Origin of the sequence: Porphyromonas sp. COT-108 OH2963, assembly GCF_000768895.1 — a bacterium.
In the GTDB taxonomy this organism is placed as follows: Bacteria; Bacteroidota; Bacteroidia; order Bacteroidales; family Porphyromonadaceae; genus Porphyromonas_A; species Porphyromonas_A canoris.
Genome location: NZ_JRAP01000012.1, coordinates 57,672 through 115,342, shown reverse-complemented (window position 1 = coordinate 115,342; position 57,671 = coordinate 57,672). Strand labels below are relative to the sequence as shown.

General features: G+C 46.1%; 54 protein-coding genes and 2 tRNA genes (2 of these 56 cut by a window edge). 17 read left to right on the top strand and 39 right to left on the bottom strand.

From position 1 onward, the window contains the following. Positions 1–744, bottom strand: the 5' end (the start) of a protein-coding gene (locus HQ39_RS07035) for an OPT family oligopeptide transporter (protein ID WP_036789912.1). Its footprint begins 1,275 nt before the window's first position; only the first 744 of its 2,019 coding nucleotides appear in the window; it begins with the start codon at positions 742–744; its stop codon lies beyond the left edge, outside the window. A 75-nt stretch (positions 745–819) separates the two neighbouring features. After that, positions 820–2,007, bottom strand: coding sequence for a nicotinate phosphoribosyltransferase (pncB, locus tag HQ39_RS07030; protein ID WP_036864938.1), 1,188 nt, complete (start codon positions 2,005–2,007; stop codon positions 820–822). A 578-nt stretch (positions 2,008–2,585) separates the two neighbouring features. Between pncB and HQ39_RS07025 the strand changes: the two genes are divergently transcribed. The 4 genes from HQ39_RS07025 to groL all read left to right on the top strand — a co-directional run bounded on the left by HQ39_RS07025 (position 2,586) and on the right by groL (position 6,396). Next, positions 2,586–3,362, top strand: a complete 777-nt coding sequence (locus tag HQ39_RS07025; RefSeq protein WP_160216117.1) for an acyl-[acyl-carrier-protein] thioesterase — start codon at positions 2,586–2,588, stop codon at positions 3,360–3,362. Continuing rightward, positions 3,352–4,377: a type I phosphomannose isomerase catalytic subunit gene (locus tag HQ39_RS07020; RefSeq protein ID WP_036864935.1), complete on the top strand. Its 1,026-nt coding sequence runs from the start codon at positions 3,352–3,354 to the stop codon at positions 4,375–4,377. Before HQ39_RS07025 ends, HQ39_RS07020 begins: the two co-directional genes overlap by 11 nt. A gap of 81 nt (positions 4,378–4,458) precedes the next feature. Continuing rightward, entirely contained in the window at positions 4,459–4,734 is a 276-nt protein-coding gene (locus HQ39_RS07015; protein ID WP_036789922.1) for a co-chaperone GroES, read from the top strand. A 33-nt stretch (positions 4,735–4,767) separates the two neighbouring features. Next, positions 4,768–6,396: a chaperonin GroEL gene (gene groL / locus HQ39_RS07010; protein WP_036789926.1), complete on the top strand. Its 1,629-nt coding sequence runs from the start codon at positions 4,768–4,770 to the stop codon at positions 6,394–6,396. Positions 6,397–6,707: 311 nt separating this feature from the next. Here groL and HQ39_RS07005 read toward each other — a convergent pair whose 3' ends face one another. From HQ39_RS07005 to rpmB, 13 genes are all read right to left on the bottom strand, one after another. Continuing rightward, on the bottom strand, positions 6,708–7,349 hold the full coding sequence (locus HQ39_RS07005; RefSeq protein ID WP_036864933.1) for a hypothetical protein: 642 nt from the start codon (positions 7,347–7,349) through the stop codon (positions 6,708–6,710). 12 nt (positions 7,350–7,361) lie between these two features. After that, positions 7,362–8,075, bottom strand: a complete 714-nt coding sequence (locus HQ39_RS07000) for a hypothetical protein (protein ID WP_036864932.1) — start codon at positions 8,073–8,075, stop codon at positions 7,362–7,364. Between the two features lie 100 nt (positions 8,076–8,175). After that, positions 8,176–8,454 carry a hypothetical protein gene (locus tag HQ39_RS06995; protein WP_036844739.1) on the bottom strand — a complete coding sequence of 93 codons (279 nt, stop codon included), beginning with the start codon at positions 8,452–8,454 and terminating at the stop codon, positions 8,176–8,178. A 156-nt stretch (positions 8,455–8,610) separates the two neighbouring features. Beyond that, entirely contained in the window at positions 8,611–9,141 is a 531-nt protein-coding gene (locus HQ39_RS06990) for a chromate transporter (protein ID WP_036864931.1), read from the bottom strand. 5 nt (positions 9,142–9,146) lie between these two features. Then, positions 9,147–9,704: a chromate transporter gene (locus tag HQ39_RS06985; protein WP_036865117.1), complete on the bottom strand. Its 558-nt coding sequence runs from the start codon at positions 9,702–9,704 to the stop codon at positions 9,147–9,149. A gap of 112 nt (positions 9,705–9,816) precedes the next feature. Next, positions 9,817–9,888 (bottom strand) — tRNA-Glu (locus tag HQ39_RS06980). 28 nt (positions 9,889–9,916) lie between these two features. Further along, positions 9,917–10,168, bottom strand: a complete 252-nt coding sequence (gene rpsT / locus HQ39_RS06975; protein ID WP_036789939.1) for a 30S ribosomal protein S20 — start codon at positions 10,166–10,168, stop codon at positions 9,917–9,919. Positions 10,169–10,212: 44 nt separating this feature from the next. Next, positions 10,213–10,284 (bottom strand) — tRNA-Glu (locus tag HQ39_RS06970). Positions 10,285–10,358: 74 nt separating this feature from the next. Then, positions 10,359–10,904, bottom strand: coding sequence for a DUF2721 domain-containing protein (locus tag HQ39_RS06965; RefSeq protein WP_052079527.1), 546 nt, complete (start codon positions 10,902–10,904; stop codon positions 10,359–10,361). 146 nt (positions 10,905–11,050) lie between these two features. After that, positions 11,051–11,320, bottom strand: coding sequence for a 30S ribosomal protein S15 (rpsO, locus tag HQ39_RS06960; RefSeq protein ID WP_036790177.1), 270 nt, complete (start codon positions 11,318–11,320; stop codon positions 11,051–11,053). 173 nt (positions 11,321–11,493) lie between these two features. After that, positions 11,494–11,649 (bottom strand): DUF4295 domain-containing protein, encoded by a 156-nt coding sequence (locus HQ39_RS09430; protein ID WP_081964535.1) that lies wholly within the window; start codon positions 11,647–11,649, stop codon positions 11,494–11,496. A 17-nt stretch (positions 11,650–11,666) separates the two neighbouring features. Then, on the bottom strand, positions 11,667–11,855 hold the full coding sequence (rpmG, locus tag HQ39_RS06955) for a 50S ribosomal protein L33 (RefSeq protein WP_036789941.1): 189 nt from the start codon (positions 11,853–11,855) through the stop codon (positions 11,667–11,669). A 38-nt stretch (positions 11,856–11,893) separates the two neighbouring features. Continuing rightward, positions 11,894–12,145 carry a 50S ribosomal protein L28 gene (gene rpmB / locus HQ39_RS06950; protein ID WP_036789944.1) on the bottom strand — a complete coding sequence of 84 codons (252 nt, stop codon included), beginning with the start codon at positions 12,143–12,145 and terminating at the stop codon, positions 11,894–11,896. Positions 12,146–12,389: 244 nt separating this feature from the next. Between rpmB and HQ39_RS06945 the strand changes: the two genes are divergently transcribed. Continuing rightward, positions 12,390–13,295: a DUF2156 domain-containing protein gene (locus HQ39_RS06945; RefSeq protein ID WP_036864929.1), complete on the top strand. Its 906-nt coding sequence runs from the start codon at positions 12,390–12,392 to the stop codon at positions 13,293–13,295. After that, positions 13,288–13,947 carry a GNAT family N-acetyltransferase gene (locus HQ39_RS06940; protein WP_036864927.1) on the top strand — a complete coding sequence of 220 codons (660 nt, stop codon included), beginning with the start codon at positions 13,288–13,290 and terminating at the stop codon, positions 13,945–13,947. Before HQ39_RS06945 ends, HQ39_RS06940 begins: the two co-directional genes overlap by 8 nt. 724 nt (positions 13,948–14,671) lie before the next feature. Here HQ39_RS06940 and HQ39_RS06935 read toward each other — a convergent pair. Genes HQ39_RS06935 through HQ39_RS06900 form a run of 8 tightly spaced genes read right to left on the bottom strand, consistent with a single transcriptional unit; the run spans position 14,672 to position 23,775 of the window. After that, a complete protein-coding gene (locus HQ39_RS06935) occupies positions 14,672–16,198 on the bottom strand; it encodes an NAD(P)H-hydrate dehydratase (protein ID WP_036864925.1) in 1,527 nt (508 codons plus the stop codon). 6 nt (positions 16,199–16,204) lie between these two features. After that, positions 16,205–18,424, bottom strand: coding sequence for a cation:proton antiporter (locus tag HQ39_RS06930; protein WP_052079526.1), 2,220 nt, complete (start codon positions 18,422–18,424; stop codon positions 16,205–16,207). Positions 18,425–18,444: 20 nt separating this feature from the next. Continuing rightward, positions 18,445–19,293, bottom strand: a complete 849-nt coding sequence (locus HQ39_RS06925; protein WP_036864924.1) for a 1-acyl-sn-glycerol-3-phosphate acyltransferase — start codon at positions 19,291–19,293, stop codon at positions 18,445–18,447. Then, positions 19,280–20,239, bottom strand: coding sequence for a CDP-alcohol phosphatidyltransferase family protein (locus tag HQ39_RS06920; protein WP_052079525.1), 960 nt, complete (start codon positions 20,237–20,239; stop codon positions 19,280–19,282). Before HQ39_RS06920 ends, HQ39_RS06925 begins: the two co-directional genes overlap by 14 nt. 15 nt (positions 20,240–20,254) lie before the next feature. Beyond that, a complete protein-coding gene (locus HQ39_RS06915; RefSeq protein WP_036844753.1) occupies positions 20,255–20,986 on the bottom strand; it encodes an SDR family NAD(P)-dependent oxidoreductase in 732 nt (243 codons plus the stop codon). A 12-nt stretch (positions 20,987–20,998) separates the two neighbouring features. Further along, positions 20,999–21,457 carry an adenylyltransferase/cytidyltransferase family protein gene (locus tag HQ39_RS06910; RefSeq protein ID WP_036789959.1) on the bottom strand — a complete coding sequence of 153 codons (459 nt, stop codon included), beginning with the start codon at positions 21,455–21,457 and terminating at the stop codon, positions 20,999–21,001. A 52-nt stretch (positions 21,458–21,509) separates the two neighbouring features. Next, positions 21,510–22,631, bottom strand: a complete 1,122-nt coding sequence (pdxA, locus tag HQ39_RS06905) for a 4-hydroxythreonine-4-phosphate dehydrogenase PdxA (protein ID WP_036789962.1) — start codon at positions 22,629–22,631, stop codon at positions 21,510–21,512. Between the two features lie 31 nt (positions 22,632–22,662). After that, positions 22,663–23,775 carry a DUF4837 family protein gene (locus HQ39_RS06900; RefSeq protein ID WP_052079524.1) on the bottom strand — a complete coding sequence of 371 codons (1,113 nt, stop codon included), beginning with the start codon at positions 23,773–23,775 and terminating at the stop codon, positions 22,663–22,665. Between the two features lie 1,023 nt (positions 23,776–24,798). On the opposite strand from HQ39_RS06900, the gene HQ39_RS06890 reads away from it, so the two are divergent. Then, positions 24,799–25,443 carry a hypothetical protein gene (locus HQ39_RS06890; RefSeq protein ID WP_036844771.1) on the top strand — a complete coding sequence of 215 codons (645 nt, stop codon included), beginning with the start codon at positions 24,799–24,801 and terminating at the stop codon, positions 25,441–25,443. After that, positions 25,440–26,156: a DUF3307 domain-containing protein gene (locus HQ39_RS06885; RefSeq protein WP_036864921.1), complete on the top strand. Its 717-nt coding sequence runs from the start codon at positions 25,440–25,442 to the stop codon at positions 26,154–26,156. The genes HQ39_RS06890 and HQ39_RS06885 overlap by 4 nt, the downstream gene beginning before the upstream one ends. Before the next feature lie 66 nt (positions 26,157–26,222). On the opposite strand, the gene HQ39_RS06880 is transcribed toward HQ39_RS06885, so the two are convergent. From HQ39_RS06880 to HQ39_RS06830, 10 genes are all read right to left on the bottom strand, one after another. Continuing rightward, positions 26,223–26,648, bottom strand: a complete 426-nt coding sequence (locus HQ39_RS06880; protein ID WP_036864918.1) for a hypothetical protein — start codon at positions 26,646–26,648, stop codon at positions 26,223–26,225. Positions 26,649–26,663: 15 nt separating this feature from the next. Beyond that, positions 26,664–28,073 (bottom strand): signal peptidase I, encoded by a 1,410-nt coding sequence (gene lepB, locus HQ39_RS06875; protein WP_410524596.1) that lies wholly within the window; start codon positions 28,071–28,073, stop codon positions 26,664–26,666. 272 nt (positions 28,074–28,345) lie between these two features. After that, a complete protein-coding gene (secDF, locus tag HQ39_RS06870; RefSeq protein WP_036844783.1) occupies positions 28,346–31,357 on the bottom strand; it encodes a protein translocase subunit SecDF in 3,012 nt (1,003 codons plus the stop codon). A gap of 647 nt (positions 31,358–32,004) precedes the next feature. Then, positions 32,005–32,427: a large-conductance mechanosensitive channel protein MscL gene (gene mscL, locus HQ39_RS06860; RefSeq protein WP_036865109.1), complete on the bottom strand. Its 423-nt coding sequence runs from the start codon at positions 32,425–32,427 to the stop codon at positions 32,005–32,007. A gap of 271 nt (positions 32,428–32,698) precedes the next feature. Further along, complete coding sequence (locus HQ39_RS06855) at positions 32,699–33,400, bottom strand: energy transducer TonB (RefSeq protein WP_036789989.1); 702 nt, start codon at positions 33,398–33,400, stop codon at positions 32,699–32,701. A 110-nt stretch (positions 33,401–33,510) separates the two neighbouring features. Continuing rightward, positions 33,511–34,794, bottom strand: coding sequence for an adenylosuccinate synthase (locus HQ39_RS06850; protein ID WP_036844793.1), 1,284 nt, complete (start codon positions 34,792–34,794; stop codon positions 33,511–33,513). Positions 34,795–34,833: 39 nt separating this feature from the next. Beyond that, entirely contained in the window at positions 34,834–37,488 is a 2,655-nt protein-coding gene (locus HQ39_RS06845; protein ID WP_052079523.1) for a dipeptidyl-peptidase 3 family protein, read from the bottom strand. 508 nt (positions 37,489–37,996) lie between these two features. Then, positions 37,997–38,617 (bottom strand): outer membrane beta-barrel protein, encoded by a 621-nt coding sequence (locus HQ39_RS06840; protein ID WP_036864911.1) that lies wholly within the window; start codon positions 38,615–38,617, stop codon positions 37,997–37,999. A gap of 51 nt (positions 38,618–38,668) precedes the next feature. After that, complete coding sequence (locus tag HQ39_RS06835; RefSeq protein ID WP_036789998.1) at positions 38,669–39,265, bottom strand: LuxR C-terminal-related transcriptional regulator; 597 nt, start codon at positions 39,263–39,265, stop codon at positions 38,669–38,671. Positions 39,266–39,278: 13 nt separating this feature from the next. Next, entirely contained in the window at positions 39,279–39,995 is a 717-nt protein-coding gene (locus tag HQ39_RS06830) for a hypothetical protein (RefSeq protein WP_036864910.1), read from the bottom strand. A 227-nt stretch (positions 39,996–40,222) separates the two neighbouring features. Here HQ39_RS06830 and HQ39_RS06825 point away from each other — a divergent pair, with 227 nt between their 5' ends. Next, positions 40,223–40,996 (top strand): ion transporter, encoded by a 774-nt coding sequence (locus HQ39_RS06825; protein WP_052079522.1) that lies wholly within the window; start codon positions 40,223–40,225, stop codon positions 40,994–40,996. 156 nt (positions 40,997–41,152) lie between these two features. On the opposite strand, the gene HQ39_RS06820 is transcribed toward HQ39_RS06825, so the two are convergent. The 6 genes from HQ39_RS06820 to HQ39_RS06795 form a co-directional block, all read right to left on the bottom strand. Further along, positions 41,153–42,316 (bottom strand): sodium ion-translocating decarboxylase subunit beta, encoded by a 1,164-nt coding sequence (locus HQ39_RS06820; RefSeq protein ID WP_036790005.1) that lies wholly within the window; start codon positions 42,314–42,316, stop codon positions 41,153–41,155. A 9-nt stretch (positions 42,317–42,325) separates the two neighbouring features. Then, the gene (locus HQ39_RS06815) at positions 42,326–42,802 is read right to left on the bottom strand and encodes an acetyl-CoA carboxylase biotin carboxyl carrier protein subunit (protein WP_036864909.1); all 477 of its coding nucleotides are present in this window, start codon (positions 42,800–42,802) and stop codon (positions 42,326–42,328) included. Between the two features lie 85 nt (positions 42,803–42,887). Beyond that, a complete protein-coding gene (locus HQ39_RS06810) occupies positions 42,888–43,781 on the bottom strand; it encodes an OadG family transporter subunit (protein ID WP_036864906.1) in 894 nt (297 codons plus the stop codon). Between the two features lie 33 nt (positions 43,782–43,814). Next, complete coding sequence (locus tag HQ39_RS06805; RefSeq protein WP_036844806.1) at positions 43,815–45,368, bottom strand: acyl-CoA carboxylase subunit beta; 1,554 nt, start codon at positions 45,366–45,368, stop codon at positions 43,815–43,817. A gap of 63 nt (positions 45,369–45,431) precedes the next feature. After that, positions 45,432–45,839 carry a methylmalonyl-CoA epimerase gene (mce, locus tag HQ39_RS06800; RefSeq protein WP_036790014.1) on the bottom strand — a complete coding sequence of 136 codons (408 nt, stop codon included), beginning with the start codon at positions 45,837–45,839 and terminating at the stop codon, positions 45,432–45,434. A 251-nt stretch (positions 45,840–46,090) separates the two neighbouring features. Beyond that, positions 46,091–47,467, bottom strand: a complete 1,377-nt coding sequence (locus tag HQ39_RS06795; RefSeq protein WP_036864904.1) for a tryptophanase — start codon at positions 47,465–47,467, stop codon at positions 46,091–46,093. Between the two features lie 759 nt (positions 47,468–48,226). Between HQ39_RS06795 and HQ39_RS06785 the strand changes: the two genes are divergently transcribed. The 8 genes from HQ39_RS06785 to HQ39_RS06750 all read left to right on the top strand — a co-directional run. After that, the gene (locus tag HQ39_RS06785; RefSeq protein WP_036864901.1) at positions 48,227–50,293 is read left to right on the top strand and encodes a hypothetical protein; all 2,067 of its coding nucleotides are present in this window, start codon (positions 48,227–48,229) and stop codon (positions 50,291–50,293) included. A 63-nt stretch (positions 50,294–50,356) separates the two neighbouring features. Continuing rightward, positions 50,357–51,118 (top strand): 3-deoxy-manno-octulosonate cytidylyltransferase, encoded by a 762-nt coding sequence (gene kdsB, locus HQ39_RS06780; protein WP_036864898.1) that lies wholly within the window; start codon positions 50,357–50,359, stop codon positions 51,116–51,118. After that, entirely contained in the window at positions 51,088–53,106 is a 2,019-nt protein-coding gene (gene dnaG, locus HQ39_RS06775; protein WP_036864895.1) for a DNA primase, read from the top strand. The genes kdsB and dnaG overlap by 31 nt, the downstream gene beginning before the upstream one ends. Before the next feature lie 23 nt (positions 53,107–53,129). Further along, complete coding sequence (locus HQ39_RS06770) at positions 53,130–54,071, top strand: ABC transporter ATP-binding protein (protein WP_036790032.1); 942 nt, start codon at positions 53,130–53,132, stop codon at positions 54,069–54,071. After that, on the top strand, positions 54,068–55,381 hold the full coding sequence (locus HQ39_RS06765) for an ABC transporter permease (protein ID WP_036864893.1): 1,314 nt from the start codon (positions 54,068–54,070) through the stop codon (positions 55,379–55,381). The genes HQ39_RS06770 and HQ39_RS06765 overlap by 4 nt, the downstream gene beginning before the upstream one ends. Positions 55,382–55,606: 225 nt before the next feature. Further along, positions 55,607–56,350 (top strand): ThiF family adenylyltransferase, encoded by a 744-nt coding sequence (locus tag HQ39_RS06760; protein WP_036864891.1) that lies wholly within the window; start codon positions 55,607–55,609, stop codon positions 56,348–56,350. Continuing rightward, positions 56,347–57,009 carry an ABC transporter ATP-binding protein gene (locus HQ39_RS06755; RefSeq protein WP_036864889.1) on the top strand — a complete coding sequence of 221 codons (663 nt, stop codon included), beginning with the start codon at positions 56,347–56,349 and terminating at the stop codon, positions 57,007–57,009. The genes HQ39_RS06760 and HQ39_RS06755 overlap by 4 nt, the downstream gene beginning before the upstream one ends. 12 nt (positions 57,010–57,021) lie before the next feature. Next, positions 57,022–57,671: the 5' portion of a ComEA family DNA-binding protein gene (locus HQ39_RS06750; protein WP_052079521.1), read on the top strand. 22 nt of this gene lie beyond the right edge of the window; the window shows 650 of its 672 coding nt (coding positions 1–650); its start codon is at positions 57,022–57,024; its stop codon lies off the right edge, out of view.

Below are 57,671 nucleotides of genomic sequence, written 5' to 3'. Positions count from 1 at the left end.
CCCAAGACCGAGCACCGCAGCCCCTGTATTGATATTGAATATCAGCTTGGCTTTGTCCGCTATGGCGTTACCCATGCTCACCATACGGGAAGATATCTCTTCGTGCCACAGCCCAAGAGTGGAGACAAGGAAGTCGTAGAGCCCACCGATAATACCTGCCAAAAGAAGAGGCTTGGCTTGTGCACCGCCTTTCTCTGCCGAGATCAACACTTGAGAGGTAGCAGTGGCTTCGGGGAACGGATATTTCCCGTGCATCTCCTTGACAAAATATTTGCGGAAAGGTATCAGAAGCAGGATACCCAATACTCCTCCAAGCAGGGAAGAGATAAAGATCTGCAAGAAGTTCACGGTCATTTCCGGATACTTCTCTTGCAAGATGTAGATGGCAGGCAGCGTAAAGATGGCTCCTGCCACTACCACTCCGGAGGCTGAACCGATAGATTGAATGATGACATTCTCGTGCAGAGAATTTTTTCTCTTGGTTGCAGACGACAGTCCAGCGGCAATGATGGCAATGGGGATTGCGGCTTCAAACACCTGTCCTACCTTTAGTCCCAGATAGGCAGCGGCTGCACTGAATATCACAGCCATAAGCACACCCCAGAGTACAGACCAAACCGTCACATCCGGAATAGACTTGTGTTCCGGCACTACCGGGACGTACTCTTCTCCCGGCTTGAGTTCTCTGAAAGCATTTTCCGGTAATCCTTTTATCGGATCGTCGGAAGAGGAAGTTTTACTCATAAGTATCTGTTTTTGATTAGGTAATACAAAAGAGAGGGTGCCTGTATCGGCTGTTTTGCTTTAGCTGTAAGGCTCTTAAGGCGTGCTTATCAGCAGCGTGCGTTGTGCCAGCTCTATCTCGCGTTTGTCACCTGTGTGCTTTCCATCGACATCAGAAAGCTTGACACAGTTATACCATGGTTGAGAGGAGGTAATCTGGCAGCGGAACAGCTTCATCACTATGTTGAGCGGTTTGATGCCGTTCCCGACATCATTTGTCAGGTTCGTCCCTATACCGAACGTGGCACCTATCCTGCCGGAGCAGTATGCTTTGATCTTCTTTGCCTTTTCTATGTTGAGGCTGTCCGAGAATACGATATACTTGATCTGCGGATCCACACGAAGCTCTTTGTATCTGGAGATCGCTTTTTCCACGAATCCGAACGGGTCGCCACTGTCGTGCCTTATGGAGGTGAAGAGCATGGCATGTTTTTTCGAGAAGTTTCGCATGAAGACATCGGTGGTATAGGTATCTGTGAGGACTGTGCCCAAATCTCCATCATAAACATCTATCCAGTGCTCCATAGCCATGTAGTTTGCCATCTTGTAGCCGAATATCGCTCCGTGAAACTGTATCCACTCGTGAGGATGCGTACCCGATACTCGCAGGTTGTGCTTCATGGCGTAGTAGACATTGGATGTACCGAAGAGATAGTTGCCGGCATGCTCTTTCAGGATGCTTGTTACCTTGTCTTCCACTTCGGAGCTGAACCGGCGTCTCATGCCGAATATCGAAGTCTGTATCTCGTGTTTGGCTATCTCTTCTGCCTTCCTTCGGGTCTCGTTCCGAATATGAACCCAGTCCGGAGTGGCTCCCGTTACTCTGAAATAGAGTTCGGAGACAAGAGCCAGTATAGGTGTTTCCCACATAGTGATGCGGTAGAGGAGTCCGCTGGCTACGATATGCAGGTGATTCTTCTCATCCATCCAGACCTCTATCTCTTCCGGATTGTATCTGTACCCTTTCAGAAAGTCTATGTAGGTCGGAGGCAGATAAGGGAGCATTTTGTAGAGGAAGGTCTCCTCTTCGGGAGTGAGACAGAGGAGAGACATCTTCTGTATCTCTTCTCTCACCAGTGTATCAAATCCTTTAGGATAGACCACTTCGTCTCTATCCACAAAACGAAACTCTCCTTTTGCGCGTGGAAACAGCTTGGAGTATGCATACCCTGTGGTAAACTTGTACAAGTCTGTGTCCAGAATGCTTTTAATAATACCGCTCATCTCTGTTGATCTGAAATAATATCGCTAAAGATAGTTATTTATTGTCTAATAGATATTGTCCGGCTGCACTCTTCCGGGAGAGGTTTTTCAGGGAGCTTTTATATAAAAACGGTCTCCCGGTTTCGCCCTCCGAAGCAGAGTATCTCATTGCGGATTTTTAGAGGTAAATGGGAGAAATGTGCCTTAATCTGCTTGAAGCCAATGCGGTATGAGAAATCGCGAATTTCGGATCAACGCTCTCCTTGGTCGGATTCAAGGGATCCGGTAAACGTGTTTAATGAAATCGGTAAACGTGTTCATTGAAAAATTAAACACGTTAAGCCGAAAGAATATGCTCGTTTAGCGTTTTGAGTGAACTTGTATCGGAATTTGTGTTAATAAAACAGCCCGAATTTAACAATTCGGTCGTGCTCTGAAAACGCTCCCTCCGATCAAAATAGAGAGTAAGAAAAAACAAGCATTTTTTTGGTATGGAATATATAAAAACAGCCTTCCGAAAAAGGGCGAAAGACTCTATTATGAAGAAACATCTTTTCTATGTAAATTTGTCGGAGCAGAATCAAAAAACAGTATCGCTTATGATTTCTACCGAAATTGCTCCTTACGTCATACAAGAGGAGTTTCAGCTTTGGACGTTTCATCTGGATGCCGCAGGTCGCTTTCCCTTGAGCAAGCTGGTGAGCAGACTTATTCACACGGCCGGACTTCATGCCAATCGCTACGGATTTGGCGTGATGAAGTTGCAGGAGCAAGGTTATACTTGGGCATTGCATCGCCTTTCCATACATTTCGAGCAGCCGTTAAACCATGATGCCTCATTCAAAATAACTACATTCGTGACAGATGTAGGGGCAGTGAAGACTACTCGTAACTTCATGGTGCATCAGGGAGAGAAGCTCATCTGTACCGCAACGAGCTACTGGGTGGCTATGGATATGCAGTCCAGAAGAGCTATCCCGCTCACCCATATTCTGACCAAAGAAGTGGTGGTATCTGCACCGGAAGGGGTGGAGATGCCTGTGCCGGCACGGAGCGTATGGGGACGAGAGGAAGAGGAGAGTAAGATTGCGGGGCTTGATCATAAGGTGAGATACTCCGATCTGGACATCAACAACCATGTGAACAGTGCCATTTGGGTAACGATGGCAATGAACACTCTACCGGTGGACGAAGTGCTCCGCCGAGAGGTTCAAGAGGTGGATATTCACTTCATAGCAGAGGCAGCCCACGGAGCAGAGCTTATCACGCACTATGCTCCATCGGGGCAGGGATATGCCGTAATGATCTCTTCCGCAGAGGGAGAAGCACCCCATTTTTGTATCAAACTAAAGCTAAAAGAGAGTCATGAACAATAATAAACTTTATCCGCTGACGTTCGTTCCCATCCTGAAAGAGATTATCTGGGGTGGACACAGGCTCGAACCATTCAAGGGACTGCCCTCTTCGGAGAAGAAGATAGGGGAGAGCTGGGAGATTTCACTCATTCCGGGAAGTATCTCGGTAGTAGCCGAAGGATCTCTTAAAGGACGATTGCTCTCGGATCTGATCTCGGAGTACGGATCGGAACTGCTGGGCAGGCAGGTGTACGAAAAGTATGGAGATACCTTCCCCCTCCTTATTAAATACATAGATGCAGCAGCCGACCTGAGCATACAGGTGCATCCGAACGATGAGATAGCCCAGCAGCGGCACCACTCTTTTGGTAAAACGGAGATGTGGTATGTGGTGGATGCTGCTCCGGATGCTACGCTAAAGACCGGCTTCAGAGAGAAGATCTCCGAAACGGAGTTTGTGGCAAGATCCGAAGATGGTACCATTGCCGATGCGTTGGCAAGCTATCGGGTAAACAAGGGAGACCTTTTCTTCCTTCCTGCCGGACGTATCCATGCCATCTGCAGCGGCTGTCTGGTGGCGGAGATACAGCAGAACAGCAACATCACTTACAGGATATACGACTACAAAAGGAAAGATGCGGACGGGAACGAGAGAGAGTTGCACACGGAGCTTGCCAAGGATGTCATAGACTATTCGGTATCGTCAGACTATCGCACGCAATACGATATGTCTCCCGCTCTGTCCGAGCATAGGCAGGTTGTGGAGTCGCCATACTTTATCACCTCTATCGTTCAGCTTCGGGGAGAAGAGATACATATCTCCCTTGCCGAAAGAGACTCTTTCACGGTCTGCATGGTAGTGGAGGGAGATGTGGAGCTGGAAGCAGACGGACAGAAATGCTCATACAAGATGGGACGCACGATACTTGTTCCGGCATCTTGCCATGCATTGACACTTCGCTCGAAGGCAGGAGCAAGAGTGATGGAGTGCTTTGTTCCCGGAGTGGCACGGGGACTGACAGAACCGTCATGTTAGTTTCCGCTTTGAGCCGGTGGCATACATTTGGAGAAGTAAGAGGATAGACATAAAAGTTAAATAACATAATATTCAAAATCTATGAACATTAAACCGCTTGCAGATAGAGTAGTGATCCTACCTTCTGCTCAAGAAGAGAAGACAGTTTCAGGCATTATCATTCCGGACAGTGCAAAGGAAAAACCTCTGAGAGGAGTAGTGAAAGCCGTAGGCCAAGGCACTAAGGACGAAGAGATGGTACTGGCTGTGGGTGATGAAGTACTGTATGGAAAGTATGCCGGAACAGAGATAGAATTCGGTGGCGAAAAGCTGCTTATCATGAAGCAGTCCGATGTACTTGCAGTGGTAGAGAAGTAATGAAAGAACAGATAAACAGAATCAGATAAAGACATGGCAAAAGACATTAAATTCGATATAGAAGCAAGAGACCTGCTAAAGAGAGGTGTGGACGCTCTTGCCAATGCAGTGAAGGTAACACTCGGTCCCAAGGGACGCAACGTGATATTGGATAAGAAGTTCGGTGCACCGCACATCACCAAGGACGGTGTCTCTGTTGCGAAGGAGATCGAGCTGGAAGATCCGTTTGAAAACATGGGAGCACAGCTTGTGAAAGAGGTGGCTTCCAAGACCAACGATGATGCCGGAGACGGAACAACGACAGCTACCGTGCTTGCACAAGCCATCATCGGGGTGGGATTGAAGAACGTTGCTGCCGGAGCCAATCCGATGGATCTCAAGCGCGGTATAGATAAAGCTGTGGAGAAGGTTGTGGAGCATCTTCGCTCACAGTCCAAAGAGATCGGCGACGACTTGGCTAAGATCGAACACGTAGCAAAGATCTCTGCCAATGGAGACGAGAAGATCGGTGCTCTCATTGCGGAAGCGATGCGCAAGGTAAAGAAAGAGGGCGTCATCACAGTGGAAGAGGCGAAAGGAATAGAGACCACGGTAGAGGTGGTGGAAGGTATGCAGTTTGACAAAGGATACATCTCTCCCTACTTCGTGACCAATACAGAGAAGATGACCGTAGAGTTCGACAGCCCATATCTTCTTATCACAGACAAGAAGATCTCCACTCTCAAGGAGTTTCTTCCTATCCTTGAGCAGGTGGTACAGACAGGCAAACCTCTTCTTATCATTGCCGAAGACATCGAGAGTGAAGCGTTGGCAACCCTTGTGGTGAACCGTCTCCGCGGTTCTCTCAAGATATGTGCCGTGAAAGCTCCGGGTTATGGAGACAGACGCAAGGCTATGTTGGAAGACATCGCCATCCTTACCGGCGGTACCGTTATCTCTGAAGAGAAGGGTCTCAAGCTCGACTCCGCAACCATGGAGATGCTTGGCACGACAGAAAAAGTTACGATCGACAAGGATAACACCACTATCGTAAACGGTGCAGGATCCAAAGAAGACATCGCAACAAGAGTGGCTCAGATACGTGCCCAAATGGACTCTACAACATCCGACTACGATCGTGAAAAGCTACAAGAACGTCTTGCCAAACTTTCCGGCGGTGTGGCTGTCCTTTACGTCGGCGCACCTTCCGAAGTGGAAATGAAGGAGAAGAAAGATCGGGTAGAGGATGCTCTGAGCGCAACCCGTGCCGCTGTGGAAGAGGGAACAGTGCCCGGAGGTGGTATCGCTTACATCCGTGCCGCGAAAGCTCTCGAAGGTCTCAAGGGTGAGAACGATGACGAAAACACCGGAATAGAGATCATCAGACGTGCCATCGAAGAACCTCTTCGTCAGATCGTGGCAAATGCCGGAAAAGAAGGAGCAGTCATCGTTCAGAAAGTGAAAGAACACGAAGCCGATTACGGCTACAACGCTCGCACAGAGCAGTTCGTCAATCTGTACGAAGCCGGCGTCATCGACCCCACAAAGGTTACCCGCGTTGCTCTTGAAAATGCCGCATCCATCGCCAGTATGTTCCTCACAACCGAGTGCGTCATTACCGACATCAAGTCCGAAGAGCCGGCAATGCCGGCAATGCCGCAAGGTATGGGCGGAATGATGTAACAGACCGGAAGAAAATATCATCAACACGAAGGGCTGCTTCCCGAATCAGAAGGGAGGCAGCCCTTCTTCTATTTCTGCCTGGCAGGCACGCAGAACTGCTCCGAAAGGGAGCAATGAAAATTTTGGAGGCAACGGACTAATACCTGAAAAGTGCTTGATGAAAAGTTGGATTGATAATGAACAATTCTATATTTCAAACTTCGGACTCGGAAAGCTGTCGGGAGCATATTATAAAAGCAGTTCCCCACTTTTGTCAAGCGAAAAACTGCTCTTTTTACTTCAGTATTTGTCCGTTTCTTCAGCCGGAAATGTCAGCGAATATTGCAAGCGAGCTTCTGAAGAGTCTCGGCAAAGAGGGTGGCGAAACGTAGCTCGAAGGCTGCTCCGGTGAGGTCGCTGTCGATGGATACGGACTCGGTGGTCAGCACTACCTGATGTGTCTCCGGATCAAACTCGCGGCTCTCTCCCCACAGAAGTCCATCGTGATTGTAATAGTTGTGCACATCCTGATGAGGAGCGCCGGTGGCAAGATCGGTTACGGCATAGTGAGCGTGGATGAGATGAGGCGTGTCCGAGTTGTCGAACAGGTATTCATAGGTGAATTTTTCATTCTCGACACTCCACTCCCTGCGAATCAGATAAGGAAAGTAGATGAACTTACATCCCGGAATTCCTGCCGTTTCGATCCCTCTTTCCTTGAGTGTGCTTTCCCATTCAAGCCCGAAAAAACATTTTACTTTCTCCTGAATGATCTCTCCTTCGGGAGATCTGCTCCGGAGATTTATCTCCATGACGTTGATGACATGAGGCTCGTCTTTCGACTGTCGAATGGTTTCAGCAAGAGCTTTGCGGATCTTTTCAACCTTTTGAATGTGCGTCTTGACGGCAGAGGGCTGAGCATGAACGGCAAAAGAAAGCGCGAAAAGAAGGAGAAAAAGAGCGGTTTTCTTCATGAGATAAGGCGTTTAGAATTCGACATTGGAGACATTGTTGAAGGTGTCATAGAACGATCGGGAGATTTCCGCATCATCCCAAAGAAGCTTTGGCAGCGGCTTTGCTCCTTCTTGCTTCTGCTTTGCCCCGTTCGGAAGAGGCTTTCGGGTCTGAGGATCCAAAGGTGTCGTGATAGTGGTGTACCGGATGGCTTTTGTCCCGGCGTAGTAGATCCGCCTCTCGACACTTGCCGGCAGACTTTCGGAGGAGGCATCACCTCCTGTCTCGTTGTCCTTGTAATAGGAAAACAACAGATCGCCGCTCTTGGGGTCGAATAGAAACTCGCGGTAAAACTTTTCCGTTCCGTAGTTCCAAGACGTGCGGACGAGATAAAGCTCATTGAGGGGATGCTCCTCATCCGTGCCGGGAATGAAGAAAAACTCCGTAGTGAGTCGCGACACTCCGCTGTCCGGCATGTTGCGAGACATGGTTAGCGTCATGCAGTTCTCTTTATCTTTCTTCGCTGTGGAGTGCGTCGCCATTTGCGTTGCTTTATTATATGCCGCTCGGATCGAAGCTACCTGCTTGTCCGTCTTCGGATCGGATTGCGCGTGAACCACAAAGGAGATCAGGCAGAGGGAGAGTATTAAGGTGAATTTTTTCATTTGCTGTTGTCTGTTTCTTGTATCACTCCCGAAGATAAGGTTTTTATCTTCATCTTCTTTCCCCAAGAGCTGTCTCTCCATAACAGAGGACTTTTTAGGGTAAAAGAAAAGCGGAACTACGATATTATCGCATTCCGCTTCTCTTATTCCAAAACAGATCTTAGAGATCTTGTTTTAAGTCTTACTTCTTGTCCTTGCAGCAGTCTGCTTCGCCTTCTTTGTGCTCGCAGTTTTCCTTGTGCTCGCAGTTCTCCTTACCTTCGCAGTTTTCTTTGTGCTCGCAGTTTTCCTTACCTTCGCAAGTAGCAAGGCTATCTGTCGGAGTTTCTACTACTTCTACTACTTCTACAGGAGCAACTGTTTCTTCAGTTGTAGTTTCTGCAGACTTGTTACCTGTACAAGAAGCCAAAGCTACTGTGAAAATAGCAGCCAAAGCAACTTTGATAAATTTCGCTTTCATAACCTTTTTTTTGAGAGTTATATATTGAACAATACTTCCATGGGTGCAAAATTACTTCATTATATTCATTGCACCAAGAGTTTGGCAATTTATTTTTATCAAATCCTATAAATTCCTTGCCATTACTATAATGTGCTGTAAATATGAAGCATTTCGCTATATGCTATAAACAATAAAACTTATGATTCCGCCTATAATAATGGTAAGAATCGGATGCAAAAGTTTCTTAATGGTAATGATAAGGGCAATAGCAAAAAAGAGGATGCTTTTGTAGTCTATAAAGTTTTCGCTGTTGCACAGAAGCAGTGCCGCTGCAGCAATAAGCCCGATGGCGGCAGGTCTTATCCCCCTGAACACGGCTTCCACATGCCTGTTGTTGGCAAACCGAGAGAAAGAATAAGAAATGATGAATACCAGTAGAAACGAAGGCAGCATTACCGACAATGTGGCAAGGACGCTGCCCCAAACAGATCCGGTAACAACGTATCCTATGTAGGTGGCACTATTGATCCCTATCGGTCCGGGAGTCATTTGAGAGATGGCGACAATGTCTGTAAACTCTTGAGCGGTCAGCCATTGGTGTTTCACCACTACTTCATCCTGTATAAGGGAAAGCATTGCATACCCTCCGCCAAAGCCGAAGAATCCGAGTTTAAGATAGACGTAAAACAGTTCCAAATAGATCATATCGGTTATTCTTTATTGGGATGAAGTCTTCTTCGGATATGCTCCGTATAGATGTAGCCCAAAGCTCCGGCTACAATGATGACTATCACAGGGGATATTCCGAAGTACCAGACCGCGATGGCAACAGCTATCGGAATCCATATTGTAGTGTGTGGAAGGTGCAACCTCTTCCATGTCTGGAATACCGGAGCGGCTATCATTGCCACAACTATCGGACGTAAGCCTTTGAACACTCGCTCCACATACTCATTCTCTCTGATTTGAGAGAAGAAAAGAGCCAGTATAAGAATGATCAGAAAAGATGGTAGTGTTGCCCCAAGAGCACAAGCCACTGCTCCTATCGGGCCTCTTAGCTTGTAGCCTATAAATATCGACATATTCACGGCAAAGACTCCAGGAAGAGACTGTGCTACAGCAAAGAGATCTATAAACTCCTTATCTGTCAGCCATTTTTTCTTGCTGACGATCTCTTCTTGTATGAGAGGAAGCATGGCATGACCTCCCCCAAAGGTGAAGCCACCTATTACAAAGAATGTTCGGAAAAGTTTCCAAAGAGATACCATAAGAGTTTTCTCTTGAGTGATCGTTGTTACTTCTTTAGGGTAGAATGCCTTTACAAACAAAAAGGCTCGTCCTCCCAACGAGAGAACAAGCCAGTATTTGTCTTATTGTAAGTAGCCCATAGGGGAATCGAACCCCTCTTTCAAGAATGAAAATCTTGCGTCCTAACCGATAGACGAATGGGCCAAGAAGAAAGTCTTCTTACTTGATGCTGTTATAGGCTATTTGCGAAGCGAGTCAGCTTAGACTTGAGATTGGCAGCTTTATTCTTGTGAATACGTCTTTTGCTGGCCATTCTGTCAAGCATTGAAACCACTTCCGGAAGTCTCTCTTGTGCAATAGCTTTATCTGTAAGAGCTCTGAACTTGCGAACAGAAGAACGCATAGTACGAGCGTAGTAGCGGTTGCGCAAGCGACGTGCTCTCGATTGTCTTATTCTTTTAAGTGCAGACTTATGATTTGCCATGTCTAAATTTTCTATCTAATGATCTTTAGTTTATTTTCTTTTAGTAGCCCATAGGGGAATCGAACCCCTCTTTCAAGAATGAAAATCTTGCGTCCTAACCGATAGACGAATGGGCCAAATGCTTTATAGCACTCTCCTTGGGAGGTTTAGCGAATGCAAAGATAGAGACTTTTTTTTAATCCTGCAAACCCTATGTGCTTTTTTGAATAATATTTTCTTTGCTCCTACCGGCTGGTTCTATCGTTTCTTGTTTTGTCCTGTTTTTTGCAGGCCTGCGACGCTTCTTCGTTGGGATGCTTTCTGTTTTACTTTCGGCAGTTCTCTGTCTCTTTCTTTTCTCGGAGATAAACAGACGGTCCAGATTGGCTTGAGTTGCTTTTGTGGAAGTCCAAATCTCCAATAGGCAGACAATAAAAGAGGCTGCCAGCAACACCAAAGCCAGTAAGAATGTATAGATTGCCAGCATACTTATATTCACGAGTGTGGCAATTGTTGAGATCACACACATCAGAAAGCTTATAGCTCCGAGGCCTTGCATCGCTTTTATCAGTCTCAACTGCTTGTGGAGGCTCTGTATCCGGTGCATGTAATTTCGTTCGGGATGTTTCTCTGCATGCTCTTGAAGACTTTCCACTGCGAATGCGCAGGAAAGACATCTGTTGGCAAAGAACAAGAGTATCAGAGAATAGATGCCGGTAAAAATCAAGGCAGGAATAGTAAGAGAGAGTATCTCCATATCGTTTGTGTTGTTTCTGTTGATTGCCTGTTGTGTCTTGTAAAGTGAGAGGGTAAGTCAAATATTTTGATTTTGACTCACCCTCTCTTTATGTTGTAACAGATTGTTACTGCTTTATAGGTGTCAAGGAAATCTTTTTCCTCTTATTATCTGCGGATTCCGAGTTCCTTGATTATAGCACGATATCTTTCAATGTCAATCTTGATGAGATAATTGAGAAGACGGCGACGCTTACCCACAAGTCTCTTTAGAGAGCGCTCTGTGTTGTAGTCTTTGCGGTTGCGTTTAAGGTGCTCTGTCAAGTGTGAGATTCTGAATGTGAACAGAGCTATTTGGCTTTCAGGTGAGCCTGTATCTGTTGTACCTTTGCCGTATTTCTCGAAAAGCTCGGTTTTTTTAGCTGAATCTAAATACATGTCTTTCTAATGTTTTGTTTTGTTGTTTCTTGATGTATATAGTTTGCTTAATTCAAATGTAAAGCCTCGGTCAGCTTTCGGAAGCTTTACCACTACATTCTTCTTAAGCGGAGGGTTGAAGCCGGATTGCTTTCCTCTTTTCTATATCCGTATTGTTTTCGGAACGGAAAAGATTACTTCTTCGCAAGAGCTTCTTTTACGTTTTCGTTAGGTACCATCTCTTCTTCAAATACGTAAGCACCTGTTTTTGGAGACTTCACCATACGAATCACTTTGGAGTATGTACGCCCGTCACCGGTTTTGAAGGACGCCACTGCTTTCTTTGCCATAGCTTATACGTGTGTTGTTATTTAATTTCTTTGTGTAGGGTCATACGCTTAAGAATAGGATTGTATTTCTTAAGCTCCAATCTTTGAGTGGTGTTCTTTCTGTTTTTCGTGGTAATATATCTTGAAGTTCCTGGCATTCCACTCTCTTTGTGCTCAGTACACTCAAGGATCACTTGGATTCTATTACCCTTTGCTTTCTTAGCCATAAGTAATTTTCGGGATTAAAGTGAATAGATTAGACAAATTAGAGTAGAGTGTACTTTCTAAGAGTACCATTTTCAGCTGCTCTTCTTAAAGCAGCATCCAAACCGATCTTATTGATCAGTCTCAAGCCTGCTGCAGATACTTTTATGCGGATCCAGCAGTCTTCTTCTACCCAGTAGAACTTTCTGTCGAAGAGGTTCGCATCGAATACTCGTTTGGTGCGTCTCTTAGAGTGAGAAACGTTGTTCCCCACCATCGCTCTTTTCCCGGTTATTTGACAAATTTTTGACATCGTTGCTATCGTTATTGTTGTTACTAAAATAAATCAATTGCGTGTATTAGGGAGCGCAAAGTAAGCACTTTTTTCTGACTCTTGCAAACTTTACGGCCTAACACTCACCTCCTTCGGAGTGTTTGGATGTGGAATATCTGTTTTTAGCGTAACGGGTGCAAAGATACAAAATATTGTTGGATAAGGCAATAATAACCACTATCTTTGTGCCTGATTTTGAAAGTTATTCTATAAAAGATAACGAATGAAGATAGCCTTCCATCCCATAACATTACAAGATAAAGAGCGCATACAACAGGTTGTATCGGGGTCTCCGTACCAGAATTGCGACCTTAGTTTTGCCAACCTATACAATTGGAGCAGCCATTATAAAACACAGATTGCTTTTCATAAAGGAGCCATGGTCGTCCGTTTCATGACGGATGGCGGTACAAGACCTGCGTACCTCATGCCCATCGGAGAGGTCGAGAGCCTGAAAGATGTATTTGCAGACATGATGTGCGACTGCTGTACCAATGGCGAGCATCTCCTTCTGATGAGCATCACGGAGCCTTCTTTGAAGCTGTTGGACGAGATCCTGCCCAACAGATACCGCCTGCTCCCGAACAGAGACTACTACGACTATATATACGAAAGAGAAAAATTGTGCTCTCTTTCCGGGAAAAAGTTGCAGTCCAAACGTAATCACATCAATAAGTTTGAAAGGACTTATCCGGACTATATCTATGAACCCATCACCGCCTCCAACGCAATGGAGTGCATGGAGTTGGAGAACAAGTGGTTTGCCCTTAGCGGTAAAACGGACGAAATCAATGCCGAGAGAGAGATCATCTGCCGCTCTTTGAGAGAGAAAGAAGCCATCGGACTTACCGGTGGAGCCATAAGAGTGAATGGCTTTATCGTGGCTTTTAGTATGGGGATGCCTATTAACTGCAACACTTTTGACGTCAGCATCGAAAAGGCGGATCCTGCCATCCCGGAAGCGTTTGCAATGATCAACCGTGAGTTTGCCCGGCATATCCCGGAACAATATACCTATATCAACAGGGAAGAAGACCTGGGAATAGAGGGGTTGAGAAAGGCTAAACTCTCCTACAAGCCGGATATACTTTTGGAGAAAAACATTGTCATAGTCCACACCGATGTCTGATAGCTCTGCCTCCTCAATCTCTTTCTACTGCGTTCCTGCCGATATATCGTGGATGAGCCATCCGCACTGTCGGGAGATGGTAGAGCTTATGACGGAGGCTTTCGGACCTTATCACTCTCTTTTCTCTCACTTTATAGAGTGTGTTGCCATCCCTTTGCAGACCTCTTTTGTTGCAGTGGATGGGGCAACAGACCGCGTTGTGGCAGCACTGCAAGCCGTACCGTACCTCTATGTGGAGCCAGCCGATGCTCCTCCCGTTGCCTATCTCTATGCTCTTGTTACAGACTCCTCCCGAAGAGGAGAGGGGCTGATGAGCAGCCTTTTGACCTTTGCGCTAAAGAGCCGGCAGGAAGAGTGGGGCAGATGCGAGGCGATACTTATACCGGCAAACGAAGATCTTATACCTTATTATAATAAGAGAGGTTTTCGTCTTCTTGATACCGTGTGGCAGGAGAAGGCGGATACCTCTTTTTTCGATCCTGATGCACTTCGTCCTCATCCTTTGGTACGACAGTATCAAGAGTGGGAGGAGCGGCAGCCCCTGCCGGATGATCTTCCGGAACAGCACGCACCTTTCCCTTTCCCGATGTTTTTACCGGACAGCCATACGGATTTAGCTCGTATTCCTCTCCTTCAGAACCCTCTGTTGTGAGAGGATTTTTATATATTTCATACCGAAAAATGCTCACTTTTTTCGGCTCTCTATTTTGATCGACCACCCTGTTTTTAGAGGGGATCCGGATTTGTTAAATCAGCCTGTTTTATTAACATAAATTCCGATACCTGTTTACCCAAAACGCTAAACGAGCATATTGCTTCGGCTTAACGTGTTTAATTTTTCAATGAACACGTTTACCCATTTCATTTAATACGTTTACCGGATTCGATTAAAGTGTTTAGAATTTTTACTTATGGTGTTGATAGTTAGTGTTTTATGCTTTTTGCTCTCTTTTTTACTGTTTTGGGGTAGAAAAGTATATTAAGATTTATTCATATAAGGCAGTGTTAAAATTCACACCTATTAACGCGAAAAGCCCCATCAAACGGACTGAGAAAAAATTTTTCCCAAATTCGCGATTGCGTTGTACCAGGTTGTAAACAAAGAAGTTGCCTTAAAATGACTTCTTCAAAAAAGGAAAATTTATCCCAAAATCTCATGTGAGAAGCCGCGGAGACCACCCTCCGTTTTTATATAAAAGCTCCCACCGAAAAGTTTGTTTCAGGTGGAGAAAAAGGAGAGAATTTTCACGAGATTTTAAGGTAGTGTCATGCCGGAAAAAATGTGTGCCGTCTCTGTTCGGAAGGATATAAAAAGAGAAGAGGGTGTAGCCGATCTACTGTTCGGCTACACCCTCTTCGTTATGGGGCTGAATGGATCAGTAATAGTTTTGCAACTTCTTGAAGTGCTTGAACACCACAGGAATATAATCTATGATGTCCGAGGCTAAGAGACTTTCCTGACAGTTGGATTCGGCATATCTGTCCCCTGCATATCCGTGTATGAATACCGCAAAGACGGCAGAGGTAAGGGAGTCAAACCCTTGTCCCAAAAAGCTTAACATCATTCCCGTAAGCACATCGCCCGATCCTGCCGTAGCCATTCCGGGATTACCGGTTTGGTTAAAGATGATCACTCCTTGAGGCAGACACGTAGCGGTGTATGCACCTTTGACCACTACGTAGACCCTGTGTTTCTGTGCAAATGCCGAGGCTTTCCGGAGCCGCTCATAGTCTGAACCGGACTCCCCCACCAGCCTGTCCAGCTCCCTTTTATGCGGAGTTAGGATAGAGTCGGGCGTGAGCAGGTTGAGCAGTGTAGGGTTACTTGCCAGAATGTTGATGGCATCGGCATCTATGATAATGGGCTTCTTGTACTGGTTCAGCAGGCTTTCCATGGCGGCGGCACTCTCGAACTGTGTTCCCAGTCCGGGTCCTATCGCTATGGCGGAATACTTATTCACGTTTCGTATCTCCGTGAAGTGAGTGGGGCTTTTATCTGTTTCCACGATCGCTTCAGGGATAGTGGTATGGATGAGATTATCTTTTCCCTGCGGCACGTGTACCGTGATGAGTCCGCTGCCTGTACGCATACACGCTTTGGCTCCAAGTATAGCTGCTCCCATCATTCCTTGCGATCCTGCTATGAGGGCAACGTGTCCAAAATCTCTTTTGTCGCAGAACGTGCCTCTGGAGTCCAGGTTGTTGTCTAAGTCCGAAGTGGTAAATATGAAGTTCTTGATATTCTTCTGCGGATGATCTTCTTCCAATCCGCAGTTGATCACACGCCATTTGCCCACATACTTTTCGTTGTCCGAGAGGAGGAGAGAGAGCTTTGCCCCATGGAACGTAAAGGTGTGATGAGCACGGATGATATTGTCCGGATTGTTGTGCGAATTGTCTTGGGCGAACAGACCTGAGGGCATATCCACCGAGACGATAGTGTGTGCCTTGCTGTTGAGATAGTGTACCACGTGCTCCATATCCCCCTCTATGGGGACTTCCAATTCGGATCCGAAGAGTCCGTCTATCACGATGTCGTTTTCGGAAAGACGGGGTGGACGGAAGGAGGAGTTGAACTCCATGAAGTAACATCCGCACTGTTGGAGCTTGGTTTTATTGATTGTAACCTCTTCGCTTAAAGAGAGTCCCGGATTGAGGAGAAAGGCATCCACACTTCTGTTCATGCTGAACAGTATGCGAGCGATGGCAAGTGCGATGGCACCATTTTGGGATGGACCGGCAAAGACAATCACTTTGCGCTGGTCGTTGAACATTCTGTTGAACTGGTTACAAAACGCATTCCCCATCGTCTCATACAGCGTACTGGTAGAGATGATCTTGGAACCGGTTCTGGCATTTTCCTCTATATTGCGTATGTGTTCTCTGTCGAAGATCTTTAACATGGCTTACTATATGTCGGATTTAGGATATAGAATAAGAGTGGTAGGTAGCTGTTGTATGAGAGCGGGAGAGGCTTCAAAGTGTTTCTCCCAAGTGGTTTGCGACAGAACTACAAGGTCATACTTTTTCAGCTCATCCTCTTTTGCTTCCAATGATGAAAACTCTACCGCAGAGCGGACAAAGCTTGCATCTGCAAGGGCGGATATGAGCTTTTGGTATCTTTCACGGGTCTGCTCCGATGCTTCAGGGCTTTCCTTGATAATGAGAACTCTGTCGGAGACGGATTTGAAGCCCTTGTCCATCAACACACCGACATTACCCTTGTGCTCTTTGATGAAGATAGAGGTCTTCTCTCGAAGGAGTTGGGTGTTGAACAGAGCGGTAAGGATGGGAGAGCCCAGCTTGAATTTTGCTTTGTATTTATCCTCCAGGTATCTTACCTGTTTATCGTCCGGGTGGGCAGATAGATTGTGTCCGACACCGACGAGAAGCAGCTGCGCCTCGCTCTCTTCGGATCGTTTCAGTATGGTCTTAACGGGATTGTCCGTGACTTCATACAGCTCTTCCACCTTAATATCGTTTTCTTTTTTGTAGCTGTTCAGCTCTTTGAAGCTCGCTTCCTTGAATGCGCTTGCCTGAATAGGGTTTATATCACTTCCGACAGTCATGTGCAGAGCCATGATGTCGGCGCTATGCACCCTCTTTTTGAGGAGGCTGTGCAGGGTGTAGATCATAGCCATACCGGTCTCTGTCCGTCCAAAAGAGAAGAAGACATGCAGCACTCCGGCAATGCGTTTCTGCTTTACTTTTTCTATTCGTTTGTAGATGGCGTCTATGAGAGATACTGTCGGAGTGGTCATGAAAGTGGTTACCAAAGTCATGAGAACAAGCATGGCAAAAACAACGGGAGGGATGATGCCCAGCTCTAACCCCATGGTGAGCACCACAAGTTCCATAAGACCTCTGGTGTTCATCAGTATTCCGAGATAGAGGCTATCCTTGACATTCTCTCCCACAACCCTGGCTGCGATGTAAGAACCACCAAGTTTACCTACCACCGCCACAAGGATGAGAAGCAGTGTTACAAACCACAACTCCCAGCTGTTGAGGAGACCGATCTCTGTCCGTAAGCCGGATACGACAAAGAACAGAGGCAGGAAGATAGAGTGCGCTACGTCTTCCACCTTTTCGGTAATAATGCGACGGAACTTGTGATCTTCGGGCATAATCACTCCGGCTATAAATGCTCCGAAAAGAGCATGAAGCCCAAGAAGCTCGGTAACATAAGCGGAGACCAGCATGGTGAGAAAGAGTAGAGAGACCACGCCTTTGCCTACAATCTCCGTATTGGTATAGGCATTCCCGATAACCTTAAAGAGTGGTTTGATGAGCAGGAACATGGCTAAAAGATAGAGTGCAGCAAATAATAAGGTGAAGACAATGCTGGCAGCCGATCCTGCTTGGGAGATGGCTAAGATCATTGCAAGGAGACACCATGCGGTAATATCACCATTGGCGGCACTTGCAAGTGTGATGATGCCGAGGTTACTCTTCATTTCCCCTCGCTCTTGAAGGATACGTGCAAGGACGGGAAAAGCGGTAATGCTCATCGAAATACCGATGAAAAGCACAAACGGAAGCAGAGGAGTCTCTTCCGAAGCGTATCGTCCGTACAGCCCTACTGCCGCCACCGCTCCAAGTATAAAAGGTATGATGATGCCGGCATGGGATATGACGACGGTCTGTCTGAATCTCTTTTTTATTTCGGACAGATCAAGCTCCATCCCTATAACGAACATGAAGAGGATGAGACCGAACTGACTCAACAGCGCAATGCTGTCTATGCTTTCTACCGGAAAGAGTTTGGTGAACAAGCCGGGGGCTATAAGCCCTAAGATAGAAGGACCCAATGCAATACCTGCAATGATCTCTCCGATGACGGCAGGCTGTCCTACTTTTGTAAAGAGCCATGCAAATCCTCTTGCCACAACCAGAATGACAATGATCTGAAGCAGCATGAGTCCGAAGTCGGACGCGGCATGATGCTTGACAAAACCTGTAAAAACAGAAAACGCACTCTCGTTGTCTTGGCTCTCGACGGCTTGAGACAGTCCGGCATCCGTATATCTGCTTATCCAACCAAAGAGTAAAGCAGTGGCAAGAATAAGTGCAATATAGAATATACCCTCTTTACGGTACGCTTTAAGTTTGTTCGATTGTTTTGTCATGCTGTTTTTGGTGAAGTATTTTATGTGGAAGAGTGTACGGTTTTATCGTGAAAAAATTTTGCCAACTCCGTATCGCTTTCAATGTATTGCCACTCGGACGGTTCTATGACCGGACGGATGTGTATGGATATTGTCTTTCCTTTTTTGTTGAAAATCTCGCAAGGAATCCTGACAACCTGCATCTTCAGGTTGATCATCCCGAAGATGTTATACAACAGAGAGTTTCGTCCTTCAAAATAGACCGGAAGAACGGGAACGTTGGCGGCACGTATCAGACGGATGGCACTCGGTTTCCAAAGTTGTTCGACGATTTGAAATCTTTTCCAAGACCATCTGGAGATTCCTCCGGCAGGGAACAGCCCGATAGGATGCCCCTCTGAAATCCTCGTCTTAACCTGCATCACGCCACTGATGTTCTTCGATGGGTCATACTTGTCTTCCCTATGTCTCATAAGAGGATGCGTGGGAATGAAGCTGTCGTTCATCGCTCCAATCTTGCTCAGGAAGCTATTTACAAGCATCTTGTAATCTGCTCTTCTCTGCCCCAGAATATCAAGAAGCATTATGCCATCCAGCCCTCCGAAAGGATGATTAGAGACTGAAAAGAAAGCCCCATCAGGGATATTGTCCAGATGTTCTGCGCCATGCAGCTTGTAACTGACATTGATATCTTCATCTTTGAGAATGGCGTGAGCAAACGCCGGACCTCTAAAATGGCAGTTACGGGCGTGAACATTGTTGATATTGTTAATCTTGAGTATAGACATCAAACGAGGAGTGAGCCACTTGGCAGAGTGATTGGATATCACCTCTTTCAGCATCTCTTCTATATCCTCCTGGTGTAAAACTATGGGATCAATCTCTTTCATTCTTGTACTTATTTTCTATATACTCGGTATAGAACTCGCATAACGTTTCGTGTTGGAGGCGACTGGTGAAGAGTACAATATTCAAAGCCACGATCTCATAAGCGAGATAGATCCAGAGCTGTTGGAGTAAGATGGCAATGAAAAGCACTATGGAACGTCCGTTGAACGTGAGCAGATCTATCAGCTTCATGACTATCATACTCCCTTTACGGAATCGCAGACTCTCTTCTTCGGGCAGTCTGAAGCCTTTGAACTTTCTCCGTACTGTTTCGACCATCTTTTGCAGCTTGGGTGTTGCTGTCATTTGAGCAGTGGTATAGTACTTGTAGAACCAGAAGAACAGCTTGTTCAGTCCCGGTTCCATATCATTGTACTTTCTGTTGATGCTCTCGATATCGTCAAACTCTGCTCCTTTTTCCGGACTGATAAAGAGAAGATGCAGTGTTTTATAGTAGTCCGTCAATGCCGCTTGCGATAGATGCGATACCAGAGAAAGGGCTGCAAAGATGTAGAATATAGATGTATGATGTTCGGCTACCAGCCTCATGGAGATCCCCACATAGATAGAGAAGAACCACAAATCACCTGCAATCCCGTCCAGAATACGGCCGATATTGCTTTTCTTGCCCGTAAGGCGAGAAAGCTGACCGTCCACGCAGTCGAGAATATTGGCTATGACAAGGAATGCAATACCGAACAGCCCCCAAATATAATTCTCTGAGGAGAAGTATATCATAGGACCGCAAAGCACTCCTATAAGGATACTGATAATGGTTACAGTATTCGGAGAAACACCCGTAGGTACAAGAGCCACGGCTATTTTATATCCTACCTTGCGATAGAATACTCTATCAATTTTATTCTCAGTCTCTATGGACTTCAGAGATGCAAGGTAATCCTTTTTGGATGTACCTGAAGGAATATCCTCTTTTTCGATATCTAACATAAAGGATCATTTTAATTACCGGTAGCTGTATCCGCCATCTACCACTATGAGTTCTCCGTTGAGATAGTCCGTTTCCACCATCATTTTGTAGATTTTGGCTATCTCATCGGGTGTCGCAAACCTTTGCAGTGCAATCTTGCTCTCTATACTTCTTCTCACCTCAAGAGGTTTGTTCTTTTGCCACTCCGTGTCTATGAATCCGGGGATCACGCCATTGATCCTGATACCTAAGGGAGAAAGCTCCTTTACCATGTTTTTGACCAATGCATGAAGGCTGCTCTTGGATACTCCATAGGGGATAGAGACGGAGTGGGGGTGCAGTCCCATGAGAGATCCGGTGGCTACGAAGCAAGAACCTTTCGGCATGAGCTTGCCGAAATGACGGATCAGCATGATGTTGTAGAGCAGATTGCCCTGCAAGACTTTCATCCAATCCTCCTCCTCTATATCCCAAAAAGAGGTTCTGTTGGTTACTCCGGCATTGAGGACGACGGCGTCCGGAATGACGTTCATTTCCTTTAGCTTATCCGCCAATACCTTTGCAGATCCCGGAGCTTCTATATCGCTCGAAAGCACCAGAAGTTGTTTCAGGTGAGGATGTTCGGCCTCCAGTTCTGCTTTTACCGCTTCCGCTCTCTCTTTATCCGCTCCGTAAGTCAGGATCATTCGGTCTGCAGAGGGGAGCAGAGCACGAGCCACAGCCAAGCCGATACCCTTTGTCCCCCCTGTGATCAGTATGGTCTTCATACTCCAATGCTTTTATCCTTTGTTGATCTTCTCCGGTTTGTGTTGTCTGGCAGTGTTCAAGCTTGCCTCATAAGATTGTTGGATAGACTGCTTGATACTTGTCGAAGAGACGCCGGTGCCGTATGGGAAGTAGAACACCTGTACTCCGAGATCTCGCAGATAGTCATACTTGCCTGTCCAATCGTCTCCCACCACGAAAGCATCTATATTCAGCTTCTTTACCAGCTCCGTATGGTCCAAAGAGTGTTGCGGGATAACAATGTCCGGTGTCTTTAGAGCTTCGATGATCTGCATCCGTTCGTTGAAAGGGATTACGGGGGGCGCCTTATAACTCTTCACCAATTCGTCCGTGCTGACACCCACTATAAGGATATCGGCAAGAGCTCTCGCGTAGTTTATCATACGCAGATGATTGTAGTGGAACATATCGAATGTTCCGGAGGTGTACACGATGTTCTTGTTCTTAAACATAGTTCTTATACTTTAGAGGTTAACTGATGTCTCTTGCTTCATTGGGGATGTTTCACTCCTCATCCTCCATTTTTGTCTGCAAGTCTTCCAGACCAATATCTTTTCCTTTATCGTAGAATGTTTTTCTGAGCGGATTTCGCACAGCTTCGTCAAACCTTTCTCTGTTGTGATAGACGTCTATGGCAAGATAGAGAGCGTTTCGGAAAGAGGTCTCATCCGCTGTTCCGCTACCGGCTATATCGTAGGCAGTACCATGGTCGGGCGAGGTACGCACGATGTTGAGACCTGATGTGAAATTGACTCCAACCTGCATATGTTTGATCTTAAACGGTATCAAAGCCTGATCGTGATACATACAGAGCGTTGCATCAAACTTTTCATCCATACTGTTTCCCCAGTATCCGTCCGGAGAGAAAGGCCCGAAAGCGTGTATCTGATGCTCGTTGAACAGCGTCTCGATAGCCGGTCCGATGATCTCTATCTCCTCTCTACCGAGAAGTCCGTTCTCGCCTGCATGAGGATTGAGAGCCAGTATGGCGATCTGCGGTTTCACTATTCCGAAGTCTCTTCTCAGTGCCATGTCCAGCAGGATACACTTTTCGACGATCAGATTTACCGATAGTGCTTCCGGTACATAGCGTAGAGGAATGTGATTGGTTACCGGGGCAACGATATTCTCTCCGGCTACCATGAGCATCAGAGATTTGTTTTCGATCGTGGCAAAATGGGAGGTAAGAAACTCCGTATGCCCTTTGAAAGGAAACGCTTCATGGTGAGCAGTATATTTGTCGATAGGGCCTGTAACGATACACTTGATATGTCCGGCATCGAGGTCTCGCTTGGCTGCGAGGAGGGATGCTACCGCAAAAGAGCCGGCGGCAATATCCGCAGAGCCGGGATTGACCCTGAAGTTGTCATCTCCTTCTCCCGATGTCGGCACGATGTTTACGATATTAGGCTCTGCCTCTTCTGCCGATTGGATGAGATGGTACTGTATCGTATTGTCCGGGTCTAAGCTCTTCTTGTAGAATGAAAATATTTTGGGATTGGCATACAGAATGGGTGTATGCAGATCCAGAATAGAGTTGTCTAAAAGTGTTTTTATCACCACTTCGTAGCCCACACCGTTGGGATCTCCGGGGGTGATTCCTATTTTTATTTTGTTGTTGCTCATTGTGTTGTCTTTGAACCATGATATTTACAAACTACTTCTCCGAAGTCTCACCCTCTTGAGCTTTCTCGCCCTCTATCTTATAAGGAGCTATGACGGGTGCTTTGGGAAACAGTTTGCCGTATTCTATCTTATCGCCTGCGAGCCTTAGCGTGTAGAGTGCCGACTCGTTCAGGAGCATCAATCTCTTTTTTCTTACTTCCGGTGCATACACAAACGCTTCTGCCACCAAGACCTCCTTGCCGTTCGGGTGCACCATCGCGTGCATCACGAAAGGTCCTCCCATCATATCTCCGTGCATATTCCAGAGACCGCGCAGGATTACACGTGCTGTACCGTTCACTTCTCCTTTTACCGCCATGGGATCTGCGCGATGCTCTGTCTGCATATAAGAGTCTTTGTACTCTCCCGGCATCCACTGGCGCATGATGGAGTCTCGTTTGTGGATCAGATAAGAGGTCTCGAAAGTATTGACATCCGTATAGGGGAAAGTGTAGACCACCATATCCATCCGTCCGCGATTGCCTACGCCCTGATCGGTAGCCCAGACAAATCCGTTATTGACCCTTGTCCACTTCATCTCTACCGGTGCATTTATCGTAACCTCACCGATATACTTCTCCACCTCTTTGGCAAACTTGCTACTGTATGTCCGCTCCAAATCCGTAATATGTCTGAGGACATCCGAGCGGTACACCTCTTCCATGATTTTGGGTGCTTGCAGTCTGATGAGAGCTTTGGCGGTAACGAGGTCCGGACTTTGTGCCGTGTAGACATTCTGCCCTTTAGCCCAAACGTTTCTCGACAACCGCAAAACGCCTTGGGTGTATCTGTTCGGATCTATATCATAGATAAGGATATTCCGATACGCCTTAAAGATTGTGGTGAAATTGTTCTGTGATGTAAAAGAGAGATCGACCGATGCCTCCGGTTGAGGAAGCAAAGGAACCGGCTCATCGAAAACCTCTCTGCTGAACTCCTTGAGAGCCTCCCCTTCCGCCTCATTAACAGGCAACACAACGATCATTTCGCGAGACTTTCCGGTGGAATCGAATGGAGACCGTTTCATATCCGTGCAAGAAGACAAGCCTGATATCGCAAGAAGCGATACTGCCAAATAGAGAAGAGAGTCCATGTACCTTTTCATGTCCGAATTTTGAGGTTTCTATGGTTGGGTAATATGTTTCCGTCTGCGCCCTTGGGCTTCTTTACAAAGATACTATTTTTTGTTGAGGAGTGTAAGTGTTTGTTTTGTCCGTTTTCTCTTTGAGGAATGAGAAGAAAAATTTTTTCGGAGCTCTCTTTTTTCTTCTCCTTTTTTCCCTCTCTTGCCGGCTCCATTTTTATATATTCCATCCCGAAAAATACCTTCTTTTTTTTGGTCTCTCTATTTTGATCAGAGGGGTCGTTTTCAGAGCACGAGCGAATTGTTAAATTCGCCCCATTTTATTAACACAATTTCCGATACCTGTTAAGCGAAAACAGTAAACGAGCATATTGTTTCGGCTTAACGTGTTTAATTTTTCAACGAACACGTTTACCGATTTCATTAAACACGTTTACCGGATTCGATTAANTAAACGAGCATATTGTTTCGGCTTAACGTGTTTAATTTTTCAACGAACACGTTTACCGATTTCATTAAACACGTTTACCGGATTCGATTAACGTGTTTGGAATTTTTGCTTATAGTGTTGATAGATAGTGTTTTGTACTTTTTGCCCTCTTTTTTGCCGTTTTTTGCCCCAAAAGTGCATTAGAGTTTGTTTACATAATAGGGTGTTAAAATTTGCTTCTATTAACTCGAAAACGGGGCATGAAACCGATCGGGAGGAAAAAAATCTCAGGATTGAAAAATTTGTAGAATATTGATTGCCAATGTTCTAAGATCTTTCAGAGAAGATGGTCATCGGAAAAAGCTCTTGAAGCAAGAGGTTTTGAAAGGCTTTTTGAGGACTTCATTTTTATATAAAAGCTCCCTTGAGAGCGGTTGAAATATCAGGAAAATCCGCTTTTATGAACCGCTTAAACGGATGATTTTACAACCGAAAATGGTTGTTTTTACGATTACAACCAAAAACGGTTGTTTTTAAGAATACAACCGAAAATGGTTGTTTTTCTGACGGCTAAAACCTATCTTTGTTTTACTATTTACCTAAAAGCAGATTGTATGGATATAAGGGGAGTCATAACGGGAGATATTGTTACTTCTTCGGCAATACGCGGAGAGTATCGGGATATTCTGTTGGAGATGCTCAATGGAATAGTAGAGGAGTTGAGAGATACCCTCTCGCCCGCCAAGATGGAGTTTTTCAGAGGGGACAGTTTTCAGATTGTTGTGGAGCATCCGGAGGAAGCAGTGAAGATGGCAGTGCTTCTCCGTGCCGGCATCAAAGGGCAGACACCCGAAAGGCTAAAGCGGGCTTGGGATGTGCGTTTGGCTATCGGAATAGGAGAGGTATCCTATCTGTCGGACAAAGTGGTGCTTTCCGACGGGGAGGCTTTTCACTTTTCCGGCAGGGAGCTGGACGATATAGGGAAGCGGAGACTTACGGTAAAGACCCGCTGGGAAGAGCTGAACGAAGAGCTGGAAGTGAGTACGGCTTTTGCGGATGACATCATCTCCCGATGGACTATATCGCAGGCAAAGGCTCTCTATTCCTCTCTGCTCTATGGCTCGACCCAAAAAGAGATGGCGATGAGTATGGGAATGAGCTCGCAAAATGTGGGAAAACTGTTGAGAGCAGGTAAGGAAAACCTTATGGCTCTCTATATTAACCGGTCGAAAAAGATCATAAAAGAGAAGATGCTATGAGTTGGGATATTCTGTTGAAACTGCTTTTAGCGCATCTTCTTGCCGACTTTGCTTTCCAGCCTAAGAAGATCTGCATTGGAAAGAGACTACCCGGAGTAGGGAAGTGGAGCTATCTGCTACTACACTCTTTCATCCATACGGTGGTGGCCTACCTGCTCTTGCAGGAGTGGGATGAGTGGATCGTTCCCTCCATTATCTTTGTCTCTCATTTGGGTATAGACTATCTGAAGTCTGCCTTTATGCGGGAAAATGCGTGGTCGTTCTTTATAGACCAGCTGCTACACCTGGCTGTGCTGCTTTTGATATGGGGCTTCCTGTTTGGCGGAACGGATACTTTGTGCGAATGGTTGGAAGAGTATGAGATCTCTTCCGGCTTCTGGATCGTTGCCATAGCTTATCTGCTGGTACTTAAACCTACTTCCATCGTGTTGAGTATGTTTTTCCACAGGTGGAGCAAAGAGGCGGAAGAGGCAAGTCTTCCCAATGCCGGCGAATTCATAGGCTATCTGGAGCGGATACTCATCCTCACGTTTATCTTGACCAATCATATCGAGGGTGTGGGATTTCTGCTTGCGGCAAAGTCCGTCTTCCGCTTTGGGGATCTGAGCAAGGCTAAAGAGATCAAGACGACAGAGTATGTCCTCATCGGAACATTAGCCAGTTTTACCATTGCCATAGTGATCGGCTTCGTCTCTTTGGTACTGATAAGATAAGAGGAATAGCGATTTGTAGAAATAAAAAAGTCTGCTCCTTTCGGGGGCAGACTTTTATTTTTGCTGTCAAAAGGGTATAAAGGCAACCGCTTTACCCACGATGTGCGAAGGTGGACACCACCACAACCGATGGATGGAAATCGCTTTGCTCCTGGGATCCGACTCGTTGGAGATACCATAATAAAGGATTTCGGGATGTTCCGGATCTCTCTTGACCTCCACGATATAGCCATAGAGCTTTTCTCTTGAAGGAGACTCGACGGGAGTGAAGATCACGGCATCGCCTCTCTTCAGAGGGTCGTAAAATCTTTTCTGTATGAGTATCCATGAACTCCCCGAAGCATTGTCTCCACCGCTTCTATGCACACGGACCGGCTCCCAAACAAATACTCTTATGAGCAGAAGCGCAGAGAGCAAGGTAAGAACTCCGATAGAGATCTTGACCGTTCTACGTTTGGTAGATCTATCTTTCTGCTTTCCGCTCCGAGCCATATATTGTTATTCCGTTTATTCTATCTTGGATGCCGGAAGGAGAAACCTGTTCCAGCGAATCTTTCCACTGAATAAGCCTTTGTCCTTATCGAGTGAGAGCCAAACCCAAACGGGTGAACCCACGATGTGATCCTCAGGTACAAATCCCCATGCACGGGAGTCGGCACTGCGATGTCTGTTATCTCCCATCATGAAGTAGTAGTCCATCTCGAAAGTATAAGTATCCGAGACCACTCCGTCAATGAATATGCGACCCTCTTTTACAGCGACAATGTGTCCCTCGAAGTTGTGTATGCAACGGATGTATAGGGGGAGATTTTCCAAAGTGAGATTGATAGTCGCTCCCTTTTTAGGTATCCAGATAGGACCGTAGTTGTCTCTTGTCCACGATTTTTTCATGTCCACAGGATAGGTCGGATCGTCTTCTGCGGAGGGAGAAGGCTCTATAACCACATTCTTAACGGAGGAGACTGCTTTGATCTGCTTTACCATCTCTTGAGTCAACGGCAGCTGATGGATCAGTCCGTAGCTTCCATTCGATAAGGTATCCAGCTTCAGATATTGGAAGAAGCCGAAGTTTTGTGGCTCCGAACCGTCCAACAACACCTTGCGATCATCCATAGAGATCTTGAGATCATCAAGCAGCTGTTCCGGTATGACTCTTCCGTCTGTCTGAATATAGTAAGTGTGTTGCAGATTTTTCGGGTCTTTGATTCTCTCTCCATTGATATAGACGTCATTGTTTCTCACTTCAAGAGAGTCGCCGGGTAAGCCTATGCACCTTTTGACATAGTGTTCGCGCTTATCCACAGGTCTGTAAATGATCTCCCCGAATCTCTCTTTGTTCTCTCGGAGATACTGTCTGCCATATGTGTTTACCAGTGTATAGTAGTCCGGATTTTGCTCTTTAAGGGCTATGGTATCTCCCGCCGGAAAGTTGAAGACAACGATATCATTGCGTTTGACTGAACCGAATCCCTTCAAACGGCGATACTCTGCTTGCGGTTTGTCCAAATAGCTCTTTCCTCCCCAAAGGAAGGTGTTGTGTATGATGGGGAACGAGATAAGAGTCTGCGGCATACGAGGTCCGTAGCTCAATTTGGACACCAACAGATAGTCTCCTACAAGGTAACTCTTCTCCAAAGAAGAGGTAGGAATCTGATAGTTTTGAAAGAAAAACAGGAAGAAGACATGCACCGAGAAGACCACCACAACGATATCTTCCAATAGCTTCATCGCACTCACCACTTTGGGATTCTTGGACGACTTCCACCAACGCCAGTTGATCTTCTTGGTGATATAGCCGTCTATGATCAGGAGTACACCCGGCCAGAGCCAGGGAGAACCCACCCAAATGCAGAATAGAATGTATAGAATGAGGACGATGGAGAACTTAATCCACGTTTTTAGAGGTTTATTTTTCAGTATATCTTTATTCATTGTTCTGTTGCCGATTCGTTATAATACAAAGCCTTAACCTCTTTCCCGAAAATCTTCAACGGAGAGAGTCCATACACAAAACCATTGTATAAAAGGCTCATATAAGCTCTACCAAAGGTACATAAATATTTGCAATTTGTTTTGGATGCTCCTGATTGTGATAAGAGTAGAAGCAAAGAGGCTTCCTAAGTCTGTCTTAGGAAGCCTCTCTATGTATTCGATCTCCTTTATAAGGAGAGTCGGGTTATCGGTTGTGCTTACTTCTCTTCTTTGTTTCTCTCTTTTCTGCTTGCGATCAGGTATGCTATCGGCGAAGCAACAAAGAGTGTACTGATAGTACCGATCACCACTCCGAGGATCATTGCAAATGTAAAGCTTCGGATTGTAGGACCTCCAAGGATGAAGATAACAATGATGGTGATAAGTGTTGTAAGAGATGTATTGATTGTACGAGCAAGTGTAGAGTTCAACGCATTGTTGAATACTTCTCTCTTATTCTTGTTCGGATAGATGCCCGATACCTCACGGATACGGTCGAAGACTACCACAGTGTCATTGATAGAGTAACCAATGATAGCCAATAACGCCGCTATGAACGTTGTGTCGACCTCCATAGAGAATGGCATGATCTTCCAAAGAATAGCATACAGAGCTATGATAGAGAATGTATTTACCGTTACTGAGACGAATGCTCCTGCGGAGAATGCAATGTCGCGGAAACGTATAAGGATATAGAGAGCCATGAAGATAAGAGATATTGCCACGGCAATAAGAGCATCTCTTTGAATGTCATCCGCCATGGTTGCTCCTACCTTTTGTGAGCTTTGTACATACTTGTCTACAAAAGTATCGAAGGATGTTCCTTCCGGAAGAAGGCTTTTCACGCCTTCAAATACAAGCTTCTCGATCTCTTCATCCGTATTCGGGTTAGTATCTGTGATACGATAGTTGGTAGAGATACGCACTTGATCCGGAGTACCGATATTGATTACACGTACATTGCCGGCAAGTTCGTCGTTCAACATAGATGCTACTTCCGCTGTCGAAACATTCTTATCAAACTTCACGATATAGTTACGACCACCTGTAAAGTCGATACCCGCATTAAGTCCGATAGTCGCCAACGCCGCGATACCGGCAGCGATAAGAAGTCCGAATACAGTGGCAGAAATCTTTCTTTTAGCAAGGAAGTTGACAGAAGGATTCTTGAGGAAGTTCTTTGAAATCGCTGTCGTGAAGGTTGTTTTGTCCATCTTCCCTCTCTTAGCAAGAGCTTCAAATATAAGACGAGTGATAAACACCGCCGTAATGAACGAACAGATAAGACCCACAACAAGTGTTGTAGCGAAACCGCGAATAGGACCGGTACCGAACATAAACAGGATGATACCTGTGATGATAGTGGTAACGTTGGAGTCGATAATAGCGGAGAACGCATTGCCGTAACCATCCTTGATGGAGCGTTGCATATTCTTTCCGGCGGCAAGCTCTTCCTTGATACGCTCGAAGATAAGTACGTTGGCATCCACCGCCATAGCAAGCGTAAGCACAAGACCGGCAATACCTGCAAGTGTGAGTACGGCATGAAGAGAAGCCAAGATACCGAGAGTAAAGAAGAAGTTCAATACCAGTGCAAGATTCACAACCATACCCGGAAGCAAGCCGTAAACCAAACACATATAAAGCATAAGGATGATAAGAGCTATGACAAACGAGATAATACCTGCCTTGATAGCCTCTTTACCAAGAGAAGGACCGATAATATCTTCTTGTACTATATCTACAGAAGCAGCCATCTTACCACTCTTGAGTGTGTTGGCAAGGTCGTTTGCTTCGTCCGGTGTAAAGTTACCTGTGATGCTGGAAACACCGTTAGGAATTTCACCATTTACTACCGGAGCAGAATATACAAGACCATCAAGAACGATGGCAACCTGCTTTCCTACATTGTCGCGAGTAAGACGAGCCCACTGCTTAGCACCTTCATTGTTCATGTGCATAGATACTCCGACATCGCTTCTACCCACGTGGTTGTTTACTTCTGCACGAGCTTCTGTTACAACCTCACCCGATAGAGCTGCCGAACCATCCCTTTTAGAGCTTTTAAGTGCATATAGTGCATACACTTTGCCTTCTTCGGAATAAGGTTTTGCAGACCATCTCAGATAGATATTGCGAGGGAGTTGAGCCTTCACTTCCGGTATGGAAAGAAGAGAGTCTATCATCGCCATATCTGCTGCCTGAGCATATCCGACGATAGCACCGGGAGCGGCTTGACCATTTACGTTGGCGTTTAGAGAAAGAACAGAAAGGAGAGGATTGTCTCTCTTTTGATCTTCTGCAGATAGTTGCGACTCTGTTCCGGATTGAGCTTGAACCTGTTGGCTAAGATCTGTGCTGTCTGCTTCTGCCGGAGCTGCTTCCGTTTCTGCCGGAGCGGTTTCCGCTTCTGCTTCTGGAGCAGCCACTTCTGCCGGTGTCTCTACTTCTTGCCTGCTTCCACGCTTGTTGAGAGCAGCAAGAGCATCGTTTGCATTGAGAAGAGGGCGGAACACTTCAGACATATCCGCTGTTTCCCAAAACTCAAGGTTCGCAGCACCTTGAAGAAGTTTACGTACACGTTCCGGCTCTTTGATACCCGGAAGCTCTATAAGGATACGGCTGTTGTTCTCCAATCTTTGGATGTTTGGAGCCACAACCCCGAAGCGGTCGATACGGTTACGAAGCACCTTGAAAGAGCTGTCTATCGCATCGTTCACTTCGCTTCTAAGTACTTTTTCTACGTCTGAATCGGATGCAGTGGTTGGGATTCTGTCCTTTAGTTCGAGCGTGCTAAAGATAGCAGCAAGTCTCGCACCCGGATCCGCTTTGTGAAACTCTTCGATAAAGAGCGTTACAAAGTCCTTTTGGCTTTGAGTCTTTTTCTTGTTTGCTTCTTCGATAGCCTTTAGGAAGTTGGGATCTTGGCTGTTACCGGAGAGTGAGCGTAGCACGTCTGCCTGATTGAGCTCAAGCACTACGTTCATACCCCCTTTGAGGTCAAGACCCAATCCGATCTCTTGGGCACGTACTTCTTTTAGTGTGTGTCCGAACCACACTGTCTTGTTAGAGAGCGAATCCAAGTATCTGATCTCTTTCATTGGATCGCCTTGAGCATACTCCTTTGCCGCAGAAGTATATCTGCTCGATACGAAAGTAAACGAGAGATACCACGCACTGAGGACCACCATAAGGAGAGCTACAATCTTGACTAAACCTTTGTTTTGCATCTGTTTGTGATTATGTTATTAAATTTTATTCGTTTGCTCAATCTTTTCAGACGTATGCCGTGGTTTGACGCACGGGCACTTTGATTGGCAAAGATACAATTTTTTACTATTAAAATTCATACATCAAGGCTACTTTCTTCATAAAAATGAGCTATTTGTGCAGTCTGATTTCCATGAGATTTGCTTTTGGTTTGTCTCTTTCTGCTCTCTGCTCTCTTGTTTGGTCGGGTTCGGCTCTTGATGGTCTCCTTTTTGCGGACGATTTTTAGCTGTTTCTTCTCTCCTTTTCTTCTCTGAAAATATTGTTTTGACCTGTTCAAAAAGTTATTTGAATAGGGATATAAGTTGCTTTTGACAGGTATAAAACTAAAAATCATGCTTTGGTCGCCGAAAATCAAGATGCGATTTGTGGAAAGCAAGCCTTGATTTCTGCAACCCGAATCGTGATTTCAATCTCTGTAAACGATTAGAGCAACATTTATCCCTGTATAGAGGATTTTTTGAATAGGTACGATCTCTTTTGTCGGCAGGATAGATCTTCTCTTTATCGTCAAAAAAGAGAGACAACCACTCGGATGCTTTGAGCCCCAAGTGGTTGTCTCTGTATTTTTTTGAGGTGATACGCAGAGGTAGCACGGCTTTTTGCCTTAGCGGTTTTCCTTGCGAAGAAGATCTCTGATCTCTGTGAGAAGCAGAATATCTGCCGGTGGCGCTGCCGGTTCGGCCGGTGCAGCTTCTTCTTTCTTGCGAAGAGAGTTCATGCCTTTAATCATCAAGAAGATGACAAAAGCAATGATGAGGAAGTCCACAACGGTCTGGATGAAAGCTCCGTACCTGATAGCCACTTCTTCTGCAAGCACTTGTTCTCCTTCCATGACTGCTTGAGAGATGACAACCTTTAGGTCTGTAAAGTTGACTCCACCGAGCAGCTTACCTATCGGAGGCATGATAACATCGTTTACAAGCGATGAAACAATTTTTCCAAAAGCTCCACCGATGATGATACCTACTGCCATGTCTACTACGTTACCTTTAACGGCAAATTCTTTGAATTCTTTAATTAAACCCATTCTAATCTTTCTGTTTTTGATGTTAATACTTGCTGCCTCTCCGGTTGTTATCATTCTTCAGAAGCAGATATCTAAACTCTTTGAGAATCTTTGGAGGTAAAGTTGTACGATTTTTTTAGTTTTGGCTTTACAAAGACCCCCTCTGTCGGCAAAGATAATAAAAAACAAAAGTTTTTGCTTCTCTTTTATCTATTGTTTCATATAAGAAAAGAGACACAGCCATCAGATTTTGTCGTTTAGCTGTGTCTCTTTTATGTCTGTCTTTATATTCTTAAGCGTTCTGTAGCTGGAATATTACTGTTACTTCGTAACGGCAACGCACCGGAAGACCTGCTTGCTTGCCCGGTTTCCATTTAGGCATTTGCTTCACTACGCGCATCGCTTCTTTGTCCAGAGAAGGCTCGATACCTGTAACGATATGAACATCCACGATAGAACCGTCCTTGTTTACAACGAATCCTACACGAACACGTCCTTGGATTCCATTGTCTGCTGCGATTTGAGGATAAACCAACTTGCTTGCCAACCAAGGGCGAATCTTGTTGTTACCACCGGGGAATTCAGGATCTTCTTCCACAAAGTCGTGGATCTCTTCACTCGCTTGCTCTACCTTACGAACAGATGCAGGAGGAGGAGTAAATGTTACTTCCTGAACTTTGTTCAAGGCATCATCCACGCTGAGAAGCTCTTGGTTTTCTACCTTTACTTCGTCTTCCACTACGTTGATAATATCTGCAACCACTTTTGTATCAGGCGGTGGCAGTTCGGGTGGAGGCGTTTCTTCAGGAGGCGTAATCTCGATCTCTTCTTCTTCTATAAAGGTACTGACCGTAGCAATCTCGTTAAAAACAAGATCTCTTTTGCCCCATTCAAATGCTGTGAATACGGCTGAGAGTGCTACTACAAGCCCCATTAGGAAGAATGTCGACTTGCGACTCTCAAGATTCGCACGAGGCGTTTTCTTTTGTTCCATAGTACTTGTATCTAAATTGTTATTTGTATTTCCTACTGAAAGCACCTTCTGCGTGCTTCGCCAAAGTTAGATATAGTTGAGGATATATGCAAGGGTTTTCCGTGTAAGAGTTACTTTTCGGACATGAAACCTTTTCTCAGGATCGTCTGCTTGCGATCAGGTCCCACGGAAACCACAGAGATAGAGACTCCCAGATACTCTTCTATGAAGTTCAGATAGGTCTTGAATGCAGCCGGAAACTCCTCTTCTTTTTCTACTTTCGTCATATCTTCCTGCCAGCCATCGAAGATTTTGTAGACAGGAGTAATATCCATTTCAGCGGAGAATGGGAACTGGTCTGTCTCTTTACCGTCTATGATGTAGGATGTACAGACGTTGATCTCCTCAAACATATCGAGTACATCGCTCTTCATCATGATTAAGTCTGTCACGCCATTAAGCATCACGGAGTAGCGTAGAGCCACAAGGTCGAGCCAGCCACAGCGTCTTTTTCTTCCCGTTACCGAGCCAAACTCATTGCCTTTACGGCACATCTCCTCGCCGGTAGCGTCATGAAGCTCTGTCGGGAACGGGCCGCTTCCAACTCGTGTACAGTATGCCTTGAAGATGCCGAATACTTTCCCGATTCTTTTTGGAGAGACTCCCAGTCCGGTACAAGCGCCTGCCGTCACAGTATTAGAGGATGTAACGAACGGATATGAACCGAAATCTATATCCAGCAACGTGCCTTGAGCTCCTTCTGCAAGTATCGCTTTGTCGTTCCGTAAGGCATCGTTGATGAAAAACTCGCTGTCTATGAAGCGAAAACTCTTTAGAAACTCTATTGCATCGAACCACTCTTTGTCCATCGCAGCCGTATCTTGCACGTAGTGCAGAGCCGCCAAGATCTTGAAGTGATCGCTCTTAATCTTATCGTATTTCGCTTTAATATCAAGTTCGATGTCGCCTACTCGCAATCCGTTACGACTTATCTTATCCGTATAAGTGGGGCCTATGCCTTTGCCGGTAGTACCGATCTTTCCGGCTCCTTTTGCTGCTTCTCTGGCTTGATCCAATAAACGGTGAGTGGGGAGTATGAGATGAGCTTTGCGCGAAATATACAGACACCTCCGAATATCGTGCCCCGACTCCATCAGTGCTTCTGCTTCTTGCTTGAACAATATGGGATCCAACACCACGCCATTGCCTATGATGTTGATCTTGTTACCTTGAAATATGCCGGAAGGAATAGAGCGCAGGACATATTTCTTACCTTCAAACTCCAAAGTGTGTCCGGCATTAGGACCTCCTTGAAAGCGTGCTACCAAATCATATTTGGGCGTAAGAACGTCCACTATTTTGCCTTTTCCTTCGTCTCCCCATTGGAGACCTAAAAGAACATCTACTTGCTGCATAACGTATTTGAGGTTGTTCGTATTGTGATACAAATATAACTATTCTTCCGCAAAGAAACGAAGAATGGAATCTATCTCCGAGGCAAAAGGATTGTCTGCATGGAGATAGCTTTCGAGATGTGTACGGCACTCTTTTGCAAAAGAGGGATTTAGGTCTGAAAGTTTCTCCAAACAGCGTAAGATGAGTACCTGTTCCGTCTCCGAAACCACCTCTGAACAGATGGCGTGTTTTACCCTTTCGATCCACTTTTCGAGGGTGGAAGCAGGAGGCATCACACGCTTTTGCATACTTGACTGAGCCAATAGCAGGTGTGGAATGGAAGCCACAATGCCATCGTGATGAGGCGTATACAACAGATCATCAACGAGAGTGTAGACGTAAGATTGGTGAACAACCAGTTCGCGAACGAGCTGCTCCGCCTCTTCCAATGTCTCCACATCTCCGCATCTCTCTACTGCTTGGAGATAGTCAAGCTCTTGGCCTTGCAGCATGAAAATGGATAGCAGAGGAAACTCGCGCACCTCTTTCTGATACCTTAGCAGTTCTATCAGCTCCGGATCCGGCTCCATCGTCTTGGCTATCTCTTTCAGACGAAACAGGGTAACACCGAAGTTCGTTCTATGTTCGATACCACCTTTTCTCATGCTCTCTGCCACAACGCCATCCATAGCATTATGCAGTCTTCTTCTGAGCTGTTTGAAGGTGTCGTGATACCTGCCAAGCTCCAGTGTCCGACTCTTTGCACTGTTCGGACTGTCGTTACACAGAGGAAGTGTTCTGTATACTTTGTTGTATCTGTTCATCTGTTCCAGATAGGTCTCGGACGTATCCAGCGTAAACTCCTCCACGCTTCCGTCGGACGAATATCGCGCTTCCATTCTCGGATTGATAAACCCTTTGAATGGGGATAATCGCAGTGCATCGAAGCGTTTTTTTGCAGAAACGTATATCTCGGACGGGACATCCGTGGCGTATGTACGTATAATCTTCTCCGCCTCTTCGTATAACCCTTTGCTCTTGATCTCTTGTATCCGGTAGAGCAGATGCCCTATATTCTCTCTCAGCTTCGTGTATGAGTGAATCTCTATAAAGAAATCTCCTGCTTCGTTTTGCTTTAGTTCCAAACAGTCCGCCCCGCATTTGTCTAGCAGGTATCGGGCGATGAGCGCTCTGTTTCTCATGTGCGACTCCTGTATCTTCTCCCCTTGTTTCAGACGGGCAAGCTGAATAATGGCTCCGCCGGTAACATATAGGTCGTACTGTGCCTTATAAGCATCTTCCGGAAGAAGCCCCATCTCTACCAGCTTCGGATCTGCAATATAGTACAACGCATACAGGTCTGCCCGTGCCTCTTCTATGGTTGCGCTCCACTCTTTAAGGGCATCTTCCGATACGCCCTCTTCGAGTCTTCCGGAACCGTGACCAAGACACTCGTGAAGATCGGTATGGAGATCATTGGTCAGAGAGCCGAATGTCATGATCCGTCTCCTTACCTCTTCTTTCAGGAAGAAGCTTTCGAGATACTCTCCGGAGTAGAGCGTGCTATCCACTGCATGGGATATGTTCGACAGGGTAACGGACTTGGAGCCGTATCTCTCTCTTATGGTGTTGTTGTTGGGAAGGTTGATTCCGAGAGGAGATGCCGGGTAGCAGTCGCCTCCCAACATCAATGCTTCTATGACGGAAGCCTGAATGCCTTTCACTTCTGGCTTACGATGTGCCGGGCTGACCGGGCTGTGCTCCTCGAACCAACGGGCATTATCGGATAGCAGCTTCGTGCGTCGAGAAGCCTCTCTGTCGTAAAGCTGTACCAGACCTTCCCATGTGGCTTTTCTTCCCAAGGGGTCTTGATAAGTCTCTATAAAGCCATTGATGAAGTCGACATCGGTTTTGTCGGGGGAGTGATTGAGCCAAGCCAAAGAATATGCTCTGAAATCTTCATCCGCTCCACTCCTATAGTAGGTCGTGAGCTTTTCTATGATCGCTTTCTCCCGGTCTGTTTCGGCATAGAAGTATGCTGCTCGAAGGGCGGAGACTATCCGTTTAAGAGCCGGAGCATATCTGCCGGAGGTGCTGTATGTCTCTTCATAGAGGTTGTTGTCGGCATCTTTCCTGAGCTTGCTTTGCAGTCCCGGAGAGAGTTCCGGATCTTTGGAGCGGGCGGAATAGAACGCTTCGACCTCTTCTGTGGTGATGCCTTTGTCGTAGAAGTTTACCGATGATTCTTCCACGTTTTCGGCTGTTCTTATGGGAGCGAACTCTTTATTGAAGATGTATTCGAGCAGCAACTCTTTATCGAAACCGCTATCTCTCCATTCGTTGCGCCTGTTCTCATCAATCTTTTCCCACAGTAAGAAGAGGTAACGAGGGCTGAAAAGCGGTTCGTGTTTTCTCTCACTGTAATGGTGATGAATACCGGAAGTGAAAAGGATTTGCTTGTAGTAGCAGAGTAGAGCATCGTATTCTTCTCTTTCCGTATCCGGGTTCGCAGCTGCGACCATTTCGGAGACAGCCTCTCGGAGGAACAGGTTGTACGGATGGTGTTGATCGAACAGAATGTCTCGTCCTCTAAGGGTAGCTTCGGAGAGGAAGTAGAGATAGAGTTTTCTCCTGCGGGACAGCTTCGAGAAGCTATCGACATCGTAGCGGAGAATGAGGATGTCTGCAAATTTATCTACTAAAAAGTTGCTCATTGGGGATAAGTGTTAGGTGAAAGATTGAGCCGGTATCGGTTTCGGACCATAAGCGGTACGCTTCTGTTCTCATGGAATGAAAGAGTTGCGATATAGCCTTTCAAAAGATGGTTTGATCCTGTTTATTTTCTCTCCTGAACAGGATAAAAAGTGAAAACCGGATCTTGGTTTGCACTATTCAAGCTTTGAATGGTGTAAGTCGAACCTTGAATGCTGCAAATCATGCTTTGGTTTTGAGAATTGTTGCTGTTCAGAAGAGTTTGTTTACGAGTTAAAAAGAACTTTCAAACGGGTTCAAAATCTTTTTGAAAGGGGGTAATATGGCAGAGCCTTTTCTATTGTTTCTTCTCCTGCCCCTACTCTCCTCACAAAATGAGACGGATTGATAAGGCGCTACCGCTCTTAAATCTTTGTGTCAGATGATTCTGTCCGATATGTTCTCACATTCAAGAGGCTGTGTCAAGACAATATCCCGACACAGCCTCCCGATATAAGAATGTCTGCAGGATCAGAATAGATATGCCGCAGATATGGTTATTGTCTTGTTTTTGTTGTTGTAGAAGTTTTCTATGAGTGCACTTGTGCCGGTGTACTGATAGTTGCTCTTGAACGGAGCTTCGTATTGAGCGGTGATTTGTAGCTTCTCGAACAACTCGATACCCATACCGGCTTGGAATCCGAAGCTTGCCTTGTTGAACTTAACTTCGTTGAACGACTGTGTTTTGAGCTGGTCGAAGTTGTTGCTGATAGAGTAAGCAAAGTTGGGCCCGGCAAACAAAATCACTCCGAAATTCTCAAAGAAGTCCAGTTTGACCTTTGCATTCAAAGGGATGATCAAGAGGTCTTCGCGAATTTTTTCTGTTGCATCTTTGCTCTTGTCGAAGATGTTTGCTCCTTTTCTGGAGTAGAGAAGAGCCGCATCTGCATACAATGGCAAGAATGGCACTCCCACCTCGATACCCAAACCTGCATGAGCAGAAAGTATATCTTGTGCTTTAATATCCAATGGCTTGTTTGGGAACTGAGAGAAATTGGCTCCCGCCTTTACAAAAATGTCTATCTGAGCAGATGCCGCCACAGGCAAGGCGAAAGCAAGAAGTGCTACGAGAGTAAGTAATCTTTTTTTCATGATAAAATACACTGTTTTAAGGGTTAGAAATTTCTGTTTTTATAGTTAATATTAAACGTCTCCGCCCACTACGCTCTCTACCTCTTCCGAAGAAAGTATTCCGTTCATGAGAGCATAAAACGTGAGACCGGACACGGTCTTTATTCCCAGTTTTGTGGTGATGTTTTTGCGGTGAGTCATCACCGTATTCATACTGATGTCCAAGAGATCTGCTATCTCTTTGTTGGTGCGTCCGAGGGAAACCTCTTTCAAGACCTCCATTTCGCGGAGAGAAAGATCCTTTGCCATGTTTGGAGAGTAGAGCTTCCGCTTGAGGGTCTGAGCCAATGCGCTCCTGATCTCTCCGGCATCCCACTGAGTACATATCCCTTGTATATCTTCCGGAGAGTCCGGAAGCGGAACTCTGTTGGTGTAGACCGGCACGATACGAAACTTGCGACCTCGTAGAGCCTCCTCGTTAAGAACCAGCTGCGTGTCCTCCATATAGACGATGTCGTACCTTTCGATGTCCGATGCGAAGAAGATCTGAAAGCTGTCGAACGTGTCTATGAGGCATCTTTCCCCGACAGAGCGCAGTATAAACTCAAGCCCCGCCCTGCGGAGGGTCTCGGAAATTACTATCGCTACGTATGTCTTGGATGATGCCATGTGAGGTTCTCTCCTATTTTATATGCTCTACACCCAACTCTGCTTCCATGGCTCGCAGCATGGGGAAGAAGAGTCGGCGTCTTAGTCTGTTGTTGCACGCGAGATCTTTTTCGATCATGACGAGGCTGAACAGCACGGCATAGCTTAAGTTGTCGTTGAACTCGCCGGATAAGTGCTTAATCATCACTTCCTGAATATCGCTTATCAGCTCTTCGCTCTTATCTGTCGTCTCTTCGGACGGAGTGCCGAGAGTGATACGTTTGATATCCTGTCCGAGTCTCTCGTTAAGAGCCCTGAAGTGGGGGAGAAGCACTTCTGTATCGTAGGCTATCCGTTTTAAGAGCAACTCTTTGAACTCTCCCAAAAATCTTGACAAGAGCTTTAGCGAAGGATTGTCGTTACTGTCGCGCAATAGAGGAGACATATGTACCTCTATATTGGGTATCTGTGCATCAATATAGAAAGCATTTGTCCTTGCAAGGTAGTCCGCCATCATTTGAGGATAGAACGGAGAGAGTCTGACCTTCTTCAGGTATGAGGGGTCTATGTAGCTGTTTGCAATGTGAAGGAAGGACTCTATATCTATTCCTTTTTCTTCGCATACAGCCTTCATACTCTTGTCTTCCAATCCGAGACGTATCCCAAATCGGTTAAGCATGGGAAGCAGTATGACGTGCTGCCTTACCACGTTGCTGAGTACACTGTTTTCTTGTATGAGTATGGTAGTCATCGGTCTGTTTCCGGCATAAAGTGGTACTATATACCATTCCAAAGATAGGAAAAACAAGCAATATTAGGCTATAAACGGGGCTTTTAATGCCCACAAGATGAGTGATACGGCTGTTTTTACTCTTTCCTCTGCCGGTTTAGGCTGCAAGTTCATCGAAGGAAAGGCTTGTTTTTTATCCAAACTTGTAACTTTACATCCGAAATAGATAAAAAACTTTAATAGAGATAATGTCCCCGAATAATGCTAAGCCGTATCAGCCGCAGTCGCTGAGAGAACGACTCTTTATCCTTATAGAAAAAGGAGAGTGTGGCAACAGATGGAGCCATGCCTACGATATTTTTATGGTCATAGCCATAATGGTGAGCATCGTACCCCTTATGTTCATGACGAATTATCCGATATTCCGGCAGATGGAGCTGGTAACCGTCTGCGTCTTTATCGTGGACTATGTGCTGCGTTGGAGTACTGCCGATCTTAAACTGAAGAGAGGTGGATGGTCTTTCCTTATCTATCCTTTTACCATCATGGCCATTGTGGATCTTCTCTCCATACTGCCGGCTTTGGCTATATTCTCTCCTGCGTTGAAGGTTTTCAGGCTTTCCCGTCTGGTGCGGATATTCCGGCTGTTTAAGTTTTTCCGATATACGGATAAGCTTGCCATCTTTCTGAATGTGCTGAAAAAGGAGAAGAAAGTGTTGCTGTCCGTGCTGGTGATAGCCCTTTTTTATATCTTCCTTACCGCTCTGGTGATGTTCAACACCGAGCCTTATATCAATCCGAAAACCGGTGAACCGACATTCTCCTCTTTCTTTGATGCTCTCTACTGGGCTACTGTAACCCTTACCACCGTGGGATACGGCGATCTCTGTCCCGTGACGGAAATGGGAAGAGCCATCAGTATGTTGTCTTCTCTGTTTGGTGTGGCTATTATTGCGCTGCCGTCTGGTGTGATAACAGCGAGCTATTTGGACGAGCTTAGAAAAGAGCGGGATTCGGAATGACGTTTTTTGTTTTGCCGATACTTTGTGGCAGAAAGAGGATTGTCGCTCTTCGTAGACAAGTATCTCCCGGGTGTTTTGCTCATTTGCTATAAAATAAAAAGGAGAAGATCTCAAGCGAAATCTTCTCCTTTTATATTATAAATGTCTTTATCCTTTTTAGCTGAGGAAGCCGAGCAGAATACCGGCGGCTACGGCAGAGCCGATGACTCCGGCAACATTCGGCCCCATGGCGTGCATGAGCAGATAGTTGGTGTCGTCATACTCCAATCCGACATGGTTCGATATACGAGCAGAGTCCGGAACGGCAGATACTCCGGCATTGCCGATGAGAGGGTTTATCTTGTTGTCCCCTTTTAGGAAAAGGTTGAAGAACTTGACAAACAGTATCCCTGCACAAGTAGCAAGCATGAAGGAGAACGCTCCAAGCCCGAAGATAAGAACCGACTGCGTGGATAGAAACTGAGATGCCTGCGTTGATGCACCTACGGTAACACCGAGCAAAATCGTTACGACGTCAATAAGCGGTCCTCTTGCAGTCTCTGCCAATCTTCTTGTAACACCGCTTTCTTTGAGGAGATTACCGAAGAACAGCATTCCTAACAAGGGAAGTCCGGAGGGAACAATAAAGGTAGTGAGCAACAGACCAATGATAGGGAAGAGGACTTTTTCCGTATGAGAGACCTGACGTGGAGGCTTCATGCGTATAAGACGCTCCTTTGATGTCGTGAGCATACGCATGAATGGAGGCTGGATAAGCGGTACCAACGCCATGTAAGAGTAGGCGGACACCGCAATGGCTCCAAGCAGATTCGGAGCTAACTTTGAAGCAAGAAAGATCGCAGTAGGACCATCTGCTCCTCCGATGATACCGATGGCTCCGGCTTGATGCGGTTCAAAACCGAAAGCTAAAGCCAAGGCGTATGCTCCGAAAATACCAAACTGAGCCGCCGCTCCAATCAAAATAAGCTTGGGATTGGAGATGAGAGCGGAGAAGTCCGTCATCGCCCCGATACCCAAGAATATAAGAGGAGGATACCACCCCTGTCTAACCCCTTGATAGAGGATATTCAGTACAGAACCCTCTTCGTAGATACCTATCTGTAAACCGGCTTCTTCATTGAATGGAATATTGCCAATGAGCATCCCGAAACCTATCGGGATGAGCAGAAGAGGCTCCCACTCATATTTGATGCCTAAAAAGATGAAAAGCAATCCGAATGACAACATTACAAAATGCTGCCATGTGGCATTCGCAAACCCCGTATTGCTTATAAACATATCGAGGCTGCTGCTAAGCACATCTAAGAATGCTTCAAACATGAGAGCTTATTATGAAATAGTAACGAGGGTATGACCTTCTTGGATGCTTTCGCCTTTAGCCACATTGATAGATGCGACAACACCGTCTCTGTCCGCTTTGATGTCGTTCTCCATCTTCATTGCTTCCAAGACAAGAAGCTTTTGCCCTTTTTTCACAGCATCTCCCACATTACAAGTGATATCCAATATTACTCCGGGAAGAGGAGATTTAACGGCATGACCTGAGCCTGACGCTGCAGGAGCAGGAGCAGGAGCCGCAGGAGCAGGAGCCGGTTGAGGAGCAGGTGCTGCAACGGGAGCCGGAGCTGCTTTAGGTGTTGGAGCCGGAGCGGAAGCCGGTTGAGGTGCAGGCGCTGCTGCTTGCTTGCCTTCCTTAGTTACGGTATATGGTGTGCCATTTACACTAACGGCTACTTCGTTACCTTTAGTCTCTCCAATGGTTACTTCGTATTCCTTACCATTGATAGTGTATTTGTAAGTTTGCATTGTTCTGTATTCTTTGAGTGTAAATTTATTATAGGTCTTTCCTCTATCTGTTCGGGCAGATAGACGGACTCTTCCAAGCGTTCTATTATCTTGGGTACTGTCTCATGGTTTGTATTTTAGAACTCCACGGAGAATAGGCTCTCTTAGCCGGAGAGATAGTGATCCGACCGTCTTTTTCATAGCCTGACTCGAAGTGTTCATACATAGCCATCGCAATAGCTGCATAGACAGCGTCGTCCGCTTTTCCCTTACAAGGCGTTGGCTTGATGCCCGCATCCGACATGTCTTTGACATTTCTTCTTCCTTCCTGATTGCGAGTAAAAGATTTCCCCACAGGCTTAAACACAAGGAAGAAGACTATAAGTGCTAAAAATACTACTAACATAGATATTACTATTATTGCGACACCGTAAGGGTCATTGACCTTTAAGTTTTCCACTTTGGTATTGGTATCCAAAGTAACGTTATTGGTGTCCGGAGTTGTTTTTTTAAGTTCAGACCATCCGGGTTTGCCGTCTACCGTTCTTCCGTAACTGATATCCGCTTTTTGTCCGGCAGGTACCATTATTTCGTCTATAAGCGTTTTGCCATCGGCGTCATAGAGGGCAAGATAGTTCGGTCGATCTGTTTTTAACGTAAAATTGACATGAAATGTCCCTTTTTCCGGAGAGTTATCAGCCCAGAAAAGAGTGTGCTGAAATGGAGCGATCTTTGTTTTTACGTCTCCTCTCGGAATAGGATATTTCTTAGGATTGCTTTGATCATCAGTCAGAAAGCAACCTCCTATGTTTACCGTTCCTGCGGAGTTATTGTATATTTCTATCCAAGCACTCCTGTTGCCGTAACCGTCAATAAAGTTTGTTTCATTAACTACCAGCACTTCATTCAGACGCAGAGCTTTCACGCTCTGAGCCGATATAGTCAAAGGAAAGATAAAACATAGGAGAAGGAGCGTACTCCTGATGAAAAGTTTATTCATCTTGCAAGAATTCATGTCTGAAGATAGAGTACATTATAGCGGAATGTTGTCGTGTTTCTTCGCCGGGTTGTACACTTTCTTTGTTTGAAGCTGCTTCAATGCTCTTACGATGCGGAAGCGAGTATTTGCAGGCTCGATAACATCGTCGATGTAACCGTAAGATGCAGCATTGTATGGGTTTGCAAATGCATTGCGATACTCTGCTTCTTTTTCTTGTGCAGCCAATGCCGGATCGCTTGCAGCAGCAACTTCTTTCGCAAAGATCACTTCAACAGCTCCCGATGGACCCATTACGGCGATTTCCGCAGAAGGCCAAGCGTAGTTGATATCACCGCGCAAGTGTTTAGAGCTCATTACGATATAAGCACCGCCATACGCTTTGCGAAGAATGATTGTAATCTTAGGTACGGTAGCTTCTCCGTAAGCATAAAGAATCTTTGCCCCGTGAGTGATGACGCCGTTGTACTCTTGACCTGTACCCGGAAGGAATCCAGGAACGTCCACAAGCGTAACGAGAGGAATATTGAAAGCATCGCAGAAGCGAACGAAACGAGCACCCTTGCGAGATGCGTTACAGTCCAAACTACCCGCCATCACCTTTGGTTGGTTGGCAATGATACCTACACTCTGACCGCCGAAGCGAGCAAAACCAACGATGATATTCTGTGCGTAGTCTTTGTGTACTTCAAGAAACTCACCATTATCCACGATGGCACCGATCACGTCATACATATCGTATGCACGGTTAGGAGAGTCCGGAATGATGTGGTTCAACGCATCTTCCATTCTGTTTACAGGGTCGGTGCATTCGATAGCCGGAGCATCCTCCATGTTGTTTTGCGGCATGAAGCTGAGAAGATGGCGGATAAGATTTAGTCCTTCCTCTTCTGTATCCACTGCGAAGTGTGCCACGCCCGACTTGGTTGTGTGAACATCTGCTCCACCAAGCTCTTCTTGTGTTACATCTTCATACGTTACGGTCTTAACCACTTTAGGACCGGTAAGGAACATATAGCTTGTTCCACGGCACATGATATTGAAGTCGGTAAGAGCCGGAGAGTAAACCGCACCACCGGCACAAGGACCGAAGATGGCAGATATTTGAGGTACCACACCGGAAGCAAGGATATTGCGTTGGAATATCTCTGCATATCCTGCAAGAGCGTTTACGCCTTCTTGGATACGTGCACCGCCTGAGTCGTTAAGACCGATAACGGGAGCACCCATCTTCATAGCCATATCCATCACCTTACAGATCTTAGCGGCAAGCATTTCAGAGAGTGCACCGCCAAATACGGTAAAGTCTTGAGCAAAGATGTAAACCAGTCTGCCGTCTATTGTACCGGAGCCTACCACTACACCATCACCGAGAAACTTTGTTTTATCTATACCAAAGTTCGAGCATCTGTGCTGTACGAACATATCGAACTCCTCGAAGCTTCCTTCATCCAAAAGGAGTGCTATACGTTCGCGAGCAGTATATTTTCCACGAGCATGCTGGCTTTCGATACGTTTTTCACCGCCGCCCAGGCGAGCTGTATTTCTTTTCTCGATAAGCTCTCTTATCTTGTCTAACTGAGTACTCATTCTAAATTTCGTGTTTATTTTGTTTGTCTTTCTGATCTAAAAGTCTTGGCTCTTCGCGGAGTGTTATTCGCAAGAGCAGCAAAGCTCCGTAAGTACGCCTCTTGTACTTTTCGGGTGAAGGAATGCGATGTTTAGACCTTCTGCTCCTTTACGGGCTTTCTTGTCGATAAGCTGAACACCTTTTTCTTCCAAAAGTGGCAGCTCTGCATTCACATCGGCTACAGAGAATGCAATGTGGTGGATACCTTCTCCTTTTTTCTCTATGAACTTCGCAATAGTACTGTCTTCTGAGGTTGGTTCAAGAAGCTCTATCTTGGTTTGTCCTACCTTGAAGAAAGCGGTTTTTACTTTTTGGTCTTCTACTACTTCGATGTTGTAGCACTTTAGACCCAAGACTCCCTCGTAGTATGGAAGAGAATCTTCGATGCTCTTAACGGCAATACCCAAGTGCTCAATGTGAGAAATATTCATAATGAAATGTATAAGTGTTTGTGTATAAATCTTGCTTACATTATTCTATTATGCAAATATAGAACATTATCTTTATTAGGACAATTTTTTAAGAGAGTCCGATTTTATTGGCAAATGTATCACTTTCGAGTCTTCCTTGCTGCTCGTTGTTCGGGGGTATAAAAGTCATTCGGCGAGTCTCACACAGTTTATCAGGTGAGACTCGCCGAATATTTCTTTCCACTTATAAGTGTTTGATGAGCAGCTTCACGTTATAGCTTTTTAAGTTCTACTGTGAAGTGACGCATCACGGGTTGTTCAAAAGTTATCTCATATCCTTTTGTGATGCTTTCCCTGCGGTCATATACATTTTTCACTGCTGCGGCAATCACATCCATGTGGTTGTTTGTATATGTACGGCGAGGTATTGCAAGACGAAGCAGTTCAAGCTCCGGGTATCTGTTCTCTTTGGTTTCAGGATCCCGGTCTGCAAGGATGGCTCCGATCTCCACACCGCGTATTCCGGCTTCCAGATAGAGTTCCACTCCCAATGTTTGGGCTACAAACTCTTCACGAGGCAGTTGAGGAAGGATCTTTTTGGCATCAAGGAAGATGGCGTGTCCGCCTGCCGGGCGTTGATAAGGTATGCCATACTCATCGAGTTTTGCCGCAAGATATTGCACCTGACGTATTCTGGTGTCCAGAGTATCGAATTGAGTGCCTTCGTCCAAGCCTACTGCCAAAGCAGCCATGTCACGTCCACTCATACCGCCGTAGGTGATATATCCTTCGTTCATAATACAGAACATCTGGCATCTTTTCCATAGCTCTTCGTTCTTGAAAGCCACGAAACCGCCCATGTTTACGATAGCGTCTTTCTTGCTGGACATGGTCATCATGTCCGCATAAGAGAACATTTCGCGCACGATCTCTTTGATGCTCTTGTCCGCATAGCCCTCTTCTCTTGTCTTGATGAAGTAAGCATTTTCCGCAAAGCGTGCAGAGTCCAACAGCAATGGAATATCATACTTGCGGCAGAGGTTGTGCACGTCGCGTATATTCTTCATAGATACGGGCTGACCGCCTGCCGTGTTGTTGGTTACCGTAAGTACCACGCAAGGGATCTTCTCTTTAGGGTTGTTTGCCAATACCTTTTCCAGCTTTTCCAAGTCTACTTCTCCCTTGAACGGAAGCTCAAGCTCTGTCTGTGCTGCCGCTGATATGGTACAGTCTACGGCATGAGCCTTGCGGTATTCTATATGACCTTTTGTGGTGTCAAAGTGAGAGTTGCCCGGAAGATAGTCGCCCTCTTTTACGATTGTAGAGAAAAGCACGTTCTCTGCTGCGCGTCCCTGGTGAGTAGGTAAGAAGTAAGGGAATCCGAGGATCTTTTTGATAGCTTCTTTCAGCTCGAAATAGCTTTCTGCTCCGGCATAGCTTTCGTCTCCCATCATCATGGCAGACCATTGGCGGTTGCTCATTGCTCCGGTACCGGAGTCTGTAAGGAGGTCGATGAAAACGTGTTTACTGCTTAGCTTGAAGAGGTTATACTTCGCCTCTTTAATCCATTGTTCACGCTCTTCACGAGTCGATCTGTGGATCGGCTCAACCATCTTGATGCGGTAAGATTCTGCGAATGGTATTTCCATAACTTTCTTGTGTTATATCTGTTAAATATGGTACATAATTCAGTATTCGACTCCATTTCGGGAAGCGCTCCGTTCTCTCCGCTTTGGGCCATAACTGTTACCGAACCGGAGAGATCCGTTTCCCAAAATCGGGATAAATTTAGGGATTATTTTTTTGTCATGCAAACTCTGAAATTTTGTTGAAAAATCAAAATTCGCCGACCCTTTCATTTTTATATATTCCATACCGAAAACGCTTCTCTTTTTCCCTCTCTCTATTTTGTTCCGACACCTCATTTTTAGAGGGTAAGGGAATAGTTAAAATCACCTCATTTTATTAACACAAATTCCGATACCTGCTAAGCCAAAACGCTAAACGAGCATATTTTGTCGGCTTAACGTGTTTAATTTTTCAATGAACACGTTTAGTGATTTCATTAAACACGTTTACCGGATTCCCTGAAAGCGACCAAAGGGAGAAAAGTTCTCAAATTCGAAAAATCTATGAACCTGTTGGTTTATAGGTTTTTATCTCTTTTCTTGAGGCGTGGGCGCAATTTGAGGAGAAGATGAGCCGGTCGGAAAAAATGGCTTCATCTCCCTGTTTTTATATAAAAGTGCACTTTGCCGGAGCATCTTTCCCTTATGCCCTTTTTTCTTCTTAATAGTATTCGCTTTGTTCGTTCCCCTAAAACGTTTTATATTTACATGGATATTTTAATCTCTTTTTAGCGAAAGAGATCTCCAAAGAAATAGTAGAACCAATTTAGTTAAGGACCTATGAGACGATTAAATGCAATCTTGCTTGCGACTTTCGCTTTACTGCTTTCTGCTTGTGCCGGACAGAATAAGTGCGGCACGGATAAGTCGGAGGCGGCAACCTCTATCACTATGGAACAGATACAGAAAACGACAGACACCCTAAAGATGTTGCATGGGAAGTCCTCCTTGTTCAGAATAGAGCGTGGAGTCTCTCAAGTGGCAGCTTTGTGGCGTGCCGAAGATGGCACAGCCGAAGAGTTCGAGGCTTTTTGCCGCAAAATGTTTGTGGCGGATGAGGCAGAACTTTCCGGGCTGTACGATACTCTGGAGCGCAACTTTGAAGTTATGATCGGACACTTTCATAAGATAGACTCTCACCTGAAACGCCCTTTGCACGTATCGGGACCTGCCACAACGGAGGTGGATATGCTCTTTGGCTACTACGATGTGTACTCACACCTGGATGACGATATGTTCTCCGGGAAGGTGGCATTCGTTACGGCACTCAACTTCCCATTCTATACGCTCGAAGAGAAGAGCCGTCTGGGAGAGAGCTGGAGCAGGAGAGAGTGGGCTTATGCACGGATGGGAGACCGCTTTATCTCTCGCGTGCCGGCATCCATAAAGCAAGGGCAGTCCAAGGTTCTTACCGAGAACGACACCTATATAGCCGAATACAATATCGTAATGGGCAACCTTGTGGACGAAAACGGGCAGAGACTCTTCCCCGAAGATATGAAGCTCATATCCCATTGGGGGTTGAGAGACGAGCTTAAATCCAACTACGCGAACAAAGAGCAAGGTCTCACCAAACAGCGGATGATCTACCAAGTGATGAAGCGAATAATAGATCAGACCCTGCCTGAAAACGTTGTGGGCAATGAAGAGCTGCTTTGGGAGCCTTACAGCAATAAGATCGTGGATGCTTCCGGAGCCGATGTGGCAGCGAAAAGTTCGGATGATATGCGTTACGTGGCACTGCTCAATAATTTTCTTTCCTCAAAAGCTCTGGACCCTTACTTCCCTCACTATCCCACCCAGATAGACAGAGCCATAGATCGGGATATGGAGATCCCGCTGGCTGAGGTTAAGTCGCTCTTCATCAGTCTGCTTACATCGCCTCAGGTGAGAGAGGTGGCATCGTTCATTGCAGAGCGACTCGGTCGTCCGTTGGAGCCTTTCGATATTTGGTACGATGGATTCAAACCTCGCGGAACCATGTCCGAAGATGAGCTTACAAAGATCACTTCCAAGCTCTATCCCAATCCGGATGCTCTCAAAGCAGATCTGCCTCATATCCTTGTAAAGCTCGGCTGGACACCGGAAGAGGCTGAGCGTATCACTTCACTGATTGTGGTAGATCCTTCAAGAGGTGCCGGACACGCCATGGGCTCTATGATGAGAGGCGATGTAGCCCGACTTCGTACAAGAATAGGGGAGAAAGGGATGGACTACAAAGGCTACAACATTGCCGTACACGAGTTCGGACACAACGTCGAACAGACCATTTCGATGAACGATGTCGACTATTATATGCTCAACGGCGTACCCAACACCGGCTTTACAGAGGCTCTTGCTTTCTTGTTTCAGCTGAAAGATCTTCAGCTGCTCGGATTGCAGACCATTTCGGAAGAGGATATGTACTATATGGCTCTCGATAAGTTTTGGAGCTGTTACGAGATCATGGGTGTGTCGCTCGTGGATATTGCGGTATGGGAGTGGATGTATGCCAACCCCGAAGCCTCTCCGGCAGAGCTCAAAGAGGCGCTCTTGAAGATCGCCAAAGAGGTTTGGAACAGCTACTATGCCGACATACTCGGAGGAAAAGACGAGACCCTGCTGGGAATTTATTCTCACATGTTGGTCTATCCGCTCTATTTGCCGAACTATTCCGTAGGGCATCTTATCAACTTCCAGATAGAAAAATACATGGGAGATAAGAACTTGGCAAAAGAGGTACAGCGGATGTTCTCTGTGGGACGAATACTTCCGAATCATTGGATGAAGCATGCCGTAGGTGCTCCCATATCTACTGAACCGATCCTGACATCCACTTCGGAGGCCTTGCGTGTCTTGAGAAAATAAATCGGGACATCGTAGGCTTTTTCCGCTATCTTTGCAGAGAGATCTTTAAGTATAGCAATGTCGATGAAAACAATAGCAATCATTCCTGCCCGGATAGGCTCTCAACGCCTGCCCCGTAAGCCTTTGAGACTGCTCGGAGAGCTGCCCATAGTGGTACATGTTTACAATCGTGCAAGTCGGTATGTGGATCTTGCCGTTGTCGCAACAGATTCGCAAGAGATTGTGGATGCCGTGGAGGCACACGGCGGAAAAGCCATCATGACCTCTCCGGACCATCAAAGCGGAACGGATCGTTGCCTTGAGGCGTACAGGAAGAGCGGATTTGTGGCGGATGTCATCATCAATGTGCAGGGGGATGAGCCTTTTGTTTCAAAAGAACACTTGGATCTGCTTCGCGGTGCATTTGAAGATGCTCGGACGGATATAGCGACTCTCTGCATAGATTTGGCTAAAGAGGGGAATGTCTCGGAGCTGGCAAAGAATCCGAATGTGGTGAAAGTGGTTAGGGATCTCTCCGATAATGCACTCTATTTCTCTCGCCTGCCTATTCCGTACTCCCGAAAAGATGAGGGAGGCATACCGGTAGATCTTTCCGGGGTTTACTACAAGCATCTTGGTATGTACGCTTACCGACCGGAAGCATTGGAAAAAGTCTGCGCACTTCCGCGCTCTCCATACGAGTGTATAGAGATGCTGGAGCAGCTCCGTTGGTTACAAAACGGATTTCGGATAGTATGCAGAGAGACAAACATCCCGACTATCGGAATAGATACAGAGGAGGATCTTGAAACAGCATGGAGGGTGTTGGCGGAAAATATAGGATAGATGCCCGAACAGTAGATGAGGTTCTGGACAGAGCAGAGATAGTAGACGTGGTGAGCGACTTCGTATCTCTGCATCGTCGTGGACAGAATTATATAGGTCTCTGTCCTTTTCATCAAGATCGCAATCCTTCTTTCTACGTTTCTCCTTCCAAGAATATATGCAAGTGTTTCAGCTGTGGAGAGGGCGGTTCTCCTCTCAATTTCATCATGAAACACGAGCAACTCTCGTGGGTCGATGCCATTCGGTACCTTGCCAAAAAGTATGGAATAGAGATTGTGGAGCGCGAACTCTCGGCGGAGGAGCTTGAAGTCCGAAACGAGAGAGAGGCTCTTTTCATGGCAAACAGCTTTGCCCGCGATCTTTTTGTCCGCGAACTGTTTGAAGTGCAAGAGGGTCGCACCATCGGTCTATCCTACTTCAGAGAACGAGGCTTCCATGAAGAGGTCTTGAAAGAGTTTCAGATAGGCTTTTCTCCCGATAAGCAAGGGTATCTCCACTCAGAGGCTATGAAAAAAGGTCTCAAGGAGGAATCTCTTATCAAGGCAGGACTTATAACGAAAGGAGAAGACGGGCGCATCTGGGAACGTTTCCAAGGTCGGATCATATTCCCGATACATACTCTCTCCGGAGGTGTCGTTGGTTTTGGAGGCCGCATCCTCAAACCTTCTCAAAAAGCAGCGAAGTACGTCAACTCTCCCGAAACGGATATTTATAGTAAAGGAGACGAGCTATACGGACTTTTTCAGGCAAAACAGGAGATCGGAAAGCAGGACAAATGCTTCGTCGTGGAGGGTTACATGGATGTTTTGGCACTTCATCAGGCAGGAATAAAGCATGTGGTGGCATCTTCCGGTACGGCTTTGACAGAGTCTCAAGTGCGTAAAATCAAGAGGTTTACTCACAATATAACGCTCTTTTTTGACGGTGATGCTCCGGGACTTAAAGCGGCTCTTCGTGGTATTGATGTGGGATTGGAGCAGGGATTGAACGTTAAGATCCTCACGCTTCCTCCCGAACACGACCCCGATACATTTGTCAAAGAGAAAACACCGGAGGAGTTTTACGCCTATGTCGATGCCAATGAACAGGACTTTGTGAGCTTTAAGAGCGATGTGCTGATGCGAAACAAGGGACAGGACGTACAGGCTCGCGTGCAGATGACGAGCAGTATTCTATCCTCTATCGCACTCATTCCGGATGAGCTGACAAGGGAGTTTTACATCAAAGAAGCCGTTGCTCATACCGGAATATCGGAAGAAGTGGCATTCTCATCCATCAGCGAGAAGAGGAGCGAGAGGCAGAAACATTCCGAGCAATCTCTTTCACGGATAGAACAAGAGGCAGAGACTCTCTCGACGGAAGGGCAGACAGAGCGGCTTGTACAGACCCCGGCAAAAGATCACAATCTCAAGCCGGGAGAGTTTGCCTTGCTACACGCCCTGCTCAAAGATATTTTTACCGTCCTTGACCCCATAAAGTTTGAGACCGAGTCGGGCGAACTTTACTCTCCGGCAGTATTCGAGCTGGTGGAGGGAGAGCTGTCCGAACTGGAAGACACCGGCTTCTTCTCCGAAGCATTCACGCGTTTCTATCGCCTTCTCTACAAAGAGATGATCCCGAATATGGATAAGGAGCAGATTTACAAGCAGCTTCTCTCTCATCCGGAAGATGGTATCCGTCTGTTGGGTACTCGTATCATAACGGACGAGAGACCTTTGAGTGCCATTCATGGAGGAGAGAAAGATAAGACGGAAGAGGCTCACAAGCTGGTAACAGCTGTCTATAAGCTTATTCTGAACCTGAAGTTCAACTACGTCAGAGAGAAGATAGACCACCTTATGGAGAGTTTGAAGGAGACAGATGAGGAGAATATCGAACGGCGTACAGAGATTCTGAAAGAGATACAACGCTGGACAGCCATTAGGAACAATATGGCAAACCGATTGGGAGAGCGTGTTCTCATCCCAAACAATATCATACTGAAATAATAATCCACACACATACGAACCAGATGATTTTTATAGAAACAAAAGAGATTGTAAAAGACTTTTCCGCTCATCGTGCATTGGATCATGTCAGCATAGAGGTGCAGCAAGGAAGAGTTTATGGTTTACTTGGTCCCAACGGAGCAGGTAAGACCACTCTTATACGCATACTTAACCGCATTGGTATATCCGATAGCGGAGAAGTGTTGTTTAAGGGAAGAAAAATGGTACAAGAGGATACGCAGAACATCGGATACCTTCCTGAAGAGAGAGGACTCTTCCGCAAGATGAAAGTAGGAGAGCAGGCCATCTATCTGGCAAGACTTAAAGGACTTTCCAGACAGGATGCCGTGAAGAAGCTGACAGAATGGTTCGAGAAGTTTGATATCATGCCTTGGTGGAATCGCAAGGTAGAAGAGCTCTCCAAAGGGATGCAGCAGAAGGTGCAATTCGTTGCCACTGTCCTTCATGAGCCCGAACTGCTCATCTTTGACGAGCCTTTCAGCGGTTTCGACCCCGTCAATGCCAAGCTCCTAAAAGATGAAATCCTCGGTTTCAAAGATAAAGGACACACCATTATATTCTCCACACACAATATGCAGAGCGTGGAAGAGGTGTGCGATGATATGGGACTGATCAATAAGTCTCGCCTTGTACTTCAAGGTTCAGTAAGCGAAATCAAACAGCGTTTCAAGGGATCTAAATATGGTATCAGCTATTACGCTAACAACGGATTTGAGATACCGTCATCTCTTAAGGAGCGTTACGGTGTCAGTATGCATCATAACGAGAGAGCCGGATTTTGGGAAGTGGAGGTGCTGAACCCGAATCAGGCGAGCGTGAACGAGATTATCGCGGACTTTGTTCCACTTGGCGAGCTTGTGAAGTTTGAAGAGATCATTCCGTCCATACAGGACATATTCATAGACACTGTAACCAAAACAGAACCAGTAGCAGTAGAAGCATGAAAAAGTTAGGAGTAATAATATCTCGTGAGTATCGTGAGAAGGTACTCAAGAAGTCGTTCATTATTTTTACGATTCTCACCCCGATCTTCTTTATCGCCATCAGCTTTATCCCGGCGATATTGATGAACACCAAGAGTACAACGGACGAAGAGAAAGTGGTTCTTGTTGCAGACCAGCCCGGAAAGTACTTCTCCCACCTTAAGAACAAGGACGGTTTTCGTTTCATAACCACTTCCAAGAGCTTAGATGAGGAGCGAGCCGAAGGAACAGAGATGTATGCCTATGTGCTCATCTCGGAGGACTTGTTGGAGAATCCCAGAGGGATAAAAATCTTTACGGAAAAGCAGATTACATCGGAGCTTTCGGATCTTGTTTACGATCAGATCATGCCGGTGCTTCAAGAGGAGAAGATCGCTTCTTTCGATATTCCGAACCTGAAAAACATTATTGATGATACCAAGGTGCGTCTGGATATACAAACCGCAAAGATCGTTGCATCCGGAGAGGACAGTGTTTCTTCTTCCGCCGGTTTGGCATCTGCTTTGGGGATGATAACCAATTTCGTGATGTACTTCTTCATCTTCATGTACGGGATGATGGTATTTGCCTCCGTTCGGGAAGAGAAGAAGAATCGTGTCGTGGAGGTGATCATCTCCTCCGTGCAGCCTTTTGAGCTTCTTATGGGCAAGATTATCGCTGCACTTCTCATCGGTTTCACTCAGCTCTTTATTTGGGCTGTGGTGTTTGTCGGGGGAGTCTTCCTGCTTCAGCTCTTCATGTTCGACACCCTCACTACATCCGTTGCGGAGATGAAGCAGATCTCTGCCGCACAGGAAAGTGTCATGATGGAGGGCTTCATCGAAGAGATTCTTGTGCCGTTGCAGAGCATCAACTTCTCGCTCATCTTCGTGGCATTCATCCTCTACTTCCTTGGAGGTTATCTGATCTATGCCTCTCTTTATGCCGCAGTGGGCTCGGCGATAGACAACGATGAAGACGGACAACAACTGATGATGCCCGTAACGATCATTTCTTTGTTGGCATTTTACTTCGGCTTCTATGCTGCAAATAATCCGGATGCTCCGCTTACTATTTTTGCTTCCATGTTCCCGCTCTCTTCTCCGGTGGTGATGATGGTTCGTTTGCCTTTCGAGCCTCCGATGTGGCAGTTGGTACTATCCATTGTAATACTTATTGCTTCGGCTCTCGGTTCTATCTGGTTTGCTTCCAGAATATATCGTGTCGGTATATTGATGTACGGCAAGAAACCGTCCTACAAGACCTTGATGCAGTGGTTGCGCTATAAGTAGTGGGCGAAAAAGTCAAGATGAAACAGAGAGGAGCTTTGTTTGAATACAGATAAGACTTGGCCGATCTCTTTCGCAGACGAATCTGCAAGCCGGAAACGCTTTAGGACTTCCGGTTTGCAGATCTTTGTTTTTCACCTTAGAGAGTAAATATTCGTTTGTAAGTTTGATATACGAAAAAGGAGTCACGATAGCACTCTCTTCTTCGTTTTTCGTATTTTTGTGCTTATGATTGAGAACGTTTACGGATGGCAGGAGCGTACCGAACTCTTGATGGGTACCGAAGCCATGCAGAAGCTTAGAGAGGCTCACGTGCTGGTAGTTGGCGCAGGCGGTGTGGGAGGATACGCTTTGGAGATGTTGGCTCGTGTCGGAGTGGGACGCCTCACCATTGTGGATGCCGATGAGGTTAAGGAGAGCAACCGCAACAGACAGATCATTGCTGCCTGCTCGACCGTCGGAAAGGCTAAAGTGGATCTATGGGAAGAGCGCATCAGGGATATTGCCCCGGAGTGCATCGTCCGGACTCGCAGAATATTCTTGAAAGACGAGCTGACGGAAGAGCTTCTCAATGCCGAGCCTTATACCTTTGTCATAGATGCAATAGATACGTTGAGCCCGAAAGTCTTTCTGATCGCCTCGCTTCAACGCCGTTCCATGCCGTTCATATCCGCCATGGGCGCCGGCTCGAAGTTCGATCCCACAAAGCTTAGAGTGGGCGACATGAAGAAAGTAGGCGGATGTCCTCTCTCAAGAGTCGTCCGGAAAAGATTGAGAAAGCTCGGTGTCTCGGTCTCTTTCCCCGTTGTCTACTCCGAAGAACTGCCGGACAAGGAGACGCTTGAAGTAACAGACGGAGAAAACAATAAGAAATCGGTGAACGGAACAGTGGCTTATCTGCCCGCCGTAGCCGGATGTTATGCGGCTTATTATGCCGTAAGTGTGATAACCCAAAAAGAAGAAAACGAATGAGCAAAGCTGTAATATCCGCCCAAGGAATAGAGAAGAGCTTCGGTCCGCTACATATACTGAAAGGTCTCTCGATAGAGGTGTACGAACGAGAGATAGTAGCCGTCGTGGGAGCAAGCGGCACCGGGAAGACAACCCTGCTGCAGATATTGGGGACACTGGACAGTCCGGACGGAGGATCTGTCCGGATCAACGGCACGGACGTAGTAACGCTTAAAGGAGACGAGCAGGCAAGATTTCGCAACAAACACATCGGCTTCGTGTTTCAGTTTCATCAGATCCTGCCGGAGCTTACCGCTCTCGAAAATGTCGCAATACCCGCTCTCATCGCAGGGGTATCCAAGAAAGAAGCCTACGCCAAAGCGGAAGAGCTGCTCCGTTACCTCAATATGGGAGAGAGACTCCATCATAAACCTGCCGCACTAAGTGGAGGAGAGAAGCAACGAGTGGCTGTTGGGCGTGCTCTCATCAATAACCCCACGGTGATCCTTGCGGATGAGCCGTCGGGAGCATTGGATAAGGCACACAAAGAAGAGTTGCACAGTCTGTTCCTTAAACTTAGAGAGGAAAAAGGTCTCACCTTCGTGATCGTAACTCACGACGATGCGCTGACCAAGATCGCCGATCGTACCATTAGACTTGCGGACGGAATCTGCCAATAAAAGCCGCTTTCCATGGGTAAGAAAAGACCTGCTTGGTTTTATCTCAAACGTTCGGATGTAACCGCCATCATCATTCTTCTCCTTTTTGTTGCCCTCTTTGCCGGGTATCTGCTCTATTCCGATCCGTCCGAAAGATCTCACGGAGCTGTTGTGGCACAGGAAAGCTCGGAAATCTTGAAGGATACTGTCCCGAATATCCCCGCTGTTGTCGAAGATACGGTCTCTCGCACGAAGCATTATCCCGGACCTCCGAAACGTGAGCAGCTCCCGGAGAAGATGAAAAAAGGAGAGAAGATAGACCTCAACAGTGCCGACTCTGTCCTACTCGTCCGTGTGCCCGGCATCGGTCCCTCTTTTGCCAAAAGGATTGTGAAGTATAGGGAGCTGCTTTGGGGCTATTATTATTGTACGGAACAGCTTCAGGAGGTCTATGGAATGGATAGAGAGCGATACAGCCGGATAAAGCCCTACTTCTATGTAAAAGAGCTTCCGATGCCTGTCAGGATCTCATCTTTTGAAGGTGGAGAGCTGCGCAGACATCCTTATGTCTCATTCCGTCAGGCGTCCGCTCTCAAGCGTATTCTCACCAAAGGAGATCTCCCCACGTGGAAAGGATTGTACGAGACCTCGCTCTTCTCTGTGGATGATAGCCTTAGATTGTC

Bases quoted from the DNA above. Each gene is read 5' to 3' on its own strand.
- HQ39_RS06805 (WP_036844806.1), bottom strand. From the start codon at position 45,368: ATGAGTACTCAGTTAGACAAGATAAGAGAGCTTATCGAGAAAAGAAAT.
- HQ39_RS06855 (WP_036789989.1), bottom strand. From the start codon at position 33,400: ATGGAACAAAAGAAAACGCCTCGTGCGAATCTTGAGAGTCGCAAGTCG.
- HQ39_RS06940 (WP_036864927.1), top strand. From the start codon at position 13,288: ATGTCTGATAGCTCTGCCTCCTCAATCTCTTTCTACTGCGTTCCTGCC.
- HQ39_RS06880 (WP_036864918.1), bottom strand. From the start codon at position 26,648: ATGGCTCGGAGCGGAAAGCAGAAAGATAGATCTACCAAACGTAGAACG.
- rpmG (WP_036789941.1), bottom strand. From the start codon at position 11,855: ATGGCTAAGAAAGCAAAGGGTAATAGAATCCAAGTGATCCTTGAGTGT.
- HQ39_RS06900 (WP_052079524.1), bottom strand. From the start codon at position 23,775: ATGAAAAGGTACATGGACTCTCTTCTCTATTTGGCAGTATCGCTTCTT.
- groL (WP_036789926.1), top strand. From the start codon at position 4,768: ATGGCAAAAGACATTAAATTCGATATAGAAGCAAGAGACCTGCTAAAG.
- HQ39_RS06990 (WP_036864931.1), bottom strand. From the start codon at position 9,141: ATGATCTATTTGGAACTGTTTTACGTCTATCTTAAACTCGGATTCTTC.
- HQ39_RS06995 (WP_036844739.1), bottom strand. From the start codon at position 8,454: ATGAAAGCGAAATTTATCAAAGTTGCTTTGGCTGCTATTTTCACAGTA.
- HQ39_RS06925 (WP_036864924.1), bottom strand. From the start codon at position 19,293: ATGAAAGAGATTGATCCCATAGTTTTACACCAGGAGGATATAGAAGAG.
- HQ39_RS06965 (WP_052079527.1), bottom strand. From the start codon at position 10,904: ATGGAGATACTCTCTCTTACTATTCCTGCCTTGATTTTTACCGGCATC.
- mce (WP_036790014.1), bottom strand. From the start codon at position 45,839: ATGAATATTTCTCACATTGAGCACTTGGGTATTGCCGTTAAGAGCATC.
- dnaG (WP_036864895.1), top strand. From the start codon at position 51,088: ATGGAGGGTGTTGGCGGAAAATATAGGATAGATGCCCGAACAGTAGAT.
- HQ39_RS06765 (WP_036864893.1), top strand. From the start codon at position 54,068: ATGAAAAAGTTAGGAGTAATAATATCTCGTGAGTATCGTGAGAAGGTA.
- HQ39_RS07015 (WP_036789922.1), top strand. From the start codon at position 4,459: ATGAACATTAAACCGCTTGCAGATAGAGTAGTGATCCTACCTTCTGCT.
- HQ39_RS07000 (WP_036864932.1), bottom strand. From the start codon at position 8,075: ATGGAGAGACAGCTCTTGGGGAAAGAAGATGAAGATAAAAACCTTATC.
- HQ39_RS09430 (WP_081964535.1), bottom strand. From the start codon at position 11,649: ATGGCAAAGAAAGCAGTGGCGTCCTTCAAAACCGGTGACGGGCGTACA.
- HQ39_RS06840 (WP_036864911.1), bottom strand. From the start codon at position 38,617: ATGAAAAAAAGATTACTTACTCTCGTAGCACTTCTTGCTTTCGCCTTG.
- HQ39_RS06890 (WP_036844771.1), top strand. From the start codon at position 24,799: ATGGATATAAGGGGAGTCATAACGGGAGATATTGTTACTTCTTCGGCA.
- HQ39_RS07005 (WP_036864933.1), bottom strand. From the start codon at position 7,349: ATGAAGAAAACCGCTCTTTTTCTCCTTCTTTTCGCGCTTTCTTTTGCC.
- HQ39_RS06920 (WP_052079525.1), bottom strand. From the start codon at position 20,239: ATGTTAGATATCGAAAAAGAGGATATTCCTTCAGGTACATCCAAAAAG.
- HQ39_RS06810 (WP_036864906.1), bottom strand. From the start codon at position 43,781: ATGAATAAACTTTTCATCAGGAGTACGCTCCTTCTCCTATGTTTTATC.
- rpmB (WP_036789944.1), bottom strand. From the start codon at position 12,145: ATGTCAAAAATTTGTCAAATAACCGGGAAAAGAGCGATGGTGGGGAAC.
- HQ39_RS06915 (WP_036844753.1), bottom strand. From the start codon at position 20,986: ATGAAGACCATACTGATCACAGGGGGGACAAAGGGTATCGGCTTGGCT.
- HQ39_RS06985 (WP_036865117.1), bottom strand. From the start codon at position 9,704: ATGGTATCTCTTTGGAAACTTTTCCGAACATTCTTTGTAATAGGTGGC.
- HQ39_RS06820 (WP_036790005.1), bottom strand. From the start codon at position 42,316: ATGTTTGAAGCATTCTTAGATGTGCTTAGCAGCAGCCTCGATATGTTT.
- HQ39_RS06935 (WP_036864925.1), bottom strand. From the start codon at position 16,198: ATGTTAAAGATCTTCGACAGAGAACACATACGCAATATAGAGGAAAAT.
- rpsO (WP_036790177.1), bottom strand. From the start codon at position 11,320: ATGTATTTAGATTCAGCTAAAAAAACCGAGCTTTTCGAGAAATACGGC.
- rpsT (WP_036789939.1), bottom strand. From the start codon at position 10,168: ATGGCAAATCATAAGTCTGCACTTAAAAGAATAAGACAATCGAGAGCA.
- HQ39_RS06825 (WP_052079522.1), top strand. From the start codon at position 40,223: ATGTCCCCGAATAATGCTAAGCCGTATCAGCCGCAGTCGCTGAGAGAA.
- HQ39_RS06945 (WP_036864929.1), top strand. From the start codon at position 12,390: ATGAAGATAGCCTTCCATCCCATAACATTACAAGATAAAGAGCGCATA.
- HQ39_RS06930 (WP_052079526.1), bottom strand. From the start codon at position 18,424: ATGACAAAACAATCGAACAAACTTAAAGCGTACCGTAAAGAGGGTATA.
- pncB (WP_036864938.1), bottom strand. From the start codon at position 2,007: ATGAGCGGTATTATTAAAAGCATTCTGGACACAGACTTGTACAAGTTT.
- kdsB (WP_036864898.1), top strand. From the start codon at position 50,357: ATGAAAACAATAGCAATCATTCCTGCCCGGATAGGCTCTCAACGCCTG.
- mscL (WP_036865109.1), bottom strand. From the start codon at position 32,427: ATGGGTTTAATTAAAGAATTCAAAGAATTTGCCGTTAAAGGTAACGTA.
- HQ39_RS07020 (WP_036864935.1), top strand. From the start codon at position 3,352: ATGAACAATAATAAACTTTATCCGCTGACGTTCGTTCCCATCCTGAAA.
- HQ39_RS06755 (WP_036864889.1), top strand. From the start codon at position 56,347: ATGAGCAAAGCTGTAATATCCGCCCAAGGAATAGAGAAGAGCTTCGGT.
- HQ39_RS06785 (WP_036864901.1), top strand. From the start codon at position 48,227: ATGAGACGATTAAATGCAATCTTGCTTGCGACTTTCGCTTTACTGCTT.
- HQ39_RS06795 (WP_036864904.1), bottom strand. From the start codon at position 47,467: ATGGAAATACCATTCGCAGAATCTTACCGCATCAAGATGGTTGAGCCG.
- HQ39_RS06770 (WP_036790032.1), top strand. From the start codon at position 53,130: ATGATTTTTATAGAAACAAAAGAGATTGTAAAAGACTTTTCCGCTCAT.
- pdxA (WP_036789962.1), bottom strand. From the start codon at position 22,631: ATGAGCAACAACAAAATAAAAATAGGAATCACCCCCGGAGATCCCAAC.
- HQ39_RS06835 (WP_036789998.1), bottom strand. From the start codon at position 39,265: ATGGCATCATCCAAGACATACGTAGCGATAGTAATTTCCGAGACCCTC.
- secDF (WP_036844783.1), bottom strand. From the start codon at position 31,357: ATGCAAAACAAAGGTTTAGTCAAGATTGTAGCTCTCCTTATGGTGGTC.
- HQ39_RS06760 (WP_036864891.1), top strand. From the start codon at position 55,607: ATGATTGAGAACGTTTACGGATGGCAGGAGCGTACCGAACTCTTGATG.
- HQ39_RS06850 (WP_036844793.1), bottom strand. From the start codon at position 34,794: ATGCAGCAAGTAGATGTTCTTTTAGGTCTCCAATGGGGAGACGAAGGA.
- HQ39_RS06910 (WP_036789959.1), bottom strand. From the start codon at position 21,457: ATGTTTAAGAACAAGAACATCGTGTACACCTCCGGAACATTCGATATG.
- HQ39_RS06830 (WP_036864910.1), bottom strand. From the start codon at position 39,995: ATGACTACCATACTCATACAAGAAAACAGTGTACTCAGCAACGTGGTA.
- HQ39_RS06815 (WP_036864909.1), bottom strand. From the start codon at position 42,802: ATGCAAACTTACAAATACACTATCAATGGTAAGGAATACGAAGTAACC.
- HQ39_RS06885 (WP_036864921.1), top strand. From the start codon at position 25,440: ATGAGTTGGGATATTCTGTTGAAACTGCTTTTAGCGCATCTTCTTGCC.
- HQ39_RS07025 (WP_160216117.1), top strand. From the start codon at position 2,586: ATGATTTCTACCGAAATTGCTCCTTACGTCATACAAGAGGAGTTTCAG.
- HQ39_RS06845 (WP_052079523.1), bottom strand. From the start codon at position 37,488: ATGAGCAACTTTTTAGTAGATAAATTTGCAGACATCCTCATTCTCCGC.